51 protein-coding genes and 1 pseudogene (1 of these 52 only partly in view) are annotated in these 56640 nt (G+C 69.6%); 19 read left to right on the plus strand and 33 right to left on the minus strand.

All coding sequences use genetic code 11. The features are described 5' to 3' along the window. A partial coding sequence (locus ACZK5N_RS13240) for an ISL3 family transposase (RefSeq protein ID WP_463625116.1) occupies positions 1-1121 on the plus strand: 1121 nt, incomplete at its 5' end. Between the two features lie 48 nt (positions 1122-1169). On the opposite strand, the gene ACZK5N_RS13245 is transcribed toward ACZK5N_RS13240, so the two are convergent. From ACZK5N_RS13245 to purU, 12 genes and pseudogenes are all read right to left on the minus strand, one after another. Next, positions 1170-2336, minus strand: a complete 1167-nt coding sequence (locus ACZK5N_RS13245) for a sensor histidine kinase (RefSeq protein WP_459019145.1) — start codon at positions 2334-2336, stop codon at positions 1170-1172. Continuing rightward, positions 2333-2767 (minus strand): DUF2871 domain-containing protein, encoded by a 435-nt coding sequence (locus tag ACZK5N_RS13250; protein WP_459019144.1) that lies wholly within the window; start codon positions 2765-2767, stop codon positions 2333-2335. The genes ACZK5N_RS13245 and ACZK5N_RS13250 overlap by 4 nt, the downstream gene beginning before the upstream one ends. A gap of 68 nt (positions 2768-2835) precedes the next feature. Beyond that, entirely contained in the window at positions 2836-3447 is a 612-nt protein-coding gene (locus ACZK5N_RS13255) for a hypothetical protein (protein WP_459019143.1), read from the minus strand. Beyond that, entirely contained in the window at positions 3444-4514 is a 1071-nt protein-coding gene (locus tag ACZK5N_RS13260) for an adenosine deaminase (protein WP_459019142.1), read from the minus strand. The genes ACZK5N_RS13255 and ACZK5N_RS13260 overlap by 4 nt, the downstream gene beginning before the upstream one ends. Before the next feature lie 97 nt (positions 4515-4611). Beyond that, positions 4612-5019: a cytidine deaminase gene (locus tag ACZK5N_RS13265; protein ID WP_459019141.1), complete on the minus strand. Its 408-nt coding sequence runs from the start codon at positions 5017-5019 to the stop codon at positions 4612-4614. Continuing rightward, a complete protein-coding gene (locus ACZK5N_RS13270; protein WP_459019140.1) occupies positions 5019-6311 on the minus strand; it encodes an ABC transporter permease in 1293 nt (430 codons plus the stop codon). The genes ACZK5N_RS13265 and ACZK5N_RS13270 overlap by 1 nt, the downstream gene beginning before the upstream one ends. After that, positions 6308-7495 carry an ABC transporter permease gene (locus ACZK5N_RS13275; protein ID WP_459019139.1) on the minus strand — a complete coding sequence of 396 codons (1188 nt, stop codon included), beginning with the start codon at positions 7493-7495 and terminating at the stop codon, positions 6308-6310. The genes ACZK5N_RS13270 and ACZK5N_RS13275 overlap by 4 nt, the downstream gene beginning before the upstream one ends. Next, a complete protein-coding gene (locus tag ACZK5N_RS13280) occupies positions 7492-9045 on the minus strand; it encodes an ABC transporter ATP-binding protein (RefSeq protein WP_459019138.1) in 1554 nt (517 codons plus the stop codon). The genes ACZK5N_RS13275 and ACZK5N_RS13280 overlap by 4 nt, the downstream gene beginning before the upstream one ends. Positions 9046-9174: 129 nt before the next feature. Next, positions 9175-10320, minus strand: coding sequence for a BMP family lipoprotein (locus ACZK5N_RS13285; protein WP_459019137.1), 1146 nt, complete (start codon positions 10318-10320; stop codon positions 9175-9177). Positions 10321-10433: 113 nt separating this feature from the next. Beyond that, complete coding sequence (locus tag ACZK5N_RS13290) at positions 10434-11651, minus strand: phosphotransferase (protein WP_459019136.1); 1218 nt, start codon at positions 11649-11651, stop codon at positions 10434-10436. After that, positions 11594-12984, minus strand: a pseudogene (locus ACZK5N_RS13295) (CNNM domain-containing protein); the annotation flags it as partial. The gene ACZK5N_RS13290 and the pseudogene ACZK5N_RS13295, both read right to left, overlap by 58 nt. Beyond that, positions 12981-13829, minus strand: a complete 849-nt coding sequence (gene purU, locus ACZK5N_RS13300; RefSeq protein WP_459019135.1) for a formyltetrahydrofolate deformylase — start codon at positions 13827-13829, stop codon at positions 12981-12983. The pseudogene ACZK5N_RS13295 and the gene purU, both read right to left, overlap by 4 nt. A gap of 134 nt (positions 13830-13963) precedes the next feature. On the opposite strand from purU, the gene ACZK5N_RS13305 reads away from it, so the two are divergent. Next, positions 13964-14314, plus strand: coding sequence for a DUF485 domain-containing protein (locus tag ACZK5N_RS13305; protein WP_459019134.1), 351 nt, complete (start codon positions 13964-13966; stop codon positions 14312-14314). Next, positions 14311-15918 (plus strand): monocarboxylic acid transporter, encoded by a 1608-nt coding sequence (locus ACZK5N_RS13310; RefSeq protein ID WP_459019133.1) that lies wholly within the window; start codon positions 14311-14313, stop codon positions 15916-15918. The genes ACZK5N_RS13305 and ACZK5N_RS13310 overlap by 4 nt, the downstream gene beginning before the upstream one ends. Positions 15919-15987: 69 nt before the next feature. Here the strand turns inward: ACZK5N_RS13310 and ACZK5N_RS13315 are convergent, their stop codons facing one another. The 7 genes from ACZK5N_RS13315 to ACZK5N_RS13345 form a co-directional block, all read right to left on the minus strand. Then, positions 15988-16977 carry a malate dehydrogenase gene (locus tag ACZK5N_RS13315; RefSeq protein ID WP_459019132.1) on the minus strand — a complete coding sequence of 330 codons (990 nt, stop codon included), beginning with the start codon at positions 16975-16977 and terminating at the stop codon, positions 15988-15990. Positions 16978-17062: 85 nt separating this feature from the next. Continuing rightward, complete coding sequence (locus ACZK5N_RS13320) at positions 17063-17704, minus strand: vitamin K epoxide reductase family protein (RefSeq protein ID WP_459019131.1); 642 nt, start codon at positions 17702-17704, stop codon at positions 17063-17065. Between the two features lie 26 nt (positions 17705-17730). Further along, on the minus strand, positions 17731-18021 hold the full coding sequence (locus ACZK5N_RS13325; protein ID WP_459019130.1) for a DUF3017 domain-containing protein: 291 nt from the start codon (positions 18019-18021) through the stop codon (positions 17731-17733). After that, on the minus strand, positions 18011-18865 hold the full coding sequence (locus ACZK5N_RS13330) for a bifunctional methylenetetrahydrofolate dehydrogenase/methenyltetrahydrofolate cyclohydrolase (RefSeq protein ID WP_459019129.1): 855 nt from the start codon (positions 18863-18865) through the stop codon (positions 18011-18013). The genes ACZK5N_RS13325 and ACZK5N_RS13330 overlap by 11 nt, the downstream gene beginning before the upstream one ends. Positions 18866-18881: 16 nt before the next feature. Next, entirely contained in the window at positions 18882-20459 is a 1578-nt protein-coding gene (purH, locus tag ACZK5N_RS13335) for a bifunctional phosphoribosylaminoimidazolecarboxamide formyltransferase/IMP cyclohydrolase (RefSeq protein WP_459019128.1), read from the minus strand. Further along, positions 20438-21013 carry a phosphoribosylglycinamide formyltransferase gene (gene purN, locus ACZK5N_RS13340; RefSeq protein ID WP_459019127.1) on the minus strand — a complete coding sequence of 192 codons (576 nt, stop codon included), beginning with the start codon at positions 21011-21013 and terminating at the stop codon, positions 20438-20440. The genes purH and purN overlap by 22 nt, the downstream gene beginning before the upstream one ends. A gap of 4 nt (positions 21014-21017) precedes the next feature. Next, positions 21018-22244, minus strand: coding sequence for a cell division protein PerM (locus tag ACZK5N_RS13345; RefSeq protein WP_459019126.1), 1227 nt, complete (start codon positions 22242-22244; stop codon positions 21018-21020). A gap of 95 nt (positions 22245-22339) precedes the next feature. Here ACZK5N_RS13345 and ACZK5N_RS13350 point away from each other — a divergent pair, with 95 nt between their 5' ends. Beyond that, complete coding sequence (locus ACZK5N_RS13350; protein ID WP_459019125.1) at positions 22340-23911, plus strand: hypothetical protein; 1572 nt, start codon at positions 22340-22342, stop codon at positions 23909-23911. Between the two features lie 16 nt (positions 23912-23927). On the opposite strand, the gene sucD is transcribed toward ACZK5N_RS13350, so the two are convergent. Both sucD and sucC read right to left on the minus strand, forming a co-directional pair. Next, positions 23928-24824, minus strand: coding sequence for a succinate--CoA ligase subunit alpha (sucD, locus tag ACZK5N_RS13355; RefSeq protein WP_459019124.1), 897 nt, complete (start codon positions 24822-24824; stop codon positions 23928-23930). Between the two features lie 7 nt (positions 24825-24831). After that, positions 24832-26007 (minus strand): ADP-forming succinate--CoA ligase subunit beta, encoded by a 1176-nt coding sequence (gene sucC / locus ACZK5N_RS13360; RefSeq protein WP_459019123.1) that lies wholly within the window; start codon positions 26005-26007, stop codon positions 24832-24834. 167 nt (positions 26008-26174) lie between these two features. Between sucC and ACZK5N_RS13365 the strand changes: the two genes are divergently transcribed. Then, positions 26175-27194, plus strand: a complete 1020-nt coding sequence (locus ACZK5N_RS13365; RefSeq protein ID WP_459019122.1) for a M23 family metallopeptidase — start codon at positions 26175-26177, stop codon at positions 27192-27194. Between the two features lie 3 nt (positions 27195-27197). Here the strand turns inward: ACZK5N_RS13365 and pcrA are convergent, their stop codons facing one another. Further along, positions 27198-29618 (minus strand): DNA helicase PcrA, encoded by a 2421-nt coding sequence (pcrA, locus tag ACZK5N_RS13370; RefSeq protein WP_459019121.1) that lies wholly within the window; start codon positions 29616-29618, stop codon positions 27198-27200. A gap of 59 nt (positions 29619-29677) precedes the next feature. On the opposite strand from pcrA, the gene ACZK5N_RS13375 reads away from it, so the two are divergent. After that, on the plus strand, positions 29678-30910 hold the full coding sequence (locus ACZK5N_RS13375) for a phospholipase D-like domain-containing protein (protein WP_459019120.1): 1233 nt from the start codon (positions 29678-29680) through the stop codon (positions 30908-30910). Here ACZK5N_RS13375 and ACZK5N_RS13380 read toward each other — a convergent pair whose 3' ends face one another. Further along, positions 30911-31252: a hypothetical protein gene (locus tag ACZK5N_RS13380; protein WP_459019119.1), complete on the minus strand. Its 342-nt coding sequence runs from the start codon at positions 31250-31252 to the stop codon at positions 30911-30913. Between the two features lie 107 nt (positions 31253-31359). On the opposite strand from ACZK5N_RS13380, the gene ACZK5N_RS13385 reads away from it, so the two are divergent. Next, positions 31360-31623: a GlsB/YeaQ/YmgE family stress response membrane protein gene (locus tag ACZK5N_RS13385; protein WP_459019118.1), complete on the plus strand. Its 264-nt coding sequence runs from the start codon at positions 31360-31362 to the stop codon at positions 31621-31623. 74 nt (positions 31624-31697) lie between these two features. On the opposite strand, the gene ACZK5N_RS13390 is transcribed toward ACZK5N_RS13385, so the two are convergent. Both ACZK5N_RS13390 and ACZK5N_RS13395 read right to left on the minus strand, forming a co-directional pair. After that, positions 31698-32354: a response regulator gene (locus ACZK5N_RS13390; RefSeq protein WP_459019117.1), complete on the minus strand. Its 657-nt coding sequence runs from the start codon at positions 32352-32354 to the stop codon at positions 31698-31700. Further along, entirely contained in the window at positions 32351-33607 is a 1257-nt protein-coding gene (locus ACZK5N_RS13395; protein ID WP_459019116.1) for an ATP-binding protein, read from the minus strand. The genes ACZK5N_RS13390 and ACZK5N_RS13395 overlap by 4 nt, the downstream gene beginning before the upstream one ends. Positions 33608-33743: 136 nt before the next feature. On the opposite strand from ACZK5N_RS13395, the gene ACZK5N_RS13400 reads away from it, so the two are divergent. Genes ACZK5N_RS13400 through ACZK5N_RS13410 form a run of 3 tightly spaced genes read left to right on the plus strand, consistent with a single transcriptional unit; the run spans position 33744 to position 35325 of the window. Continuing rightward, positions 33744-34862: a PspC domain-containing protein gene (locus ACZK5N_RS13400; protein ID WP_459019115.1), complete on the plus strand. Its 1119-nt coding sequence runs from the start codon at positions 33744-33746 to the stop codon at positions 34860-34862. After that, positions 34859-35056 (plus strand): hypothetical protein, encoded by a 198-nt coding sequence (locus ACZK5N_RS13405; RefSeq protein WP_459019114.1) that lies wholly within the window; start codon positions 34859-34861, stop codon positions 35054-35056. The genes ACZK5N_RS13400 and ACZK5N_RS13405 overlap by 4 nt, the downstream gene beginning before the upstream one ends. Further along, positions 35053-35325, plus strand: a complete 273-nt coding sequence (locus tag ACZK5N_RS13410) for a PspC domain-containing protein (RefSeq protein WP_459019113.1) — start codon at positions 35053-35055, stop codon at positions 35323-35325. The genes ACZK5N_RS13405 and ACZK5N_RS13410 overlap by 4 nt, the downstream gene beginning before the upstream one ends. A gap of 10 nt (positions 35326-35335) precedes the next feature. On the opposite strand, the gene guaA is transcribed toward ACZK5N_RS13410, so the two are convergent. Next, entirely contained in the window at positions 35336-36889 is a 1554-nt protein-coding gene (gene guaA / locus ACZK5N_RS13415) for a glutamine-hydrolyzing GMP synthase (protein ID WP_459019112.1), read from the minus strand. An 83-nt stretch (positions 36890-36972) separates the two neighbouring features. On the opposite strand from guaA, the gene cysK reads away from it, so the two are divergent. The 9 genes from cysK to ACZK5N_RS13460 all read left to right on the plus strand — a co-directional run bounded on the left by cysK (position 36973) and on the right by ACZK5N_RS13460 (position 49580). Further along, entirely contained in the window at positions 36973-37902 is a 930-nt protein-coding gene (gene cysK, locus ACZK5N_RS13420; RefSeq protein ID WP_459019111.1) for a cysteine synthase A, read from the plus strand. Positions 37903-37973: 71 nt separating this feature from the next. Beyond that, positions 37974-38807 carry an NAD-dependent epimerase/dehydratase family protein gene (locus tag ACZK5N_RS13425; protein WP_459019110.1) on the plus strand — a complete coding sequence of 278 codons (834 nt, stop codon included), beginning with the start codon at positions 37974-37976 and terminating at the stop codon, positions 38805-38807. Between the two features lie 142 nt (positions 38808-38949). Continuing rightward, positions 38950-39954 carry a LacI family DNA-binding transcriptional regulator gene (locus ACZK5N_RS13430; protein ID WP_459019109.1) on the plus strand — a complete coding sequence of 335 codons (1005 nt, stop codon included), beginning with the start codon at positions 38950-38952 and terminating at the stop codon, positions 39952-39954. Between the two features lie 17 nt (positions 39955-39971). Further along, the gene (locus ACZK5N_RS13435; protein WP_459019108.1) at positions 39972-41249 is read left to right on the plus strand and encodes a sugar ABC transporter substrate-binding protein; all 1278 of its coding nucleotides are present in this window, start codon (positions 39972-39974) and stop codon (positions 41247-41249) included. Positions 41250-41251: 2 nt separating this feature from the next. Further along, positions 41252-42175, plus strand: coding sequence for a carbohydrate ABC transporter permease (locus tag ACZK5N_RS13440; RefSeq protein WP_459019107.1), 924 nt, complete (start codon positions 41252-41254; stop codon positions 42173-42175). Beyond that, entirely contained in the window at positions 42175-42996 is an 822-nt protein-coding gene (locus ACZK5N_RS13445; RefSeq protein ID WP_459019106.1) for a carbohydrate ABC transporter permease, read from the plus strand. Before ACZK5N_RS13440 ends, ACZK5N_RS13445 begins: the two co-directional genes overlap by 1 nt. Positions 42997-43027: 31 nt before the next feature. Then, positions 43028-44545 (plus strand): glucoamylase family protein, encoded by a 1518-nt coding sequence (locus ACZK5N_RS13450; protein ID WP_459019105.1) that lies wholly within the window; start codon positions 43028-43030, stop codon positions 44543-44545. Positions 44546-44547: 2 nt separating this feature from the next. After that, complete coding sequence (locus tag ACZK5N_RS13455) at positions 44548-46464, plus strand: glycoside hydrolase family 3 protein (protein WP_459019104.1); 1917 nt, start codon at positions 44548-44550, stop codon at positions 46462-46464. A gap of 5 nt (positions 46465-46469) precedes the next feature. After that, positions 46470-49580, plus strand: coding sequence for a GH36-type glycosyl hydrolase domain-containing protein (locus ACZK5N_RS13460; protein WP_463625122.1), 3111 nt, complete (start codon positions 46470-46472; stop codon positions 49578-49580). A gap of 32 nt (positions 49581-49612) precedes the next feature. Here the strand turns inward: ACZK5N_RS13460 and ACZK5N_RS13465 are convergent, their stop codons facing one another. From ACZK5N_RS13465 to ACZK5N_RS13495, 7 genes are all read right to left on the minus strand, one after another. Further along, positions 49613-49906 carry a chorismate mutase gene (locus ACZK5N_RS13465; RefSeq protein ID WP_459019102.1) on the minus strand — a complete coding sequence of 98 codons (294 nt, stop codon included), beginning with the start codon at positions 49904-49906 and terminating at the stop codon, positions 49613-49615. Positions 49907-49921: 15 nt separating this feature from the next. Beyond that, a complete protein-coding gene (locus tag ACZK5N_RS13470; RefSeq protein WP_459019101.1) occupies positions 49922-51022 on the minus strand; it encodes a GuaB3 family IMP dehydrogenase-related protein in 1101 nt (366 codons plus the stop codon). A gap of 22 nt (positions 51023-51044) precedes the next feature. Continuing rightward, complete coding sequence (gene guaB / locus ACZK5N_RS13475; RefSeq protein WP_463625131.1) at positions 51045-52550, minus strand: IMP dehydrogenase; 1506 nt, start codon at positions 52548-52550, stop codon at positions 51045-51047. Between the two features lie 136 nt (positions 52551-52686). Beyond that, complete coding sequence (gene groL, locus ACZK5N_RS13480) at positions 52687-54270, minus strand: chaperonin GroEL (RefSeq protein WP_459019100.1); 1584 nt, start codon at positions 54268-54270, stop codon at positions 52687-52689. 145 nt (positions 54271-54415) lie between these two features. Continuing rightward, positions 54416-54712 carry a co-chaperone GroES gene (gene groES / locus ACZK5N_RS13485; RefSeq protein ID WP_459019099.1) on the minus strand — a complete coding sequence of 99 codons (297 nt, stop codon included), beginning with the start codon at positions 54710-54712 and terminating at the stop codon, positions 54416-54418. A gap of 182 nt (positions 54713-54894) precedes the next feature. Continuing rightward, entirely contained in the window at positions 54895-56013 is a 1119-nt protein-coding gene (locus ACZK5N_RS13490) for a THUMP-like domain-containing protein (RefSeq protein WP_463625123.1), read from the minus strand. Beyond that, positions 56010-56640: the 3' portion of an endonuclease/exonuclease/phosphatase family protein gene (locus ACZK5N_RS13495; RefSeq protein ID WP_463625125.1), read on the minus strand. The gene runs 347 nt beyond the window's last position; only the last 631 of its 978 coding nucleotides appear in the window; its start codon lies off the right edge, out of view — the gene reads right to left on this strand; it ends in the stop codon at positions 56010-56012. The genes ACZK5N_RS13490 and ACZK5N_RS13495 overlap by 4 nt, the downstream gene beginning before the upstream one ends.

The following is a 56640-nucleotide window of genomic DNA, read 5'->3' on the forward strand; positions in this document are numbered from 1 at the left end:
CGTTGGCGCACGAGCCGTTCGGCTGGCGGCCGACCACGTTGCTGGTCACGATCCGTCGCTACCGCTGCACCGGCTGCGGGCATGTGTGGCGGCAAGACACCAGCCTCGCCGCGGAGCCGCGGGCGAAGCTGTCACGCCGCGGGCTGCGGTGGGCGTTGGAGGGTCTGGTCGTGCAGCACCTCACCGTCGCCCGGGTCGCCGAAGGGCTGGGGGTGTCGTGGAACACCGCCAACACGGCGGTCCTGGCCGAAGGCAAGCGGGTCCTGATCGACGACCCGACCAGGTTCGACGGGGTGACGGCCATCGGCGTGGACGAGCACGTGTGGCGCCACACCCGCCGCGGTGACAAGTACGTCACCGTCATCATCGACCTGACCGGCATCCGCACCCGGACAGGGCCTGCCAGGCTGCTCGACATGGTCGAAGGGCGCTCCAAGCAGGCGTTCAAGCAGTGGCTGTCCGAACGCGACCAGGCATGGCGCGACAGAGTTGAGGTCGTCGCGATGGACGGGTTCACCGGGTTCAAGACCGCCACCGCCGAAGAGCTGCCCGACGCGACCGCCGTCATGGATCCCTTCCACGTGGTCCGCCTCGCCGGCGACGCCCTCGACCGATGCCGCCGACGCGTCCAACAAGCCATCCACGGACACCGAGGCCGCACCAGCGACCCGCTCTACTCGGCGCGCCGCACCCTCCACACCGGCACCGACCTCCTCACCGACCGACAGAAGGACCGGCTCACCGCCCTGTTCGCCGGCGATGACCATGTCGAGGTCGAAGCCACCTGGGGCATCTACCAACGCATGATCGCCGCCTACCGCGAACCCGATCGGACCAGAGGCCGGGCCCTGATGACCAGCCTGATCGCCTCGGTCAGCCAGGGCGTCCCCGCCGCGTTGAGCGAGGTGATCACACTCGGCCGAACGCTGAAGAAGCGAGCCGACGACGTGCTGGCCTATTTCGACCGGCCCGGCACCTCGAACGGTCCCACCGAGGCCCTCAACGGCCGCCTGGAACATCTCCGCGGATCAGCACTCGGCTTCCGGAACCTCACCAACTACATCGCCAGATCACTGCTCGAGACCGGCGGATTCAGACCCCGACTACACCCTGGATTGTGATGAGCCCGGAACGCACCACGGGGTGGTCGTCGACGATCAGGATCCGGATCACAGCGGAAGCCTCAGGGACACGGCGGTACCCCCACCGGGCTCGCTCTCGACGTCGACGCCGCCGCCGAGCCGCGTGAAGCGCTCCCGGAGGGCACGCAGGCCGTAACCGCCGTCCGGTCCCGCGACGACCGGGAGCGCGGGATCGAAACCCACACCGTCATCGACGATGTCCAGGTGCACCTCGTCACCGGCCCGGGCCAGTTCCACGCCGATCCGTCCGGCGCGGGAGTGCGTCCGCACGTTCGCCAACGCCCCCTGGGCCCCGCGCAGGAGCGCCACCTCGACGGGAGTGGCGAGGCGCGGAAGATCCGGATCGACGGTGACCGCCCAGTCCGCACCCAGCGCCTCGGCCACCTCGGCCGTCAGCCGGTTGAGCGGGGCGGCCAGCCCTCCGGCCCCGGGCTCGTCCGGGGCCAGCGCCAACACGACGCGACGGGACTCGGCGAGATTGTCGGCGGCCGTGCTCTCGATCTGCTCGAGGAGCCGCGCCGCCGACGCCGGGTGGGCCTCCCGTTGGGCGGCGCGTGCCAGCAGGATGATGGAGGAGAAGCCCTGCGCCAGGGTGTCGTGGATGTCGTGGGCGAGGCGCTGCCGCTCCGCGAGCACGCCGGCTTCTCGCTGCACGCGGGCGGTCTCGTCCTCCGCACGCAGGACCTCGGCCAGCAGCCGCCGATGCTCCGAGGCCTCGTGCTCGAAGAGGAGCGTGCCACGCGCCAGCCCGAGCGCCACCAGCGCTCCCACCATCGGGCCGCGGACGGCGCCCACGGTCTGGGCGCCGCCCATGCTGAGCACGGTGATGATCACCGCGAGCGTCACGGCCGTGAGGAGCAGCGCCGCGAGGATGGGCAGGACGGCACCGGCGAGCATCCAGAGTGGGAAGACCACCCAGAGGAAGTCCGGCGACAGCCACATCAGCCACACCGTGCCGAGGAAGAGAAGACCCACCCAGACCGCGCGGCCGGTTGGCCCGAGACTCGGATGAAGGGCGAGCCCGACGACGAAGACCACCAGCACCGCCGCGTCGACGACCAGGAGCGGCCATGAGGCTCCGTCAGCCAGCGCGAGGACGGTGGCCACGGCGAGGAGTCCGGCGAAGAGCACGGCCTGGCCCAGCCGGAGCCACCAGGAGGCCGACCACGTCGGCGGGTGTTCGCTCGTCGTCACGCCCCCACGGTAGCGGGGACGGGTGCGGCGACGAGGGCTCGGCGCAGGATGACGAACAGGTAGACGAAGGTGCCCGTGATGACCATGTGGCCGAGGCCGCCGATGCCGGCCCACATCGGCGAGGTGGCGATCGGGATCTCCAGCACCTGCAGGGTCCCCTTGACGACCATGGCCCCGAAGGTGAGCCCCAGTCCGACGTTCCAGAGGAGCGTCGCCAGCATCGTGGGCTTCTCCGGGAGAGAGAACGCCCTGGCCAGCGCGAGGATGACGAGCAGCATGAGCGTGCCCAACGCGAGAGCGTGCGTGTGGGCGGTGGACAGCTGGGTGTCTCCGGTGAAGTCCGTGAACCTGGTCATCTCGCGCCAGTAGAGGCCGGAGCCCATTCCGAGGGCCGTCCAGGCGGCGGCCGAGGTGAAGAGTCGATTCAGCATGGTTCGATCCTGCCTGGAGGGTGCGGTGGTCGTCGCGCGCGGGGCATCCACCGTCCGATGGATCCGGGTCAGGGCCGGGTCATCGTGACGGTCCGGTACCTCTGCGTGAATCCCGCCGCGACGGCGGCGGCGAGCGCCTCCACGTCGGTGGAGTCGATGTCCAGCGCCCAACCACGGGTCAGCGGCACCGCGCCGGGCCTCCCGGCAGGGTCCGCGTCGGCGGTGAGGACGACGGTCGTGTGGCGCACCCGCAGGTCCATCTCCGCGAAGGCGGCGACGGGGCCGTCCGCGACACAGCGGACGCGGGCAGGCGCGCCCGACCAGCCCTCCACGGCCGCCAGGGCCTCATCGAGTGGCATACCCGGGTCACCGATCGCGAGCGTCACCGCGTCGGTGAGCCACCACCCGCCCAGACGGGCACGCCTGGCGGCGGGGCGCATTCGCTGGAGTGCGCGCTCCACATCGTCGGGACGCGACACCGGCAGCACCGTGCGCTCGGGCACGGTGCGGATCGACTCTGCTTCCGCCCGCGAAACCCACACCGCGGGACGGTCCTCCGGCAGGAGCACCAGCCACTGGTCGTTGGCGGCAAGAAGGTGCCCCACGACGTCGCCCACCGCCCCCTCGCTCACGCGGCGCAGGCTCACCCGGGCCGCGCCTGCCGGCACCTCGACGATCACCGGGCAGCGGCGTAGGCCGGGGCGATGACCTCGGTCACGATCCGCTCCCGCTCATCGTGCGGAAGGAACGCGGCGCGCATGGCGTTGACGGTGACGCGTTCGACGTCGTGCAAGGTCCAGCCGAAGGTGTCGCTGAGCAACGCGAACTCCCGCGACATCGTGGTGGCGCTCATGAGCCGGTTGTCGCAGTTGACGGTGAGATTGAAGTCGAGGCGGTGCAGGAGGTCGACGGGGTGCTGGGCGAGCGTCGTCGCGATGCCGGTCTGCAGGTTCGACGACGGCGACACCTCCAGGGCGATCCGGGCGTCGCGCACATAGGCTGCGAGCCGGCCGAGGCGGGCGCCGTCGTCGGTCACCTCGATGTCCTCCACGATGCGCACGCCGTGCCCCAGCCGCGCCGCGCCACAGACCTGGACGGCCTCCCAGATGGACGGGAGCCCGTACGCCTCACCGGCGTGGATGGTGAAGAACATGTTGTGCTGCTTGAGGTGACGGAACGCCTCTGCGAACCTCGACGGTGGGAAGCCGTCCTCGGCGCCGGCGATGTCGAAGCCGCAGACCGAGTCGTCGCGGTAGGCCAGCGCCACGTCCGCGACGTCGGTGGAGGGTTCGGTGTGTCGCATGGACGTGAGCATCTGACGCGCCACGATGGGCCGACCGGCGCCCGAGGCCACCGCCATCCCTGAGGCAAGCCCATCCCTGACCGCCTCGACGACGTCCTCCAGGGACAGCCCCTGCTGCTGGTGCTGCCGCGGTGCGTAGCGCGCCTCGGCGTAGACCACTCCGTCCGCAGCCTGGTCGACGACGAATTCGTGCGCCACCCTGGACAGCTGCTCGGGTGTCTGCATCGCGGCCACGGTGTGCTCGAAGGTCTCGAGGTAGCGCACCAGTGACCCGGAATCAGCGGCGTCGAAGAACCACTGACGCAGCGTGTCGGGCTCCGCAGCGGGAAGCTCGTGTCCATTGGCCGCGCAGTGCTCGATCACGGTCTCGGGACGGAGCCCACCGTCGAGGTGATCGTGGAGCGCCACCTTGGGCAGCGGGCGCAGTTGGTCGATGGCGAGCATGGCGCACACGCTACCCGGTCCCACAGACCCCTTGTCATGCGCTCACGTAGGGCGACGGCGACAAGCCAGGGAGGCGACGGCGACGCGGAGCGTCGAGTCAGGATGGCGGCGACGCGACGGCGTCGAGATCCTCCGGGCCGAAGGCCTGGGGCAGCATGTCGGCCAGTGTGAGGACGCCAGCGGGCGTCTCCATCACCAGGCCGCGACCGCCGTGCTCGTACAACAACTGCCTGCAGCGGCCGCACGGTGTGATCACGTCCCCGACGCCGTTGACGCAGGTGAACGCCAGCAGGCGACCTCCCCCGCCGGCAACCAGGTCCGAGATCAGGCCGCATTCCGCGCAGAGCGTCACGCCGTAGGCCGCGTTCTCGACGTTGCAGCCGCTGACCACGCGACCGTCGTCCACCAGAGCGGCCGCGCCGACGCGATAGCGCGAGTACGGCGCGTACGCCCTGCCCGCGACGTCGATGGCCACGGCGCGCAGCGCCTCCCAGTCCACCGGCATCAGTGGGTCTTCACGAAGTGCGCACCGTCTGCCGCCGGGGCCCGGACGCGACCCACCAGCCCCGCCACCGCGATGATGGTGGCCAGGTACGGCAGCATTTCGATGAAGTCGCTCGGGATGGGCAGCTGCATCAGCTTCGTCGTCTGCGCGAGCGCTCTGGCGAAGCCGAAGAACAGCGCCATCAAGGCGGCGAGCACGGGATTCCATCGCCCCATGATGACCGCGGCCAGCGCGATGAAGCCGTTGCCCGCGGTGGGGTTGTTGTCCTGGAAGGCGCCCACGGACCCGATCGTGAAGTAGGCGCCGCCGAGACCCGCGAACAGGCCGCCGAGCAGCACCGCGGAGGTCTTGGTCCACAAGACATTGATGCCGACGGTGTCCGCCGCGTGCGGATGCTCGCCCACGGAGCGCACACGAAGCCCCCAGATGGTGCGGAACAGCAGGAACCACACCACGGGCACGGCCAGCAGACCGAGGTAGGTCAAGGGCTTCTGGGTGAACAGGATGGGGCCGAGGAACGGGATGGATTCGAGGCCTGGGATGCGCAGCATCTGCATGGGCTGCACTGTGCTGAAGGCGGCCATGTCCTTGACGACGAGCTGCTGGTAGATGAATCCGGTAAGGCCGGCGGCCAGCAGGTTGATCACCACGCCGATGATGACGTGGTCCACGAGATATCGGAGGGTGAAGAGCGCCAACACGCCGGCCATCAGCGTGCCGGCGAGTGCCGCGGCGAAGAGCGCCGCCACGAACGACTGCGTGATCGAGAACGTCAGCGAGGCCGAGAACGCGGCCGTGAGGAACATTCCCTCGATCGCGATGTTGACGACGCCCGCGCGCTCGGCGAGCACCCCGCTCAGCACACCGAAGAGCAGCGGCGTTGCGTACTCCAGCGTCAGGTTCAGCTGGCTGGTGAGCGTGAACGGCAGGGTCGAGCTGGCCGCGGCCCACACGATGAACCCCACCAGGACACCCGCACCGGCCAGCGCTCCGGCCACCGTGCGGATCCTGTGGCTGAGCCGCCCGGAGATGAAGCCGATGCCTGCGCCGAGCACGAGCAGAGCGCACAACAGGACCGTCGCGGTGCCCGGCAACTCGAGGGTTGGCAGCTTGACGTCTGCGAAGGCGTCCGAGAGGGCGATCCGGCCGGACTTGTCCACCGTGAGCGCCATCCACAGCAGGAGGACGCCGACGACCGTGATGAGCACGCCGGTGGAGATCCGCTGGGCGCGCTTCTCAGGGGACTCGACGATGACCCTCTCCACCGTCGTGGGAATGATGTCGACGCTCACGGGTGAGCCACCTTTACGGTCGGGACGGATTCGTGCTTGACCTTGCGCTCCCTGAGGAACGGCAGGAGCCACACGACGAACGCGGGGGCGGCCACGAACAGGACGATCAACGCCTGGATGAGGTCGGTGAGCCTGTCGGGGGTGTCCGCCATCGTCACCATGGTGCGCCGCGACGCCTTCAGGGCGCCGAACAGCAGGCCGGCGAGCACCACGCCGAGTGGGCGGGACCGGCCGAGCAGCGCGACGGTGATGGCGTCGAACCCGAGGGTGCCGATGATGGTGCCCGTCATCTGGGGCGGGAAGCCGGTGAGGAGCTCAGGCGCCGTGACCACCAGAACGCCCGCGAGGCCCGCGAGCCCGCCGGCCAGGCCCATGGTCAGGACGGTCACGGTGGAGACGCTGGCGCCGGCGGTGGCCGCGGCATGGGGATTGAGCCCGACCGCCTTGAGGTGGATGCCGAACTTCGTCCGCTCCAGCAGCCACCAGACCGCAATGGCGGCGATCAGTGCCAGGAGGAAGCCCACGTGGAGGCGGGTGCCGTCGATCCGGGGCATGGTGGCCGTCCATGCGAGTACCGGGGAGATGGGATCCGCCCGCCCGGGCGCCTGGAAGGCCTTCTGCAGCATGAAGAACGCCAGCAGGTTCACCGCGACGTAGTTCATCATGATGGTCACGATCACCTCGTGGGCGCCGGTGCGCGCCTTCAGAAGGCCGACGATCCCTCCCCACACCGCGCCCGCCAACAGGCCGACGACGATGACGAAGGGAAGGTGGATCGCCAGGGGTAGACCCTTGACCGTGAATCCGACGAAGGCTCCGGTGAGGGCCGCGACCATGGCCTGCCCCTGGGCCCCGATGTTGAACAGGCCGGCGCGGAACGCGACGGCGACGCCGAGGCCTGCGCAGATCAGGGGGGCGGCTTCGGCCGTGGTGTTGGTGATGGCCACCCAGGAGCCCATGGAACCGATCCACATGGCGTGCAGCGTGGAGGCCACCTTGTCCCAGCTGGCCGACAGCGCGTCTCCCGGCGAGGCGAAGAAGTAAGCCCATGTCGCGGCGATCTCGACGTCCGTGAACACCATCACGACGGAGCTGACCAGGAAGGCCAGGACCAGCGAGGCCAGGGTGATCATCAGCGTCGACACCCACTCGGGACGCCTCCTGGCGGGCTGGACTTCGGTCATGCTCGGGCTCCCTCGATGGTGGCGACGGCTTCGTCGTGCGGGATGCCGGCCATCATGAGTCCCAGCACGTCACGGGGGGTGTCCGGCGTGACGACGCCGACGATCCGGCCGCGGTACATCACGGCGATCCGGTCCGCCAGGGATTCGACCTCGTCCAACTCTGTGGAGACGATCAGCACCGCTGTCCCCCGATCCCGCTCCTCGACGATCCGGCTGTGCAGGAACTCGATGGCACCGACGTCGACGCCGCGCGTGGGCTGGCTGGCGATCAGCAGCGTCAGGGGCCGCGACAGTTCGCGCGCCAGGACCACCTTCTGCTGGTTTCCGCCGGAGAGGGACCTGACCTCCTGCTCGTGGCCGCCGCCTCCCCGGATGTCGAACTCCTTGATCCGGGCGTGCGCGTTCGCCGTGATCTTCTTGAGGTCCAGTGCGCCGAATTTCGAGTGGGCGTCGAGGTTGTTGAGGACCAGGTTCTGCGCGATGGAGAACTCGCCGACGAACCCGTGACGGTGCCGGTCCTCCGGCACATAGCCGAGGCCCGCCTTGATGGTGTCCGCGGGTTTGCTGTGCGTGATGTCCACGCCGTCGAGCGTGACGCGCCCGGAGAGCGGCCTCATCGTGCCCAGGAGGGTCTCCACGAGCTCGGTCTGCCCGTTGCCCTGGACCCCGGCGATGCACACGATCTCCCCGCCCCGCACCGTGAGGGACAGGCCGTCGACGGCGACCGCCCCCGACGGGCTGGCCACGGTCAGGTCCTCGATGATCAGGCGCTCGGCCCCGGGCTCCGCCGCCTTCTTGTGCACGGTGAGATCGACGGCCCGGCCCACCATCATCGAGGCCAACTCGGCCTCGGAAGTGCCGGGCTCTGCCCGACCCACCACCCTGCCGCGGCGGATCACCGTGATGTCGTCTGCCACCTCGAGGACTTCGCGCAGCTTGTGGGTGATGAAGATGATGGCGCGGCCCTCGTCGCGCAAGGTGCGCATGACGGCCATCAGCTCGGTGATCTCCTGGGGGGTGAGGACAGCGGTGGGCTCGTCGAAGATGAGATAGGCGGCGTCGTTGGCGAGCGCCTTGAGGATCTCAACCCGCTGTTGGATGCCGACGGGGAGGTCCTCCACGAGCGCGTCGGGGTCGACGTCGAGGTTGTAGCGGGTGCTGAGCTCGCGGACGAGGTCGCGAGCCGCCGCGATGTCCAACAGGCCGGCCCGGCCCGGCTCGTGCCCGAGCACCATGTTCTCAGCGACGCTGAACACGGGGATGAGCATGAAGTGCTGGTGGACCATGCCGATGCCCGCGGCCATGGCCTGCTTGGGATTGGTCAGTCTGAGCTGGGTGTCGCCGAGCCGGATCTCACCCTCGTCGGGTTGGAGCAGCCCGAACAGGATGTTCATCAGCGTGGACTTGCCTGCGCCGTTCTCGCCCAGCAGGCAGTGGATCCGTCCCGGTACCGCATCGATGCTGATGGCGTCGTTGGCGGTGAGTGAGCCGAACCGCTTGGTGATCCCGTGCAGGGACAGCACCGGGGCCTGCTGCGTGGTAGTCGTCACTGACTGCTCCTCCTTCGCCTCCATCGGCGTGACAGAAAGCGTAGCGGGTGGGGTGTGGACACCTGCGAAACCGACGGGAGGGGCGCCGAAGCGCCCCTCCCGCAGTACCGCTCGGCTAGCCGCCCAGAATCACTTGGGCTGGCTCGGCGAGGTGATGGTGATCGCGCCGCTGATGATGTCGGCCTTGATGGCCTCGAGCTCCGCCTTCAACTCGTCCGAGATCTTGGACTCGAAGTCGTGGAACGGGGCCAGCGAGACGCCGTCGTTCTCGAGGGTGCCCACGTAGGGATCCGAGGAGAAGGTGCCCTCCATGGATGCCTTGATGGCCTCGAAAACCGCCACGTCCATGCCCTTCTCGACGGAGGTCATGATCTGCGGGCCGAACTCGGCGGCGGACTCGTAGCCGTCGGTGTCCACCCAGATGGCGTTGACCTTGCCAGCGGACTCCTTGGCGGCCTGCAGCGCGCCGAGGCCGGCCGGGCCGGCGACGGGCAGGATGATGTCGGCGCCCTGTGCGATCAGGGTGCTGGCGGTGTTCTTGCCGCCCGGGATGTCACCGAACGGGTTGTTGCCGCCGACGAACTGGCCGTCCTGCTTGGCCTCGTCCCAGCCGATCAGCGTGACGTCTCCGCCCTTCTGCTCGTTGTAGTAGGAGATCCCCTGCGCGAAGCCGTCCATGAAGATGCTCACGGTGGGGTACTTGGCGCCACCGAAGGTGCCGACGGTGCCGGTCTCGGTCATGCCGGCTGCGAGGTAGCCGGCCATGAAGGCGGGCTGGGCGGTGTTGAAGATGAGGCCCTTGGCGTTGTCCACGCCCTCGAAGGACGAGTTGTCCACGATGGCGAAGTCCACATCGGGATTCTGCTTGGCCGCGGCCTCGGTGGCGTTGGCGAGCGCGAAGCCCACGGTGACGATGACGTTGCAGTTGGCGTCGATCATCGACTGCACGTTGCCGGCGTACTCGGCCTCGGCGTTCGACTCGATCTGCTTGGTCTGGATGCCGAGCTCATCCTTGGCGCGCATCATGCCGTTGTACGCGGTCTCGTTGAAGGACTTGTCATCGAAACCACCCGCGTCGGAGACCATGCACGCGGTGAAATCGGCGTTCTCGGCCGGGGCCGAGGAGGCCGCGGACTCCGAAGCGCTGGCCGATGCCGAAGCGGTGTCGGTGGCCTCAGCGGTCTGGGTGGTGGCGCTCGGCGGCTGGGCGCAGCCGGCCAGAGCGAGAGCCGACGCCGCGGACAGCGCCACGAGGCTCAACAGGGGCTTCTTCACGAAGGATCCTCCTTGACGGATGATGGGTAGGCAGAAATCGACCCTACAGCCCGCGTATGGGCTGCCACGAACCAATAACTTGATCGTTATAAAGACGCAACAATGGGGAAGGGTCAGTCCGGTGCGACCTGACGCACCAGCGCCCCTGCGGAGCGCACCATGGCCACCGTCTGCTGCCGCCAGTCCACCTCCTGGCTCCGGTACGGCCCTGTGGCCAGGGAGATGACCACCGCCGCCGCGCGGAGCCTCAACTCGACGGGGTCCACCCGTCGATCGAAGACCGGCACCCACCGCGCCAGCAGGTCGCGCACCTTGGCCTCCTGCGGCGCCGTCATGCGCTGGATGGTGGACAGGTGGCCGATGAGGCACGCCAGGTCGTCTGCGCGGCGGCCGGGCCCGATGGTGTCGACGTCGAGGATGCCCACGACGCGGCCGTCGGCCACCCGCAACTGACCCTCATGGAAGTCGCCGTGCGTGGGCTCGTCGCCGAGCGGGAACGCTGCGAGTCCACTCGCGATCCGAGACGTCAGCCCGCTGAGTTCCTCCTCGAGCTCTGGCAGGGTGGCCGTCACCATGGCGGAGTAGTGCGCCACGGCCTCCGCCCAGGGGGGACGGCGCTCCAGCGTGGCCACGGAGGCGGGCATGGCATCCAGGAGCGCGACGAGTTCCTCCGGCGTGCATGGATCGCCGGGCTCGAACAGGGCCCGCGCGAGGGCGGTGCCCGGGAGTTCACGGAGGACGAGGAGGTGGTCCGCGGTGGCCAGCGCCACCTCCGGCGCGGGTACGCCGGCGCGGCGCAGCATCACGTGCTTGGCGTGGATGTCGGCGAAGACCCGCTCCCGCAGCACCTTGACGTAGAACACCTCCCGGGGATCGGAGACCACCACCTTGACCACAGCGCGACGGCGGGGCCGGTAGCCCACCATGGTGAGGGTGAGCTGATCGGGGCGCACAGGCCCAGCGAGCACGCCGCCGTCGTTGAGGGTCTCGGCCATGCTGTCGGGGAAGGCTGCGCGCGGAAGTCCCAGGAGGTCGGGGTCCTGCGGATACACCCACACCGCGACGCGGCGGTGTCCGTCGTCGAAGATCTCGGCCCGGGCGTCTGAGGGCAGGAGGTCTCCGGTGCGGGCGCTGACCCCGAGGAGTTCGGTCCGGTCCCCGTGGGGCCACCGGACGGTGGCCAGGTACGTGGCCGTCGTGGAGTGCTCGGGGGCCGCGTCGACGTGCTCGAGGGTCCAGGTGAGCAGTTCGCCGCCCTGATGCTCGACGGCGGCGCGGAGAAGGGGTTCGACGCGGGGGCCGGTGAGGAGCCGCAGCCCGTCGTCAGGCATCGGTCCCCTGGTCCGGGAGCGGATCGCGCCTGAGGGCGAACCAGGCGGCCCGGCGGCCGTCCATCTGGGTGGCTTCGAGGACGAAACTGCCCGGAGGCCCGTCGTGGCCGTGATCCGGAGGCAGGACGAACGAGGCGGTGTCTCCCAGCTTGGGCAGCTCCCCGAGGGTCGCCATGAAGAAGCCCGCCACGGTGTCGTAGGGGCCCTCGGGGATCACGAACCCCGTGAGCTCCGCGAACTCCTCGATGGTGGTGAGACCGTCCATCTCGTCGATCTGGCGCAGGGAGGGGTCGGCGGGGACGTCGTATTCGTCCGTGATGTCCCCGATCAGCTCCTCCATGAGGTCCTCGAGCGTCACGATGCCGGCGGTGCCGCCGTACTCGTCGCGCACGATGGCCAGGTGCGACCTGGCGCTGCGCATGGCGGTGAGCGCGCGGAGGATCTTGACGGTGTCCGGGAGGAACAGAACCTCGCGGGCGATGGTGGCGACGTCGCTGTCGCGGGCGGTGTCCTCGATGTCCATGAGGTCACGCACGTGGATGAACCCGACGATGCGGTCCGGTGAGCCGTCCGTGACGGGGTAGCGGGAGTGGGGGGCCCCGCGGACCTCCCGGTAGGCCAGCGCGATGGGCATGTCTCCCGGAAGGAAGTCCACCTCGGTACGGGGCACCATCACCTCCCGCAACGAGCGCTCGCCCGCGTCGAAGACCTCGTCCACGATGCGGCGCTCCTCCTTGCCGAGCGTGGCCGAGCTCACCACCATGGCGCGGATCTCCTCGTCGGTGACAGCATCGCGCGACAGCTTGGGGTCGCCACCCAGTATGCGCACGAGGGCGTTGGTGGAGAGGCCGAGGAACCAGATGATGGGGCGGGTCAGCGTGGCGATCCCGGACACCAAGGGCGCCAGGGCGAGGGCGAACGTCTCGGCGCGCTGCATCGCGAGCCGTTTGGCGGTCAACTCGCCCACCACGATGGAGAAGTAGGAGATCACCACTGTCACCAGGACCAGCGACAGGGTGCCGGCCACCGACCCGGCCACACCCCACCGGACGAAGGTCACGGCGAGGGCGTCTGCGATGGTCGCGCCACCGAACGCGGCCGACAGGAAGCCCGACAGTGTGACACCGATCTGGACCGCCGAGAGGAACCGGTTGGGGTTGCCCGTCAGCCGCTCGATGGCGCGGCCGCGCTTTCCCTTGCCGGCCAACTGCCTGACCTGGCTCTCGCGCAGGGTGATCAGGGCCATCTCGGCCGCCGCGAACGTGCCCCCGATGATGATGAAGAGGGCGATCAGGGATATGTCGGTCAGCACGCGGCTGGGCTCCTCGGTCAGCGGAAGATGACGGTGCGGTCACCGTCGGCCAGGACGCGGTGCTCGGCGACGAGCCGCACCGCCTCGGCCAGGGTCTGCGACTCCTGGGCCTGGCCCTTGCGCACCAGCTTGGCCACATCCATGGTGTGGTCCACGCGCACCACGTTCTGCTCGATGATGGGTCCCTCGTCGAGGTCTCCGGTGACGAAGTGGGCGGTGGCACCGATCAGCTTCACCCCGCGGGTGTGCGCCTGCCGGTACGGGTTGGCGCCCTTGAAGCCCGGCAGGAACGAGTGGTGGATGTTGACCGCCCGGCCCGCAAGGAATGTGCACAGCTCCGGGCTCAGGATCTGCATGTAGCGCGCCAGGACGACCAGCTCGACGCCTTCCTCCTCGACGAGGCGGCGCACCTCCTGCTCGAACTGCGGTTTCGTCTCCGCGGTGACGGCCCTGTGCGTGAACGGGACGCCGAAGAACTCGGCCATGGGCGCCAGGACGTCGTGGTTGGCCATGATCCCCACCACCTCGATGGGGAGGTCCCCCGCGCGCCACCGGAACAACAGGTCGTTGACCACGTGCCCCGCCTTGGACGCCAGGATCAGGGTTCGCACGGGCCTGGCGGCGTCGTCGACGCGGAACCGCGCGCCCAGATCCGCGGCCGCGGACGAGACGGCGGCGGTGAGCGCCTCCGGGTCCGCGCCGTGCACCTCGATCCGGGTGAAGAAGTGGCCCGTGTCCGGTGAGGAGAACTGCTGCAGCTCCGTGATGTTGCCGTGAGCCGCGACGATGCCGCCCGTGATCGCGTGCACGATGCCGGGCCGGTCTGGGCAGTCGAGCGTGACGACGAGCTGGTGCATGGGCGCCATGCTAGCGGGTCACCATCGGGCTGTGATTTTGGGCGATGACGCACCTGAACCGTTGACTCGTTACTCTGCGATCGCGCAACGACGCGTGGCTCAACCTGATGCAACGACGCACAGACCAGAGGAGACGCCCATCCATGCATGACAGCACACCCGACGTCCCAGCCGGTGAGATCCCGGCCGAGGACTTCCACCGAGTCCAGCGCTCGCCGGAGTTCGCCCACCTGAAGCGGACATTCCGGTCCTTCGCCTTCCCGATGACCGCAGTGTTCCTGGTGTGGTACTTCGCCTATGTCCTCGGCTCCATCTTCGCCAAGGACCTGATGATGACCAGCGTGGCCGGCAACCTCACCGTCGGCATCCTGTTCGGCCTCGGCCAGTTCGTCAGCACCTTCCTGATCACCTGGCTCTACATTCGGCACTCGGTCAAGAACGTGGACCCCCTGGCCAAGGCACTTCGTGAAGATCTGGAGGCGAGCGCGCGATGACACTCCTGGAGACCCAACAACTCGGCAATCCGATCATCAACATCGCCATCTTCGCCGCGTTCGTCGTGTTCACCATGGCGGTGGTGATCCGGGTGACCCGCGGCGGAAAGAAGAAGGCGGGCGACTTCTACACCGGAGGCGCCCAGTTCGACGGCCGGCAGAACGGCTTCGCCATCGCCGGTGACTACCTGTCCGCCGCCTCGTTCCTCGGCATCGTCGGTGCGGTGGCCCTCTACGGCTACGACGGCCTGCTCTACTCCGTCGGCTTCCTGGTTGCGTGGCTGGTGGCCCTCCTTCTGGTGGCCGAGCCGCTGCGCAACACAGGCAAGTACACGATGGCCGACGTGCTGAGCTTCCGCATGCGGCAGAAGCCGGTGCGCCTGGCCGCTGCCACCTCGACCCTGGCCGTGTCGTTCTTCTACCTGCTCGCGCAGATGGCCGGCGCCGGCGCGCTGGTGTCGCTGCTGCTGGGCATCGCCTCGCCCCTCGGCCAGAACATCGTCATCGCCATCGTCGGCCTCCTCATGGTCGGCTACGTGCTGATCGGCGGCATGAAGGGCACCACCTGGGTGCAGATGATCAAGGCGGTGCTGCTCATCCTGGGCGCCGGGGCCATGACCATCTGGGTCCTGGCGTTCGCCGGATTCAACCTGTCGACCCTGCTGGGCGAGGCGATCGCGACGTCCGCGGCTGACGGGTCCACCGTCGATCTGCTCGCGCCCATGCAGCGCTACAAGGATCCCCTGGCACTCATCTCGATGGGCCTGGCCCTCGTGCTGGGCGCCTCGGGCCTCCCACACGTCCTGATGCGCTTCTACACCGTCCCCACTGCAAGCGAGGCCCGCCGCTCGGTGACCTGGGCCATCGGCCTCATCGGCGCCTTCTACCTGTTCACCATGGTGCTGGGCTACGGGGCCGCGTGGCTCGTCGGGCCGAAGGCCATCTCGGAGATGCCCGGGGGGGCGAACGCGGCCGCCCCGGCGCTCGCGTACGAGCTCGGCGGAACCGTGCTGATGGCCGTCATCGCGGGGGTGGCCTTCGCGACCATCCTCGCCGTCGTGGCGGGGCTCACCATCACCGCGTCCGCGTCCTTCGCCCACGACATCTACAACTCGGTGCTCAAGGACGGCAAGGCCGACCCCGCCAAGGAGGTGCGGGTTGCCCGCATCACATCGGTGACCATCGGACTGGTGGCCATCGTGGGCGGCATCGTGGCCAACGGCCAGAACGTGGCGTTCCTGGTGGCGCTGGCGTTCGCGGTGGCAGCCTCGGCCAACCTTCCCTCGATCCTGTTCTCCCTCTACTGGAGGAGGTTCTCCACCGCCGGCGCGGTCTGGTCGATCTTCGGTGGGCTGATCACGGCAGTGACGCTGATCGTGTTCTCGCCCGCGGTGTCCGGCCTGCCCACGTCGATGTTCCCGAACGCCGACTTCGCCTGGTTCCCGATCGACAGCCCGGCCATCGTGTCGGTTCCGATGGGCTTCTTCCTCGGCTGGCTGGGCTCGGTCGTCAAGCCCGACGGACCGGAGGTGGCGGACCGGGCCGCGGAGATGGAGGTCCGCTCCATGACCGGCGCCGGCGCCGAGGGCGCGATCGACCACTGATCCCCCTCCGCACGCGCCAGAGGCCCGCCCCGACGATGGGGCGGGCCTCTGCGGCTGTCCGGGCTGAACTCAGATGAGGCCGAGTTCGGTGACCGCGTTGCGCTCGTCGACCAACTCGGCGACCGAGGCGTCGATCCTGCCGCGCGAGAAGTCGTTCAGCTCGAGGCCCTGGACGATCTCGTACTTGCCGTCCTTGACCGTGCACGGGAACGACGAGATGAGGCCCTCGGGGACACCGTAGGACCCATCGGAGGGGACGGCCATGGACACCCAGTCACCCTCCGGGGTGCCCAGCACCCAGTCGCGCATGTGCTCGACGGTGGCGTTGGCTGCCGAGGCGGCCGACGACAGGCCGCGGGCCTCGATGATCGCCGCTCCGCGCTTCGCGACAGTGGGGATGAAGGTGTTCTCCAGCCACTCCTGGTCCCCCACCAGCTCAGCAGCGTTCTGGCCGCCGACCTTGGCGTTGAACAGGTCCGGGTACTGCGTAGCGGAGTGGTTGCCCCAGATGGTCATGTGCGTGATCTCATCGACTGGACGGCCAACCTTGGCCGACAGCTGCGACAGGGCCCGGTTGTGGTCCAGCCGGGTCAGCGCGTTGAAGCGCTCGGCGGGGATGTCCGGGGCGTTGCGCTGCGCGATGAGCGCGTTGGTGTTGGCCGGGTTGCCGGTGACGAGGACCTTGACGTCGTCCGCCGCGGCGGAATTGAGCGCCTTCCCCTGGGCCGTGAAGATGGCACCGTTGGCCGACAGCAGGTCACCGCGCTCCATCCCCGCCTTGCGGGGCATGGCGCCCACGAGCATCGCCAGGTTCACGCCCTCGAAGACCTTGTTGGGATCGTCGCCGATCTCGATGTTGACCAGGTTGCCGAACGCGCAGTCCTGGAGCTCCATGACCACACCCTCAAGGGCCTTGAGCGCAGGGGTGATCTCGAGCAGGCGCAACTCGATGGGGGTGTCGCCAAGCAGCGACCCGCTGGCGATGCGGAACAACAGGCTGTAACAGATCTGGCCTGCGGCGCCGGTGACGGCGATCTTGACGGGAGCAGCAGTGCTCACTTCGTTTCCTCTCGTGACGTGCAATATCCACTGACGGCATTGACTCTACCGGTGCAGCGACCCGCCTCGCCGGGGGGGCCGGGACTCAGATGATGCGGAACACCCAGTGCGCGATCTCGATGAACACGACGGCTGCGAGCCACACCATGAGGGTGATCGCCAGCCAGCCGCCCTTCGCGAAAGCCAACGCCTTCGCCTGCGCCGAAGGTGGGAGGAGCAGGTTGCCCTCCAGGATGTTCCAGTGCGTCATGGAGGTGAAGACGAAGGTGGTGGACAAGGTGACGAGGATGCACCAGGGGCACAGCGCGCCGATGACGAAGGTGGACTGGAACAGCAGCCAGTAGGCGAAGATGACGCCCAGGAAATAGACCACGTTGGCGGTGAACATGAACCAGCGCGGGAACCGGGTGCCCGCCAGGGACGCGACCGCGATGGTCATCACGACCGGCTCGGCGATGAGACCGAGGAACGCGTTGGGGAACCCGAACACATTGGCCTGCGGGGTGGAGCCCACCGCCACGCAGTCGAAGATGGCGTTGATGGAACAGCTGAGCACCACCTCCGGATTCTTCGCGATGAGGATGGCGTCGTAGGACAGCACGAACGAGGCGATCAGGCTGAGCGTGGCGAAGACCAGCATCTCCAGGAAGAGGATGGTGCGCGAGCGTGGACTGGGACCCTCGAAGGAGTCTGGCATGGCGTCCTCGAGGGTGGCGGTCTCCTGCATGGGCACCATCGTAACCGGGCCGCTCATTACGACGGTGGCACGACGAACGCCACCACGATGATCCCGATGCCGATGGCGGCCATGACTGTCACGTCGATCCATCGCCGACGCACGGCGAGAAGCCCGGCCGTCCCGCGCGGCAGCGCCAGGCGCAGCAGGGCGCCGAGCAGGAGCGCGCCGCCGATCATCAGAGCCCCCCTGCGCCAGTGCCCGAAGGCCGCGTAGGCCACGCCGGCGCTCACTGCGGACAGCACCACCAGCAACGGCCACGGATTGCTCGGGTAGGAGTCCGCGGGCTTGTCCGGCCTATCCGGCATACAGCGCTTCCGCCCGGTCCACCACGTTGCTGAGCAGCATCGCCCGCGTCATGGGGCCGACCCCGCCAGGATTGGGCGTCACCCACGACGCCTTCTCCCAGACATCGGGCGCGAGGTCCCCCACGGTGCGACCGTCGACCCGGCTGACGCCCACATCCACGAGGACCGCGCCCTCGCGGATCATGTCGGCGGTGATCATGCCCGGCACGCCGGCGGCGGCCACCACCACGTCCGCCGCCCGGGTGTGGGAGGCGAGGTCCCTGGTGCCGGTGTGGCACAGGGTCACCGTCGAGTTCTCGCTACGTCTGGTGAGGATGAGGCCCAGCGGCCGGCCCACGGTGATGCCGCGACCCACGACACACACCTCCGCGCCGCGGAGCTCCACGCCGTGCCTGCGCAGGAGTTCGACGATGCCCCGGGGGGTGCACGGCAGGGTGGCCGGCTCGTTGAGCACCAGGCGGCCGAGGTTGATGGGATGCAGACCGTCGGCGTCCTTGTCCGGGTCGATGAGGGTGAGCGCCCAGTTCTCGTCCAGATGCTTCGGGATGGGCAGCTGCACGATGTACCCCGTCACCGCCTCGTCGGCGTTGAGCGAGCTGATGGCCTCCTCCAGCTGCGCGGCCGTGGCGTCGGCCGGGAGTTGCACCCGGATGGAGGCGATGCCCACCTCCTCGCAGTCGCGGTGCTTCATCTTCACGTAGCTCTGGCTGGCCGGATCCTCGCCCACCAGCACCGTGGCCAGCCCGGGCACCACGCCGCGGCCCCGCAGCACGGCGACGCGCTGCGCCAGCTCGGCCTTGATGGCGGCGGCCGTGGCCTTACCGTCGAGTCTCTGAGCGGTCACTGGGGCCTCCTGGTGGTCAGTGGAAGAAGTGGCGGGTGCCGGTGAAGTACATCGTCACCCCGGCCGCGGCGACGGCGTCGATGACCTCCTGGTCCCGCACGGAGCCGCCGGGCTGGACGATGGCCTTCACTCCCGCGTCCAGCAACACCTGCACCCCGTCGGCGAAGGGGAAGAAGGCGTCGGAGGCCGCCACCGACCCCGCGGCCCGCTCACCGGCCCGGCTGACGGCCAGGTGACAGGAGTCCACCCGGTTGACCTGGCCCATGCCGACGCCGACGGAGGCACCTCCGGCGGCCAGCAGGATGGCGTTGGACTTGGCGGAGCGCACGGCCCGCCACGCGAACTCGAGCTCGGCCAGGGTCGCCTCGTCCGCAGGTTTCCCCGCGGCGAGCGTCCAGGCCGAGGGCGCGTCGCCCGGCGCGTCGATGGCGTCGGCCTGCTGCAGCAGCAGGCCCCCGTCGATCTCGCGCAGCCCCATGCCGGAGTTGTCGGCGTCCTGCGCCAGCAGGATGCGCAGGTTCTTCTTCGCGGCGAGCACGTCGACGGCGCCCTCCTCGTAGCCGGGCGCGACGATGACCTCGGTGAACACCTCGGCGACCTGCCTGGCCATCTGCACGCTCACCGGCCGGTTAGCGGCGATGACGCCGCCGAACGCGGACACCGGGTCGCACTCGTGGGCCAGGCGGTGAGCCTCCGCCACGTCCGTACCCACCGCGATGCCGCAGGGGTTGGCGTGCTTGATGATGGCGACGGCGGGGTCTGCGAAGTCGTAGGCCGCGCGGCGCGCGGCGTCGGCGTCGACGTAATTGTTGTAGCTCATCTCCTTGCCGTGCAGCTGCGTGGCGTCCGCGAGCCCGTCGGTGCCGTCCCCGTTGCGGTAGACCGCCGCCTTCTGGTGGGAGTTCTCGCCGTAACGCAGGTCCGCGACCTTGTGCCACGTGGCGCCCACCCAGGACGGGAAGCCCGAGCCGCCGGAGGTGTCGGTCAGCACGTTGCCCATCCAGGAAGCCACGGCCACGTCGTAGGTGGCGGTGTGCACGAACGCGGCCGCCGCCAGCTGCTTGCGCTGCTGGAGGGTGAACCCGCCCGCTGCCAGGGCGGCGCGCAGCATCGGGTACTGCTCGGCGGAGGTGATCACCGCGACGCTCTGGTGGTTCTTGGCCGCGGCCCGCACCATGGTGGGGCCGCCGATGTCGATCTGCTCGACGCACTCGTCCTCGGAGGCGCCGGACGCGACCGTCGCGGCGAAGGGGTACAGGTTGGTGATCACGAGGTCGAAGGGCGCCACGCCCAGCTCGTCGAGCTGGCTGCGGTGAGTCTCCAGGCGTCGATCGGCGAGAATGCCGGCGTGCACGTGGGGATGCAGCGTCTTGACGCGGCCGTCGAGGCACTCCGGGAATCCGGTGACCTGTTCCACGGGCGTCACCGCGACCCCCGCGTCCGCCAGTGTGCGGGCGGTGGAGCCTGTGGACACGATCTCCAGGCCCGCGGTCTGAAGCTGACGACCCAGGTCCACCAACCCGGTCTTGTCGTACACGGAGACCAACGCTCGGCGCAGCGGGATCTGATCGGTCACTGGTTCTCCTTCGTCCATGCGGCCACAGCCTCCACCAGGAGGCGCCGCTCGACCACCTTGATGCGTTCGTGAAGCGAGTCCACATCGTCCCCGGGCAGCACGTCGACCGCGCGCTGCAGCAGGATCCTACCGGTGTCCACCCCGGCGTCGACGAGGATGACAGTGGCCCCGGAGACCTTGACACCGGCCCGCAGCGCGTCGCGCGGCCCGTGGATGCCGGGGAAGCTGGGCAGGAGGGCCGGGTGGGTGTTGATGGTGCGGCCGCCGAAGCGTGACAGGAACGCCGGGCCGAGCAGCTTCATGAATCCGGCGGAGGCCACCAGATCCGGGTCGAAGGAGCCGACGAGCTCAGCCAGTTCCGCGTCCCACGCACCCCTGTCCGCGCCCCGGGCGAGAGGATGGGCGAGCGCGGGAATGCCGCGCTGACGGGCCCGCTCCAGGCCGTAGGCGTCGGGCTGGTCCGAGATCACCGCGACCACCTCCGCATCCACCGCGCCGGCGTCGACGGCGTCCAGAAGCGCCTGGCACAGCGTGCCGGAGCCGGAGAGCAGGACGACGACGTGGGTGGTCACGCGCTCATCCTAGGGGGCGTCGGATCAGCCCGACGATCAACCCCGTCGTCATGCCCGAGAGCCCAAGGATGGTGGGCGCGAAGATCGCCAGCTCCCCCACGCGCGCCCCGACCTCGACCAGTCTCTCCGCCCCCAGGCCCCCCGAGCCGAGGGCAGCCGCGACGGTCACCGCCGCGCCCGCCGTCACGCCGGAGAGGCCGCCCACCAGCGCCGTCTGATCGAAACGCGCGCGAGGCCTCGCCCAGGCCACCGCCAGCGCGGCCACGGCCCCCGCGAGCACGCCCACCAGGAGCCACCAGAACGCGACGGGTGAGCCCTCCGAGCCGACCGGCACCAGCCCGAAGGCGGGGATGGCCGGCAGGAGCCCGACGTCGGTGGTGGAGAGACTGATGAGGGATCCGTCGCCGACGGTCACGCCCGCACCCAGCATCCACGAGGCCGCCATCGCCACGAGGTTGGGCAGGTAGAGGAGGTGCAGGGCCGTAAGCAGCACGATCCCGACCGGCCCGGCGTCGAGGCCCTCGGCGATCGCGGTGATGGTGTCGCGGCCGCGGACCAGTGCCACGACCAGGACCACGGACGCGCCGACGAGCACCGTCAGCACCGCGCCGCCCAGCGCTTTCGGGACGGCCCGCAGCCACTCCGGCCAGTCCACCGAAGGGTCGTGGCCCACGCCGCGCGACGCTCCCCAGAGCCCGGACACCGTGCCCACCACCAGGCCCCCGACGACGGCGCGCAATGAGCCGGCGCCGACCGACGCGGCGAGGATGATGACCGCCGAGGCGTACACACCGGCGAAGGTGCCCCCCACGCGGAGGACGATCGCCTCGGTATCGGCCCAGATCCGGCCGGTGTCATCGGGCAGCGCCTGGGCCTGAGCCGCCTGCCTGGCGGCCAGCGAGGCGACGGGGAGGGCCAGGAAGACCAGCGCGGCGGTGAGGCCGAGGGGGGCCAGGGAGACGGTCATCCCCCCGATCTCGGTCGGCGCCCCGTGCGCCAACACGAGCACCTTGGTCGAGATATCGAGCGCTCCGGCGATCTGCGCGTCGGGGGAGGTGAGCCACCCCAGCACCGCGAGCGCGCTCAGCACCAGCCACCCGGCGAGGAGCACCGCAACGGGCCCGAGGACCGCGGGCACGTACCACGGCCAGGGCCACTGCCTGGGTGACGACGGCTGTGTGGCGTCGACGTCGATCGCGACCGTGCGGTGGGTCGGCGTCCGTTTCGCCATGCGCGTGTCCCCCTCTACTTCGTCGCCCGCCTTTGCCCGCGGCGGTAGTGTGGCCCCACGAAACCCGCAGTGGAACACCGATGGGAGGTGACCCGATGTCAGAAGACGAGCAGCGCCGGCCCCGGAGGGCCCTACCCTCCGACGAGGACACCTCCCCCCCGCCGGACATGGACGATACCTCAGGCGACGACATCTTCCGGCCGCGACGCGGCTCCGGAGAGGATCGCGCCGCGGCACTCGGAGAGACCCCCATCCCCGCCCCGGTCTTCCCGCGCTCGGCCGGCGAGTTCGCCGAGAGCCCCGGGCCCGCCCCGCGTCGCTCCGCCTTGTCCTCGCAGACCCCGGTCGAGGCTGAGGGGCCCGCGGTGGCCACCACACCGGTCCCGCTCCCCACAGGGCTCACGACATGGCTGCTGGGCGGCCTCGTCGGGGCCCTAGTGGTGGGTCTCATGGCCTTCTTCATCACCCGCGGCGCGCAGCCCACGGACCCCGCCAGCGCCTCGCCCTCCCCCAGCGCCAGCGCGTCGGCGAGCCCGAGCCCGACGGTCGCGGCGGGGGTCGAGGAACTCCTCACCGGGGAGGACCTCACCGGCGTCGCCCCCGCGGCCTCGTGGGCCATCACGCACACGAGCACCGAAGCCGCGGAACACGAGGGCCGCGTGGCGTGCCTCAGCACGGAGGCCGAGGAACAGAACCCCACTTCCTCCCTTCAACGCACGCTCGCCACCTCCGACGCGGACCAACTGGCCGCGTTGCACCGCATCGAGACCTATGCCTCGCCGGCCGCGGCGCAGCAGGTGTTCACCAACCGGACCGGAGCCCTCGCCGGCTGCAGCGAGATCCCCGCGCGCATCGCCCGGGCCAGCACCGTCGAGGGGATGGGCGACGAGGCGTTCCAGATCACCATCGCCTTCGAGAACGAGCAGGCCCAGTTCCACACGGTGCTGCTGACCCGGGTGGGTGCTACGGTCCAGATCCTGGACCTGGCCCGCAGCACCGCCGTTGAGGCCAATCTGCTGGCCGAGGCGCTGATCCGCCCCCAGGCCACCCTGTGCGAGCTCGAGGGCGCCACCTGCGCCGCCGCACCCACCACCACGCCTGCCGTGGTCCCGCCCGTGGAGCCGCTCGGATGGCTCATCCCGGCGGACCTGCCGCGCATCCGCGCCGGCGCTGGGCGCTGGACCGCGTCCACGCCTTCGGATCTGACCAGTGCGGGGATGGGGTGCGAGAACATGACCCTGGCCACCGAGCCCGGCCCCACCGAACGTCGTCAGGCTACCTACCTACTGACCCAGGACGATCAGGCGCCCGGCACGTTCGGCCTCGATGAGCTGCGCTTCACCTTCGCCGACGCCGCCGCCGCCTCCGCCTTCGCGGCCAAGCTCGGCACCGCGATCGCCTCCTGCAAGGACCGCGTCAACACCGCCACAGTGAGCGAACTCCCCGGCGTGACCGGGACCGGTGAGGCGGGCCTGGCGGTGTCGTCGCGGATCTTCGCGCTCACCCAGGCGACTGCGGACCGGCCGGTGCCGTATCAGCTCATCGTCAGCGTCGCAGGACCCACAGTTGCGTACAGCATCGCGACCATCACGGACACCTACCGGTTCACCGATTCCCAGCTGGCGGAGTTGGCGCTGCGGATCCCGGTGCGCGCCAGCCAGGGCTGACGGCGGGGCGGACGCGTCAGACCAGGCTGTGCCGCAGTCGGGCGATGGCGTCGCGCGCCAGCGCTGCGGTGAGTGAGGGCGTCTCCCCCACCAGCACTCCAGCGGCCTCCATGGCCTCCTTCTTGGCGGCGGCCGTGCCGGACGAGCCGGTGATGATGGCGCCCGCGTGACCCATGGTCCTGCCGGGGGGCGCCGTGAATCCGGCCACGTACCCCACCACCGGCTTGGTGATGTGGTCAGCGATGTAGGCGGCCGCGCGCTCCTCGGCGTCCCCGCCGATCTCGCCGATCATGACGATGAGGTCCGTCTCCGGATCCTCCTCGAAGGCCTGCAGCACGTCGATGTGCCGCGTGCCGACCACGGGGTCCCCGCCGATGCCGACGGCGGTGGAGAACCCGTGGTCACGCAGTTCGTACATCATCTGATAGGTCAGCGTGCCGGACTTCGACACCAGCCCGATCCGCCCCGGACCGGAGATGTGGGCGGGGATGATGCCCACATTGGACCGTCCGGGCGAGATCAGCCCGGGACAGTTGGGGCCGATGATCCGGGTGCCGGACTCCCTGGCCGCCGCCTGGAACTCGATGGCATCGTGAACGGGGATGCCCTCGGTGATCACGACACAGAGGCCGATCTCGGACTCGACGGCCTCCAGGACGGCCGCCTTGGCGTACTGCGGGGGCACAAACACCACGGACACGTCCGCGTGCGTGGCGGCGACAGCCTCCACCATGGACCCGAACACCGGTACCGGATCCTCCTCGAAGAGGACGGCCTCGCCGGCCTTGCCCGGAGTCACGCCACCGACGATGCGGGTGCCGGACATGATCATGCGCTGCGTGTGCTTGCGCCCCTCCTTGCCGGTCATGCCCTGCACCAGGACGCGCGACGAGTGGTTGATGAAGATCGACATCAGGCCCTCAGTTCCCTTCGGCGGCGAAGCGGGCGGCGGCCCGCGCGGCCTCGTCCATGGTGTTCTTGACGGTGATCAACGGATGATTCGCCTCGGCGAGGATGGCCTTGCCCACGTCCACCGAGTTTCCGTCGAGGCGGACCACGATGGGCAGGCGGGCTTCGTCGCCCAGCATGTCCAGGGCGTGCACGATGCCGTTGGCCACGTCGCTGCACGCCGTGATGCCACCGAAGATGTTGACGAAGACGCTCTTGACCTGCGGGTCGCTCATGATGATGCGCAGGCCGTTGGCCATGACGGTGGCCGATGCACCGCCTCCGATGTCGAGGAAGTTCGCGGGGCGCGGGGCGCCTGGCAGTTCCTCGCCGGCCGCGGCGACGACGTCGAGGCTGCTCATCACGAGGCCGGCACCGTTGCCGATGACGCCGACGCTGCCGTCGAGCTTGACGTAGTTGAGGTCCAACAGGCGCGCCTGCCGCTCGAGATCCACGTCCCCTGTGCTCTCCTCGTACTGCGCGCGCTCCGGATGCCGGAAGTCCGCATTGCTGTCCAGGGTGACCTTGGCGTCCAGCGCGATGATGCGCCCGTCGCCGGTCCTGACGAGTGGATTGATCTCCACGAGGGTGGCGTCGGCTTCCTTGAACACACGCCACAGCAGCATCAGGACTTCCGAGACTGGGGCGTGGTCCTCAGGAAGGAAGCCCGCCTCCGAGACGATCCGCTGAGCCACCGCCGACGAGATCCCCTGGACGGGGTCCAGTTCCATCTTCACCAAGGCCTCGGGACGCTCCACCGCCAGCGTCTCGATGTCCATGCCGCCCTCGATGCTGCACATCGCGAGGAACCCGCCGGAGGCTCGGTCCAGCAGGATGGAGAAGTAGAACTCCTCGGCGATGTCCGCGCCGGGGCTGAGCATCACGGTGTCCACGGTGTGTCCCTTGATGTCCAGACCGAGGATTTCGCCGGCCGTCCTGGCTACGGCGTCCGCGCCGCGGGCCAGTTTCACCCCGCCGGCCTTGCCGCGGCCTCCTGTCCGCACCTGCGCCTTGACCACCACGAGGTCCGATCCCAGCTCGGCGTAGGCGGCCACGGCCTCCTCGGGGGTGGTGGCGGTGCGCCCCGGCAGGACGGGCACGCCGTAGCGTTCGAACAGGTCGCGCGCTTGATACTCGAGGAGATCCACGGTGGTCCTTCGGTTGGGTCGTTCAAACGCCGCCAGACTATCTGGCGGATGAGAGGAGGGGAAGTGCCCGGCGGACCACTCCGACCCCGATTTTGAGAGATTCCTGAGAACTGTTAAGGTTTCGACTCGGAAGCCTTCAGGGGAGCAATTCAGGCACGAGGAGCCAGGTGAACGACGACACCACAGCGGCACACGCCCGCCGCGCGGCAGAACTCATCGACGACGTCGTCGAGATCGATGCCCACCCCGCCCGTCGCTCCACCTCCCCCCGCAGCTTCGCCTTCAGCCGGCGCATCGTCGCGCTGGGCGTCGCCGCAACCCTGTCCGTGGGCGCGCTGTTCGCCTTCGCCTTCACCTCGCGCGGCGGGGACGTCGACGCCGCCGGCGAGTCCATGGATGCTGCAGTACCGGCCGCGGCCGCCTCGGCAGCCGCGATGGGGTTCGCCGACCGCTCGCAGGAGGTCAGCCGCTCAGCCGTCCGCTCCAACCTCAGCGAAGCCGTCGCCGACGAGAACGCCAAGGCGCGCGCAGCTCAGCTCGGCGCCTCTGTCGAGTCCGCCACCCAGGCCGAGTGGATGACCAACTCGACAGAGCGCCAGCGCCTCATGGATGAGGACATGCAGCTGGTCGCCGCCCAGAGCGCCAAGCTCAAGAAGGAAGCCGAAGAGGCCGCCCGCCGCCTGGAGGAGGCCAAGAAGGCCGCCGCAGCCGCAGCGGCTGCTGGAGCCGCCAAGGCAAAGCTCACGTCGGAGGACGTGACGAACCTGACCAGCAAGGGCGGCTCGATGCCCGTCAAGTCCAACTACCGCGTCGGGGCCGGCTTCGGCGCCACCGGAAGCTGGTCGCGCTACCACACCGGCCAGGACTTCCCGGCCCCCGTCGGTACCCCCATCTACGCCGTCGCCTCCGGTGTCGTGCTCAGCCCCACCGCCGGCGGCTGGGCGGGCATCAACGTCGTCATCCAGCACAGCAACGGTGGCTCCACCCTGTACGCCCACATGAGCCGGAAGGCTGTGAGAGCTGGCCAGACCGTGCGTCCCGGCCAGCTCATCGGCTACGTAGGCACCACGGGCCGCTCGTTCGGCGCGCACCTGCACCTCGAGTACTACAAGCCGGGCGTGACCCCCGGAGACGTGTACTCGGCCTCCAACCCGATGAGCTTCCTGCGCTCCCTCGGCGTCGGCTGAGGCCTACAGCTTCTCCATCGGGGCGTGCTTGAGGCTGAGCCTCTTCGTCCCGGCGGAACCGAAGTCCACGTCCACCTTGGTGGCCTCCCCTGCGCCGTGCACGGCGATCACGGTGCCCAGGCCGAAGCTGGCGTGCAGCACCCGGTCGTCGGCGGCCACGCTCATGACGGTCCGCACTGCCCCACTGCCCGAGCCGAAGCTCTGCATCGACGCCGTCGTCTGACGGTTGCGCGTGGCGGCCGAGCTCGCCCACGTCGTGGTCGCGGCGGCGGTCCGACGCCAGTCGAGCACGTGAGCGGGGACCTCGTCGAAGAACCGCGACGGCGGGTTGTACTGCGGAGAGCCGAAGATGACGCGCACCTGCGAGCGGCTCAGATAGAGCCTCTTCCTCGCCCGGGTGATGCCCACGTAGGCCAGGCGCCGCTCCTCCTCCAACTCGGACGGGTCGGTCAACGCCCTCATGTGGGGGAACATGCCCTCCTCCATGCCCGTGAGGAACACCGTGTCGAACTCCAGGCCCTTGGCGGTGTGCAGCGTCATCAGCGTGACCACACCCTTGCCGTCCTCGTGGTCCGGCACCTGGTCCGAGTCCGCCACCAGCGCGATGCGCTCCAGGAAGGCGGGCAGCGAGTCGTCCGGCTCCGGCATGCCTGCCACGAGACCGGACTCGACGGCGTCGTCGTCCAGGTCGATGGTGTTGGCCGCCGCGACGAATTCGGCCGCCACGGACACCAGCTCGATGAGGTTCTCGATGCGCGTGGTGTCCTGCGGGTCCGTGGACGCCTCCAGTTCGGGCAGGTAACCGGACTCCTTGAGGATCGACGTGAGCACCTCGTCGGCCGGTCTGCCCTGGGCCACCATGGCCCTATGCAGGTTCATGAGGTCCACGAAACTCTGGATCTGCTTCACTGAGCGCGAGGCGAGGCCCGGCGCCTCGGCCGCCCGCTGCAGGGCGTCGAAGAAGCCGATCCGCTCCCCCGTCGCCAGCGTCCCGACGGCGGCCACCGCACGGTCACCGATGCCGCGCCTGGGCACGTTGAGGATCCGCCGCACGGACACGTCGTCGGCCGGGTTCACCAGTGCCCTCAGGTAGGAGATGGCGTCGCGGATCTCGCGACGCTCGTAGAAGCGCACGCCCCCCACCACCTTGTACGGCATGCCGACGCGGATGAACACCTCCTCGAACGCGCGGGACTGCGCGTTGGTGCGGTAGAAGATCGCCGTGTCGCCGTACTGGGAGAGACCCGCGTCGCTCAGCCTGTCGATCTCGTCCGCGACGAACTGCGCCTCGTCGGTCTCGCTGTCGGCCACCCAGCCCACCACCAGTTCACCTTCACCCAGGGTGGACCAGAGCTGCTTCTCCCGGCGGCCCTCGTTGCGGGAGATCACGGCATTGGCGGCCGTCAGGACGTTCTGCGTGGAACGGTAGTTCTGGTCCAGCACCACGGTGCGGGCGCCCGGGAAGTCGTGCTCGAAGTCCAGGATGTTGCGGATGGTGGCGCCACGGAACGCGTAGATGGACTGATCCGAGTCCCCCACCACCATCAACTCTGCGGGCTCCACCAGGGGCGAGCCGGCCAGGACCCCCCCGACGTCGCCGGCGCACAGCTCCCGCACCAGCGCGTACTGCGCATGGTTGGTGTCCTGGTACTCGTCGACCAGGACGTGCCGGAACCTGCGGCGGTACTTCTCGCGCACGTCCGGGAACGCCTGGAACAGGTGCACGGCCGTCATGATCAGGTCGTCAAAGTCCAGGGCATTGGCGGCCACGAGGCGCGACTGGTAATCGGCGTAGGCGGCCGCATACACCTTCTGCGGCGGGGAGACCGCCTCCCGCGCCGCGCGCTCGAAATCGATGAGTTCGTTCTTGAAGGTGCTCACGGCGTTCATCACCGCACGCACGGGGTAGCGCTTGGGGTCGATCTCCTGGTCCCGGCATACCAGCGACATCAGCCGCTTGGAGTCCGTGTCGTCGTAGATCGAGAAGCTCTTGGTGATCCCGAAGCGGTCGATCTCCTGGCGCAGGATCCGGACGCAGGCCGAGTGGAAGGTGGAGACCCACATCAGTTTTGCCCGGTTGCCCACCAGATCCACCACACGTTCGCGCATCTCTGCCGCCGCCTTGTTGGTGAAGGTGATCGCCAGGATGGCGCCGGGATGGACGTCTCGCTGAGACACCAGATGGGCGATGCGCCGCGTCAACACCCTGGTCTTGCCCGACCCTGCGCCGGCCACCACGAGGACAGGTGAGCCCGCGTGCAGCACCGCCTCCCGCTGAGGCGGGTTGAGCCCCTCCAGCAGGTGTTCCTCGGTCACCGTCCGGGCCGACGCGCGACGCTCGGGACGCGCCTCGTCGGAGCGCGCGCGCGGCGATTCGTCCGGCTGGAACGCGGCGAACAGGTCGGGAAACAGTGAGTCACTCATGTCGGGGGCCAAGACTACCGTCCGCACTGCGGCCACCCCACGCCGATATGCTGACGCGCATGCGTGACTCTTTCGCACGGGGCCGGGCCATCCTCGGCCGCCTCACCACGGCCGTGCTGCTGCTCCAGATCCTCTCCATGGTGGCCCTGACCCTCGTGGAATCACTGCGGAAGAAGAAGCGCAGGCTGCGTAAGTTCCCCATCACGAAGCCCGAGCCCATCCACGTCGACGGCGACGAGATCACGGTCTACACCTACGGCGAACACGTCTACGACGCGATGATCGAGGCCATCGACGTGGCCGAGGATCACATCTACTTCGAGACGTTCATCTGGAAGGGCGATGCCGAGGGCGTGCGCTTCCGCGATGCGCTCGCGCGGGCGGCCCGTCGTGGTGTGCGAGTGCACGCGGTCTGGGACGAGTTCGCGAACCTCGTCGTGCCGCGCAGCTTCTACCGGGCGATCCCGGACACTGTCAACACGATGCCGCATCCGGCGTTCCCCCAGCCGTGGTCGCCGCGGAGCTGGGGCCGCGACCACCGCAAGCTGCTCACCGTCGACGGCAGGGTCGGCTTCATCGGGGGCTACAACATCGGCTCCCTGTACGCGACGGGTTGGCGCGACACCCACGCGCGGGTCGTCGGCGAGGGGGTGGCCGAGTTGGAGAACGCGTTCATCGACTTCTGGAACATGCACCCCAGCAAGGTGCGCGACCGGATCGAGGACAACCCCCAGCGGGAGTGGGAGCCAACCTTCCGCGTGCACCGCAACACCCCACGCATCCAGGTCTACCCGATCCGCAACATGTATCTCGAGGCGATCGACCGTGCGAGCCATCACATCTGGCTGACCCACGCCTACCTCATCCCCGACGACGACCTGGTGGGCGCGCTGCGCGACGCGGTGCGGCGCGGGGTGGACGTGCGCATCATCGTGCCGGCACGCTCCAACCACGTGGTGGCGGACTGGTTGTCCCGAGGCTTCTACACAGAACTGTTGCACTCGGGGATCCGCCTGTTCCTGTACCAGGGCGCCATGGTGCACTCCAAGACCGCCACCATCGACGGCCAGTGGTCGACGATCGGCACCGCGAACCTCGACCGGCTCAGCCTGTTGGGCAACTACGAGGTCAACGTGGAGATCACCGACGAGGCGGTGGCCGCCTACATGGAGGAGGTGTTCCTCACCGACGAGTCCAACTGCATCGAGGTGAGCGAACAGCGCTGGAGCGAGCGGTCCCTCGTCGCGAAGGCCACGGAACTGTTCCTCAGCCCGTGGCGTCCGCTGTTCTGATCAGACGAATACCGCGACGGCCGCGTTGACGAACGTGAGCCCGAAGATGCCCCAGAACTGGGCGTCGGACAGGGCCCGCTTCCGGCGGTTCACGAACACGAGCGCCGCGATGACCACGACGACGGCCAGCTTGATGCCCACCTTCACCTGGTTGACGTCAGCGTCACCCATCTCCGCTATCCCGACGAGCAGCAGCCCGGTGACCAGTTGGGTGAGCACGCCGTGCACCATGGCCGCGTTCACCGAGCGGCCGGGGCCCTTGATCTGCACGAATGCACCGCCGAACAATGCGGCGAATCCGACGAAGTGTAGGAGGAGCAGCAGATCTCGAAGAATGTCCATGTGGTGAGGCTAGCGCCACTCCCAGGGTCAGCCGAAAATGGCGCACTGCGCGCACGACACGGCGTGCCGGGTTGTCCATAGCCCCCTACATAGGGCATGCTGGACATATGGGAACAATCATCGCATACATCGTCATCGGTCTTATCGGCGGGGCCATCGCTAAGGCGATCCTGCCTGGACGCCAGGGCGGAGGGTGGGTCGTCACCATCCTGCTCGGCATCGCCGGCGCCCTCCTGGGCGGTTTCCTCGGAGGCCTGATCTTCAACGTCTCGTACTCGGAGATCTTCTCCGTGTCGGGCCTGATCTTCTCCGTCCTGGGCGCGCTCCTCATTCTCGTCATCTACGGTTTCGTCACCAAGAACAAGGTCTGAGCCTCGTAGCACGAAACGCACTGTCCGAAAGGGCGGTACCGGAGTTCCGGTACCGCCCTTTCGTTTTCCCACTCTCAGATCAGATGACGATCGGTGGCCCATTTAGTCAATTGATGCCGATTGGACAATTGCAGTTTGCGCAACACGGACGACACGTGCGTCTCAACCGTCTTGATCGAGATGAACAGCTCCCGGGCCACCTCCTTGTAGGAGTAGCCACGGGCGATCAGCTTCATCACCTCGCGTTCCCTGAGGCTCAGCCTGTCGAGCTCCTCGTCGATGCTGGACACATCGACCGCTCCTGAAAAGGCATCCAGCACGAATCCGGCGAGCCGCGGCGAGAACACGGCATCCCCGGCCGCGACCCGCGCCATCCCCTCGAGGAGTTCGTCCGAGGAGATGGACTTGGTCACATAGCCCCTGGCCCCGGCCCGGATCACGCCTATGACGTCCTGCGCGGCGTCCGAGACCGACAGCGCCAGGAACTTGACCTGAGGCTTCAGCGGAAGCACCTGCCTGATCACCTCGGCGCCGCCGCCACCGGGAAGGTGCACGTCGAGGAGCACCACATCCGGCTCCGTCCCCACGATGGCCGCGACAGCCGTGCCCACGTCCTCACCCTCACCCACCACCTCGCAGTGCTGGCCGATCTCGTGGCGCACCCCTGCGCGGAACATGGCGTGGTCGTCGACGATCACCACCCGCAGGAGACCTGCGCGGTCCTGGCTCATACCCCGATCTCCATCTTCACCTCTGTGCCCTGCCCCGGCCCGGAACGGACGGTGGCGCTACCCCCGTAGCGCTCCATGCGGGCCCGGATCGATTCTCGCACGCCCCTCCGGTCCTCAGGAACCGCACCGACGTCGAATCCCATGCCGCGGTCACGGACGAACACCTCGACGCCTCCCGCGTCCACCTCGGCGTAGACGTCCACCCGCGGCGCGCCGGAATGCTTGGCGGCATTGGTCACCGCCTCCCCGACTGCGAGGATCAGCGCCTCCACGCGGTCGTCGACCTCGGCGTCGCCCACACACACGAGTTCCACGTCGACGGCGAAGTCCGCCTCCACCTCGGCCACCAGGTCCCGCAGGGCCGACCGCAGCGACGAGGCCCTCGTCGACTCCCCGTACAGCCACGTGCGCAGCTCCCGCTCCTGCCGCCGGGCCAGACCAGCCACAGTGGCGGCGTCGTCGGCCTGCCGCTGGATGAGGGCCAACGTCTGGAGGACCGAATCGTGCAGGTGGGCCGCCATGTCCGCGCGCGCCTCCGCGCGCAGACGCTCCGCGTCCGCCTGGCGGAGGCGGTTGCGCTGCTGATACAGCCACGGCGCCGCCACCACGAGCAGCCCAGCCAGCAGCACGCCGGAGGCGCCCAGAACGCCGGGGAGCTGGGACAGCCCGACCTGTGTGGCGAGGATCCAACTCGTGCCGGCCCCCACCAGCGCCAGGCCGCCCACGAGCCTGACCACGCTCATGGCCCCACCTCCGCGCGTGACGCGGGTCCAGAGGCCCATTCGCCCGCCCCGCTCCCGCGGCGCCACCCTCTCATCCACCTGTAGCCAGATCACGATGACCCCGACGCCACCGACCACCATGGGCCAGAACAGCCCCGTGGGGATGACTCCCCCGGAGACGAAGAGCCACAGCAGCCCCACCACGAGCATTCCGCCGGCGATGAGGACGCCCGAGTCCGCGGCCGCGAGGTCCTCGGCCCGCTGTGGGCGCATGCCGCTGCGGCTGGCTGCGGCCAGCCCCGTCGGCTCCGCGTCGGCCGCGCCCCGGGGCATCAGCACCCACAGTGCCCCGTAGGCGAGCACCCCGGCGCCGGAGAACAACGCCATCACGAGGAAGCCCAGCCGCACATGCGACACCTTGACGCCCAGGTGGGCCGCCAGGCCGGTGGCCACGCCGGCGATGACCTTGCCCTCGGCCTGCCGCCGCAGCGGCGCGCGCGCGGGCGCGATCGGGACCGGCAGCTCTGTCATGTCCCCCAGCCTGACACGCGGGCGCGGACCAGGCCAGCGCCAGGGATGCTTTCCAGGGTTGCCGCAGCCACAACTCAGGTGTCCCTCAGGGGGTCACCCGATATCCGACGGGCCGCGGTCACGGGAGACTGGGGGCATGTCCACGGAACTTGATCTCGGCTGGCTCGATCCGAGCCTCGGCGCGCTGCAGCGCCAGGAGGCCGGCGGCGGGTCCGGCCTCTGCCGCGCGGTCGCGGCCAGGATGGGCGTCGACGTGGTGCTGGTCAGGGTGGCCATCGCGCTGCTCGCGCTGAGCGGCGGCCTCGGTGTGGCGCTGTACGCGTGGGGCACTGTCCTCTCACGCGGATCCTCCGGAGTCCGGCCCATCGACTCCATGCTTCCCGCGTTCGGCCGATGGAGCCCGATGGCCCAGAAGGCCGTCGTGATCCTCACCTCGCTGGCCGCGGTCAGCCTGATCAGCCAGGTGACGCCACTGCCCTGGGGTCCTGGCGTGGTCCTGATGGCCCTGTTCGTCCTGGCTCGGCGCGGCCGGCTCGGCGGCGGCTGGGCCCCGCCCACGCCGTCGGATCGACGCCAGGAGGGGACCGTCGCCGCATCCGACGAGGACCTCGTGGCCCACTGGCGTTCGACGATGCAGGCTGCGGCCGGCGCGGGCCGTGGACCCGAACTCCTTCCCGTCGTCGATCTCTATGCCCCCGCCCCCGTGGCGGCGCACGCCCCAGGGCCGCGCGCCAGGCCCGCGTGGCTTGCCGGCGCCGGGATCCTCACGGTGCTGATCGCCACCGGTGCCCTCGTGGCAGTCCTCCTCGGTAGCCCCCGTCTGGCGCTGGGCCTCGCCCTCGCGGCGGCCGGCGCACTGGTGGTCGTGCACGCCGTGGCCACCCGGCGGCGGAGGGTGCCGCGCCCGCTACTGGCGGTGCTCGTGGTCGCGATGGTGGCCGCCGGTTGGCTCGCACCGCGTGCGGCCGCCCCCACCGCCGTCCCCCCCGTCGACTCGGCAGTGATGGTCATCGAAGCCATCGGCGAGGAGCGAGTGGTGGACCTGCGCGACAGCGACCTGTCCGGTGTGGAGCACATCAGGATCGAGGTGGCGGCCTCTGACCTGACGGTGCTCCTGCCAGGGAGCCCGCTGTCGGTGACCTCCGGGGAGTTACTCAGTGACGTCAACGTCTACGGCACCGGCGCGGAACCCCTGGAGCTCACGGTCACCATTGACGCCCTGCTCTCCCGCGTCACACTGGAGGAGACACGATGAACCGTCCACCGCTCGATCTGGCCGCCCTGGCCGTCGGCCTCGCCGCCGTCGGCTTCGGGGTCGTGCTGATCGTCTCGCCGAGCCTCTCGGCGCCCTTTGTCCAACCGATCCTCGCCGTCATCCTCGTGGCCGCAGGCGCGATCGGTCTCCTCTCCTCCCGCGGCCGCACGAATTCCCGAAAGGAACTTCCATGAAGCTCACCCGTCCCAGTACCGGCGCCATGATCGGCGGCGTCTGCGCCGGCATCGCGCGCTACCTCAACCTTGACGTGACCATCGTCCGGATCGCCTTCGTCCTCATCGCCGTCTTCGGCGGCAGCGGCATCCTGGCCTACCTCGTCCTGTGGGCCGTCATGCCGCGCGACGAGGGTGGCTCGCTGGCCGAAGAGGGCTTCGACAAGGCGCGCGCCTGGGTGGACAGCCGCAAGGCCAACGACCCTCAGCAGCCGCCGTACGACATCTGAGCCGCGTGGCTCACTCCCACTCGATGGTGCCCGGCGGCTTGCTCGTGATGTCCACCACCACGCGGTTGATGTGCGCGCACTCGTTGGTGATCCGGGAGGAGATCTTCTCCAGCACCTCATAGGGGAGCCGTGCCCAGTCCGCCGTCATGGCGTCGTCTGAGACCACGGGGCGCAGGACGATGGGATGGCCGTACGTGCGGCCGTCCCCCTGCACACCCACGGACCGGACGTCCGCCAGAAGGACCACCGGGAACTGCCAGATCGCCCGCTCGAGCTTCGCCACCGCCAGCTCGTGGCGGGCGATCGCGTCTGCCTGGCGGAGGATGGTGAGCCGCTCCTCCGTCACCTCGCCGATGATGCGGATGGCCAGGCCGGGACCCGGGAACGGGTGCCGCCACACCATCTCATCCGGAAGGCCGAGCTGCGCACCCACGGCGCGCACCTCGTCCTTGAACATCTGGCGCAGCGGCTCGATCAGGGTGAACTGCAGGTCGTCGGGCAGACCCCCGACATTGTGGTGGCTCTTGATGTTGGCGGTGCCCTCGCCGCCACCGGACTCCACCACGTCCGGGTACAGGGTGCCCTGGACGAGGAAGTCGATCCCCCGCTCACCGGCCAGTTCCCGTGCCGTCGCCTCGAAGGTGCGGATGAACTCGCGACCGATGATCTTGCGCTTCTCCTCCGGATCCGTCACGCCGGCGAGCGCGCCGAGGAACCGCTCCCGCTCGTCGGCCACCACGAGGTCCACACCCGTGGCCGCGACGAAGTCCTCCTTGACCTGCGTGGCCTCCCCCTCACGCAGCAGCCCGTGATCGACGAAGACGCACGTGAGCTGTGAGCCGATGGCCTGTTGGACCAACGCCGCCGCGACAGCCGAGTCCACGCCCCCGGACAGGGCGCACAGGACGTGCCGGTCCCCCACCGTGGCGCGGACGGCGTCGATGGCCTCGGTCACCATGTTCTCGGCGGTCCAGTCCGGGGTGAGGCCGGCGATGTTGAACAGGAAGTGCTCCAGCACCTGCTGGCCCCACTGCGAATGCATGACCTCGGGGTGCCACTGCACGCCGGCCAGCTTGCGGGTGAGATCCTCGAACGCCGCGACCGGCGCGCCCGCGGTGCGGGCGAGGACCCGGAAGCCCTTGGGCGCGCGGCTGACCGAGTCCCCGTGACTCATCCACACGTTGAGCGTGTTCGGCAGGCTTCCGAGGAGGCAGCCGCCGTCGTGGATCGACAGCGACGTGCGGCCGTACTCGCGCTGCCCCGTCTTGGCGACGGTGCCGCCGAGCGCCTGCGCCATCACCTGGAACCCGTAACAGATTCCCAGCACCGGGATGCCGGCCTCGAGGAGCCGGGCGTCGAGCTGCGGCGCGCCCTCCTCGTAGACCGACGACGGGCCGCCGGACAGGATGATCGCGGCGGGGCGCCGGGCCAGGATGGCGTCGGCGTCGAGCGCGGAGCTGACGATCTCGGAGTAGACGGAGGCTTCGCGGACGCGGCGCGCAATGAGCTGCGCGTACTGGGCACCGAAGTCGACGACGAGAACCTTCTCGTGCTGGGCAGTCATGCGCCCGAGTCTATTGCCTCGTCGCCGCCGATCAGTTTCGCCGTCCCGGGAATAACCCGGACCGGGGACAGGTTGGCGACGACATGAACATTTACCCTGACGTGACGGCCCTCATCGGGCGCACGCCCCTCGTGAAGCTCAACCGCATCGCCGGCGACAACGCGACCGTCCTGGCCAAGCTGGAGTTCTACAACCCGGCCAACTCGGTCAAGGACCGCATCGGCGTCTCCATCATCGACGCGGCCGAGGCCTCCGGCCAGCTGCAGCCCGGCGGCACCATCGTCGAGGGCACCTCGGGCAACACCGGCATCGCGCTGGCGATGGTGGGCGCGGCCCGCGGCTACAAGGTGGTGTTGACCATGCCGGAGACGATGTCCCTCGAACGCCGCGCGCTGCTCAGGGCCTACGGCGCCGAGCTGGTGCTGACCCCCGGCCCGCAGGGCATGCGCGGCGCCGTCGAGAAGGCTGAGGAGATCGCGGCGGAGCGTGGCGGGGTGCTCGCGCGTCAGTTCGCGAACCCCGCCAACGTCGAGATCCACCGCACCACCACCGCCGAGGAGATCTGGAACGACACCGACGGCACCGTCGACATCGTGGTGGCGGGCGTCGGCACCGGAGGCACCATCACCGGCGTCGGCCAGGTGCTCAAGGAGCGCAAGCCCGAGGTGAAGATCGTGGCCGTGGAGCCGCAGGAGTCACCCATCCTGTCGGGTGGCCAGCCCGGCCCGCACAAGATCCAGGGCATCGGCGCCAACTTCGTGCCCGAGATCCTGGACCGCTCCGTCATCGACGAGGTGCTCCCCCGCAACATCGACCAGGCCGTCGAGTTCGCGCGCCGCGCCGCCCAGGAGGAGGGCCTCCTCGTGGGCCTGTCGTCCGGCGCCGCGCTGTCCGCGGCCATCGAGGTCGCGGCGAGGCCGGAGAGCGCCGGCAAGACGATCGTGGTGATCATCCCGTCGTTCGGCGAGCGCTACCTGTCCACCGTCCTGTTCGAGGGCCTGCTGGAGAAGTGACCTGACGATGCCGCAGGGGGCACCCTCCACGGGGCGCCCCCTGCGGCATCGGCCGTCCTAGACTGATGGTCATGCGTATCGTCATCACCGGGGCCTCGGGCAAAGCCGGCCAGGCCACCCTCCGCCACTTCGTCGCCACCAACCACGAGATCGTCGGCACCGACGTCGCCGCCCGGCCCGAGTGGTACACCGGGAAGTTCTACCGCGCGGACCTCACGCAGTTCGGCGAGGCCATGGACGTGCTCGCGGGGGCGGACGCCGTGATCCACCTCGCCAACATCCCGGCAGACTGGATCCACACCGATTCGCACACTCTCAACGCCAACACGCTGATGAACAACAACGTGTTCATCGCCGCGTGGAAGCTCGGACTCAAGCGCGTCGTCTACGCCTCCAGCGAGACCACGCTGGGGCTCCCGTTCGACGAGGTCAACTACGTGCCCGTCGACGAGGACCACTACCCGCTGCCCAACTCCACCTATTCGCTGTCGAAGGTGATGACGGAGACCATGGCCGAGCAGGTGTCGCGGTGGGCCGGCATCCCGTTCATCGGCCTGCGGTTGTCCAACATCTTCACCGTCGAGGACTACCGGCAGCAGCCGGCCTTCGCCAAGGACCCCGAGGCCCGGCGATGGAACCTGTTCGGCTACATCGATGCGCGCGACGTGGCGCAGTCCTGCGAGGACGCCCTGCATGCCAGCCTGTCGGGCGCACACGCGTTCGTCATCGCGGCGGACGACACCATCCTGGACGTTCCCACGCGTGAGGCGCTGGAGCAGATCCATCCGGGGATGGAGGTCCCGGAGTCGGTCTCCGAGTACGGCACGCTGCTGAGCAACCGCGCCGCCAAGGACCAGATGGGGTTCACCCCGCGGCACTCCTGGCGCGACGAGGTGCGGGGCTGAGCATCAGGCCCGGGTGACGACGCCCGCGGCCCCTCTCGGTACCGTCCCCTTTCACAACAGTTTGGTAAAGCGCTTGCGCATGACCCTGACCGAGGCGTAACGTCGTTTGTGCAAGCGCTTGCGCATACGACGAGGAGGACGGGTGCCAACGATCTATGAGGTCGCCAAGGAGGCGGGCGTCTCCATCTCGACGGTGTCGCGCGCCCTCCGCGACGACCCCCGCATCTCGGAACTCACCCGGGTGCGCGTCCGGGAGGCGGCGGAGTCGTTGGACTACCTTCCGAGCGCCGCGGCGCAGAGCCTCGCGGGCACGTCGGTGCGCTCACTGGGCATGGTCCTCCCCCACGTCAAAGGCACCTACTATGCCGAGCTGGCCGTAGGCTTCGAGCGGCGCGCCAGCGAGTTGGATTGCTCCGCGGTCCTGCTCCTCGTCGGCCCGGATGCGAACCAGCGCCCGGCCGTGCGCCGGCTCGCGGCGCAGGTGGACGGCCTGGCGTTCATGGCCCGCAGCGCCGCCACCGACGACCTCGTCGCCGAGGTCGCGAAGCGGAAGCCGACGGTCACCGTCGCACGCACCCAGCTCCTGGGCCTGCCGGCCATCTACGCCGAGTCCGAGGGCTCGGCGGCCGCGCTCACCCGCCACCTCGTCGAGCTCGGACGCACGCGCTTCGCGTTCATCGGGCCCATCGATCACGGCTCCGACATCGCTGCCCGCTACCGCGGCTTCGCCCGGGCCCTCACCGAAGCGGGTCTCCCCGTGCCCCCGGCCATCGAGACCGAGCTCGACGAGGAGTCGGGCCACCGGCTCGCCCAGGAGCTCAGCGCATCAGGCATGCCGTACGACGCACTCGTCTGCGGCAACGACGAGATCGCCGTCGCCCTGGTGTACGAACTGCAGGAGCGCGGCATCGACGTGCCCGGATCGGTCTCCGTGATCGGCTGGGACGACATCCGCGTCTCCCGCTACCTGCGCCCCGGGCTGACCACCGTCCGCCAGCCCGTCGCCGAACTCGGCGCCACCGCCGCCGAGCACCTCACGAAGTTGCTGTCGGGAACACCGGTGCCGGACCTCACCGCCCTTCCCACGTCCCTGGTGCACCGCACGTCGTGTGGCTGCTCCAAGCGCAATCCCCTGCCCATCCACTAGAGGAAACGAGAACGACCATGAAGATCAGAAGCAGTGTCGCACTGACACTCACCGCGCTGCTGGCCGTGGCCGGCCTGAGCGCCTGTGGACGCGACGCCGACACCGGCACCCCCGTCGACAGCGAGGAAGCCCCCGAGGTTTCGGAAGGAGCCGCGACGGGCAGCCTCGACGTCTGGGCCATGGGCGCGGAGGGCGAGAAGCTCCCACAGCTGGTGGAGATGTTCAAGCAGGAGAACCCCGACGTCGACATCCGGGTCACGCCGGTGCCCTGGGACTCCGCCCACGACAAGTTCACCGCCTCCATCGCCGCCGGCACCGCGCCCGACGTGGCGCAGGTCGGCACCACCTGGATGGGCGAGTTCGTCGGCCTCGACGCGCTCGACCCCACGCCTGACCTCATCGACGCCAGCAAGTTCTTCGAGGGCGCGCAGGAGACCACCGTCGTCGACGACGTCTCCTACGCCGTCCCGTGGTACGTCGAGACCCGCCTCGTCTACTACCGCACCGACCTCGCCGAGGCCGCCGGCATCACCGAGCCCCCCACCGACTGGGAGGGCCTGAAGGACATGGCGAAGAAGATGCAGGACGCGGGCGCCACCTGGGGCATCGCGCTGCAGCCCGGCGGCACCGGCTCCTGGCAGACCGTACTGCCCCTGATCTGGTCCAACGGCGGCCAGATCACCAACGAGGACGGCACCGAGTTCACCTTCGACACCGAGGAGAACGCCGAGGCGCTGGCGTACTACCAGTCCTTCTTCACCGACGGCATCGCCAACGATGCCCCCACCGAGGGCACCACCGAGTCCGACTTCGTCTCCGGCGCCGTCCCGATGTTCATTTCCGGGCCCTGGATGATGGCGGCCGTGGAGGACGTCGGCGGCGAGGGCTTCGCCGACAAGTACGACGTCATGACGATGCCCGAGGCCGAGATGAGCGCCTCGTTCATCGGCGGCTCCAACCTCGCCGTGTTCAAGAACACGGACAACCGCGACGCGGCGTGGAAGTTCGTCGACTTCCTGACCCAGGAGCAGACGCAGGTGGAGTGGTTCAAGCTCAGCACCGACCTCCCGTCGGTGCAGTCCGCATGGGACTCCGACGAACTGTCCGCGGACGAGCAGCTCGCCAAGTTCGGCACGCAGCTCGAGACCGCCTACGCCCCGCCGTCGATCCAGACGTGGGAGCAGATCGCGGACTCGTTCGACGCGCAGGTGGAGCAGGTGACCAAGACCGGTACCGATCCAGCCGAAGCCCTGGCCGCGGTGCAGCAGGAGGCCACCTCCATCGGTATGGGCTGACCATGTCCACCGTGGCCGCCAGCCCGGACCTGAAGCCTCGCAAGCGCTCCCGACGGAGCGCGAGCGAGGCCCGGGCCGGCATGATCCTCGCCCTGCCGTTCGTCCTCCTGTTCTCGGTGTTCACGGCGTGGCCGGTGCTGCAGTCGATGTTCATGAGCTTCACCGACACCCGGATCAACGACATCAGGACGCCGTTCGCGGTGAACTTCGTCGGCTTCGAGAACTACGCCCGCGCGCTGGGCGACGCCGTCTACCAGAAGGCGGTCCTGAACACGGCGGTCTTCGTCATCGTCGGCGTCCCGCTCACCATCGGCGTCGCCCTGGCGCTCGCGGTGGCCCTGGACAAGGGCATCACGAAGTTCCGCGGTCTCTTCCGGGTCGGCTTCTACACGCCCGTGATCACGAGCATCGTCGCCGTCGCCGTCGTGTGGCGGTTCCTGCTCCAGCCCGACAGCGGGCTGGTCAACACGGTGCTCGGGTGGGTGGGGATCGACGGCCCCAACTGGCTGGGCGACACCCGCACCTCGCTGCTGTCGCTCATCATCATGGCCACCTGGCGCAACTTCGGCACGGCCATGATCATCTTCCTCGCCGGTCTGCAGGCCGTGCCGTGGAGCCTGCACGAGGCCGCCGCCATCGACGGCGCCAACTCCTGGCAGCGGTTCTGGTTCATCACGCTGCCGATCCTCCGCCCGACCCTGCTGTTCGTCATGGTCACCACCACGATCGGCTACCTGCAGTTCTTCGAGGAGCCGTTCGTGATGACCGACGGAGGCCCGCTCAACAGCACGATCTCCGCGTCGATGTACACCTACATGCAGTTCGGGTTCGGCAACTACGGCGTCGCCGGCGCGATGGCGTACCTGACGTTCGTCGTGATCGTCATCGTCACACTCATCCAATTCCGAGTGACAAGGGAGAAGTGATGACCAGATCACGCTCGATGTGGGTGCTCTACATCATCCTGGGCATCCTGCTCGTCATCGTCATCATGCCGTTCATCTGGATGATCCTCGGCAGCCTGAAGACGCAGGGCGAACTGCTGCGCGTGCCCCCGAACTTCCTGCCGGACGCCCCGACGCTCAACAACTTCGAGCGTCTGTTCGACCGGTTGTCGTTCGGCCGCTACTTCTTCAACTCCACGGTGGTCGCCGTCGTGGTCACCGGATCCAACATCATCTTCTGCTCGATGCTCGGCTACGCGCTCGCGCACCTGAACTTCCCGGGCAAACGGATCATCTTCGCCGCCGTGCTCGGGACGCTGATGATCCCCGGCCTCGTCACCTTCATCCCGCAGTTCGTGCTCGTGGTGAACATGGGCCTGGGCAACACCATCCCCGCGCTGTTCCTGCCGTTCCTGGTCGGCCCGTTCGGGGTGTTCCTGATGCGGCAGTTCTTCCTGGGCATGCCCAAGGACATTCTCGAGGCCGGGCGCCTCGACGGCGCCAGCGAGCTCGGGATCTTCTTCCGCCTGTTCCTGCCCCTCGCCGGGCCTGCCCTGGCGACGCTCGGGATCCTCACGTTCCTCGCCTCGTGGAACAACTTCCTCTGGCCGCTCGTGGTCGCCTCGACAGAAGAGACCTACACGCTGCCCGTCGCCCTCGCGCTGGTCTCCACCGGCCAGAACCAGACCGACTACGGGCTTCTACTTGCCGGCGCAAGCGTCGTCGTCCTGCCCATCCTGCTGGTCTTCCTGTTCTTCCAGCGATTCATCATCGAGGGCATCGCCACCACCGGAATCAAGTGACCCACCACACTCCGACAGGAGCAATACTGAAATGACCAACCTGAAACGACGAACTCTGCTCGGCACCGCCGCCGGCGCCGGCGCCCTCGCGGCGGTCGGATCCCAGGCCTTCGCCAATCCCGGCCTCGGCCGCCCCGTCGACCATGACGGGACCCTGCTCACCTGGGCGCGCGACACCTGGCACTCGCTCGTCGCCATGACCGACCCCGACACGGGCCTCGTGGCCGACAACATCGACGGCGACCTCGCCAATCGCAGCGGCTACACGTCGCCGACCAACATCGGCGGCCTGCTGTGGAGCACGATCGTCGCTCGCGACCTGCGCATCATCAATCCCGGCGAGGCCCGCACCATCATCAGCCGCACCCTGCGCACCCTGCAGCGCATGGAGCGCCACGACGCCAGCGGCATGTACTTCAACTGGTACGACGAGGCCAACGGCGATGTGCTGCGCGTCTGGCCGGAGGACGGCAACCGCGTGGTGCCGTTCGTGTCGAGCGTGGACATGGGCTGGCTGGGGGCCGCGCTCTACGTCGTCGCCCAGGCCGACCCGTCCAACCGGAAGGTCGCGCTCGAGCTGTTCAACGCCATGCGTTGGGACATCTTCTACGACAAGGACTTCCGGGCCCCGGCCGGCGCCAACTACGGCGGCTTCTGGATCGAGAACCCCGAGCGGCCCGGCACCGCCCTGCTGCCCCCGACGATCGGCGAGGGCCCGGACCTCTGGTACCACGTCCAGCACCACTACGACACCGCGGTGTCCGAGGCGCGGATGGTCAACTACCTGGGCATCTTCCGCGGCCAGATCCCGCCGGTGGCGTACTTCGGCACGTTCCGGACGTTCCCCCCGGACTGGGACTGGCCGGAGATGCCGCCCGTCGGGGAGTGGCGCGAGTACCTGGGGTTCCCCGTCTACGAGGGCGCCTACACCTATCGCGGCTTCCGGGTGGTGCCCGGCTGGGGGGGCTCGATGTTCGAGGAGCTCATGCCGGACATCTTCGTCCCCGAGGCGGAGTGGGGCCCCAGGAGTTGGGGCCGCAACCACCCGCTGCACGTCCGTGCGCAGCGTGAACACGGCCTCGACGACGCCCAGTACGGCTACTGGGGCTTCTCGCCATCGTCGAACCCGGCCGGCGGCTACCGCGAGTACGGCGTCGACGCGCTCGGCATGAACCCCGAGGGCTATTTCTCGGACCAGGAGCGCACCGACTACCGCTGGGACAACCCGCCGACCACCTACGGCGACGGGGTCGTCACCCCGCACGCCGCGTTCCTCGGCATGATGTACGAGCGCGACGAGGCGGCCCAGAACCTGCGCAACCTGCAGGCCGACTTCGATGCCTACGGCCCGGGCGGTTTCTACGACGCCGTCGCGGTCCGCAGCGGCCAGGTGGCGAGGCGCCACCTGTCGCTGGACCAGTCGATGATCATGGGCGCGCTCGGCAACGTGCTGCTCGACGGCGGGTTGCGTCGCTGGTTCGCCACCGCCGAGGTGGAGCAACAGCTGCGCCCGCTACTGGCCCTCGAGGAGTTCAACGCAGGCGAATGACGATGACGCGAGCCGAGTTCCTCACCTCCGACGGCGTCACGTTCCGTGACCTCAACCACAACGGCCGCCTCGACCCCTTCGAGGACCCGCGGCTGAGCGTCACCGAAAGGGTCGACGACCTGCTCCCCCGGCTGTCGCCGGAGGAACTGGCCGGGCTCATGTTCCACACGGTGATCGAGGCCGGGACCGACGGGCAGCTGCTCGAAGGCCCCGGCCGGATCTCCAAGTCCGGGAGCCGGGACGTCGTGGTCGGGAAGCGGATGAACCACCTCAACGTGCACGCCCTCGCGAGCGCACGGAACGCGGCGGCCTGGGCCAACCGGCTGCAGGAGCTGGCGCGCGAGACGCCGCACTCCATCCCTGTCACCATCTCCACCGACCCCCGGCACGGTGCCGCCGAGAACGCGGGCACGAGCTGGGCCTCGACCTTCTTCTCCCAGTGGCCCGACCCCATGGGGCTCGCCGCACTGGGCGACGTCGGCCTGGTCCTCACGTTCGCCGACATCGTGCGCCGCGAGTACGTCGCCGTCGGCATCCGCGCCGCGCTGCACCCTACGGCCGATCTCGCCACCGAGCCCCGCTGGGCGCGCCAGCGGGAAACCTTCGGGCATGACCACGCGCTCGTCGCGCGCCTCACCGAGGCCGCCGTCGCCGGGCTGCAGGGCGACGAGCTCGGGCCCGGGTCGGTGAGCGCCACCACCAAGCATTTCCCCGGCGCCGGGCCGCAGGCCGACGGCGAGGACGCCCACTTCCCCTACGGCCGCGACCAGGTGTACCCCGGCGGGCGGTTCGACGATCACCTGCGGCCCTTCAGGGCCGCCATCGCGGCGCGGACCGCGGCGATCATGCCGTACTACGGGCGCCCCGTGGGACTCGACCTCGGGACGGGGCCGATCGCCGAGGTGGGCTTCGGCTACAACAAGCAGATCCTCACCGGCCTGCTGCGCGAGCGCCTCGGCTATCAGGGCGTGATCCTGAGCGACTGGGAGCTCGTCAACGACAACCTCGTCGGCGACCAGGTGCTGCCCGCACGCGCCTGGGGCGTGGAGCACCTGAACCCCGAGCAGCGCATGGTCAAGCTCCTCGACGCGGGCATCGACCAGTTCGGCGGCGAGGAGTGCGTCGACCTGCTGGTCGCGCTCGTCGAGGAGGGACGCGTCTCGCGTTCCCGGCTGGAGGAGTCAGCCCGGCGGCTGCTCCGCGTGAAGTTCCAGCTGGGACTGTTCGACGACCCGTACGTCGACGAGGACGCGGCCGACCGGCTGGTCGGCACGCCGGAGGCGATGGAGCTCGGGTTCCGCACGCAGGCGCGGTCGGTCGTCGTGCTGACCGCACGGTCCGTGAGGAGCGAAGAGGCCCCCTCTCGAAGGACCGATTCCAGCTCCCTGAGGAACGACGAAGCAGCGTCAAGGCCCACCCTCCCCCTGCGCCCCGGCACCCGCGTCTGGCTGGAGGGCATCAATCCCGAGGCGATCAGCGGAGGCCTGATCGTCGTCGACCGCCCGGAGGACGCCGACGTGGCGCTCGTCCGCCTCGACGCCCCGTTCGAGCCGCGCGACGACCTCTTCCTCGAGGCCTCGTTCCACCAGGGCAGCCTCGACTTCCCGCCCGGGCTGAAGCACCGCCTCGCCCGCCTGCCCTGCCCCCTCATCATCGACGTCAAGGCCGACCGCCCCGCGGTGCTCGCTCCGCTGCTGGACGTGGCCTCGGCGCTGACCGTCACGTTCGGCGTGAGCGACGCCGCATGGGTGCACGCCGTCACCGGTCAGGTGCCTCCGGAGGGCCGGCTCCCGATCGGGTTCCCACGCTCCATGGACGCGGTGCGCGCCTCCATGCCGGATGTCGCGGGCGACCCCGACCCGCTCTTCCCGGCCGGCCACCGCGCCGCCGTGCCCGCCGACCCCGATTCCCCGAGGTGATCCCCGTGCCCGACCTGACCATACGACCGCAGTTCACCGAGGCCGGCGCGCTGGCCCGGCTCGATGCCGGCGAGCTCAGCCTGATCCAGTACCCCGCCTCGGAGCTCGAACCGGGGCCGCACCAGGTGTGGCTGCGCTGGCGTGACGGCGGGGGCCACGAGGCGCTGGGGCTCACGGGGCCGGCAGGCGGCGCCGACGTCGCGCGCACCGACGCCGGCGTGGTGCTGCGGGGACGGCGCCGCGACATTGAGTGGGAGCTGTGGTGGGACCAGCCGTCCGGCGGTGGGCGCTTCGGCTGGGGGCTGCGCGTCGTCAACCTCGGGGAGGCGCCCGTCGAGCTCGACGCGGTCTGGACGGTCGACGTCGCCCTCACGCCCTGGGAAGCGCTGCGCCGCAACGAGTTCTACGTCTCGCAGTACCTGGACCTCGCGCCCATCGCTGACGGCGATCGTCGCCTCATCGCGGTACGGCAGAACATGCCCGGCGACGCGCATCCGTGGCTGGCGCTCGGGGCGACCCGTCCGTTGGTCGGCTGGTGCACCGATGCCCTGCAACTCCGGCCCGCGATCCCCGGGTCGGGGCTCGACCTCGCCGCGGACCTCCCCTCCGAGCGGTTGCAGCACGAGCACACGCTGGCCGCCCTGCAGACCGAGATGTGGCGGCTCGGGCCCGGCGAGGCGGGCGTCGTCGGTTTCCGCGGCGTGGTGCTGGCGGACCATCCGGATGCCTCGTCGGACGCCGACGCGGTGCGGGTGCGGCCGCTGCTGGGCGAGGGTTGGACGGACCACGCCCCGGAGGCCAGTGACGGGAAGGTGGCCGTGGCTACCGTGTTCAGCCCGGCCAGGATCGTCGACGGCGAGGAGCTCGGCGAGGTCGAGCTGCTGCGCCTGGCCGGCGAGGCGGGCAACGTGGAGCGCGGGGACGGTGGCGTCGTGTGGTCGTACAGCTCGGCCGACGGCGCCCACGTCGTGGCCCGCGCCAAGGAGATCGCGGTGCTCCGCCCCCACGGGCACATCATCCGCGCCGCGGCCGGACCGATGCCGCAGGACCTGAACGCCGCGGTGACCGTGTGGATGAACGGCTCGTTCGCCTCGCAGCTCACCGTCGGAAACGCCTCGGGCGCGCCCCTGCTGTCGATCCGGCGCAGCTACCTGGGCCTGCTCCAGTCCGACGGCGTGCGGCTGTTCGTCCGGGACGACGAGGGGTGGCGGCTGCTCGGGCTGCCGAGCGCGTGGGCCGTCGACGCGGCGTCGGCCAGGTGGTGGTACCGGATCGAGGGGCGCACCATCCGTGTCGTGACGGAGCTCACCCTGGAGGCGCTGACGGTGAGGGTCGACGTCGACGGCGACCCGCTCGACCTGCTGATCTCCGCCAGCGGCGACGCGGAGCTGGGCGGGGAGTCGGCGTCGCTGTTCGCCGACGGCGCCGCGCGCCCCGGTGACTGGCCGGCCGTCGAACATGCCGGGACCACCGGCTTCGAGCTGACGGTCCCGCTCGGCCGCGAGCCCGGGAGCGGCGGGCACGAACCACCGGAGCCGCCGCGGATCGTGGGCGTGAACCTCGCCGCCCGGCGCCTCGACGCCTTCCTGCCGTGGCTGATGCACAACGCTTTCGTCCACTACCAGGCCCCCCGCGGGCTGGAGCAGTTCACCGGTGGCGCCTGGGGCACGCGCGACGTCTGCCAGGGCCCCGTCGGGCTGCTTGTCGCGGCCGACCGCTTCGACGTCGTGCGGGAGGTGCTGCTGACCGTGTTCGCCGGGCAGCAGGACGACGGCGACTGGCCCCAGTGGTTCTTCTACCTCGACGCCGACCGAGCCCCCGGCCATCGGGAGAGCCACGGCGACGTCGTCTACTGGCCACTGCTGGCGCTCGGCGACTACCTCGAGCAGACCGGCGATCTCGGGATCCTCGACGAGGCGGTCGGCTGGGTCGGACCTGACGCGTTGCGGCCGCCGAGTCAGGTGCGCGAGCACGTGAGGCGCGCCGTCGAACACATTCTGGCAGAGCGCAGCGCCGACCCGCGGCTGCCCGCGTACGGCCACGGTGACTGGAACGACTCCCTCCAGCCCGCGAACCCCGGGCTGGCGAGGCAGATGGTCTCCACCTGGACGGCGGAGCTCGAGGTCAAGGCACTCACGAAGCTCGCCAATGGAATCGAGGGCGACGACCGCGAACTCGTCGCCCGCCTGCGCGCGGTGGCCGCCGCCACCGAGCGGGCCATCCGGGAGACGCTCCTGATCGACGGCGAACTCTGCGGGTACGCGGTGGTCACCGAGGAGGGCGTCGAGCCGCTCGTGCACCCACGCGATACGCGCACCGGGCTGCACCACGGGTCCCTGCAGATGATCCACGCGATCGGCGACGAGCTGCTCACCCCCGACGAGGTGCGCGAGCACCTGCGGATCATCGACGAGCACCTGGACGGGCCGACGGGGATCTACCTGTTCGACCGGCCGGTGGACTACCACGGCGGGGAGACGCGCACGTTCCTGCGCGCCGAGGCGGCGTCGTTCTGGGGGCGCGAGATCGGGCTCATGTACATGCACGCCCACATCCGCTGGGTGGAGGCGCTGCTGCGGCTCGGCCTCGCCGACCGGGCGTGGTCGGCGCTCGATCTGATCATCCCCGACGGGCTGAGCGCGGCGGTGCCGGGAGCGCGGCCGCGGCAGTCCAACACGTACTACTCCTCCGTCGACGCGGTGTTCCGGGACCGGTCCGACGCCGAGGCCAACGCGGCCGCCCTGTCCGACCCGTCCTTCGGTTTCGAGGGCGGCTGGCGCGTCTACTCATCCGGGCCGGGGCTCGTCCTCCGGCTGGTCACCGAGGGGTTCCTCGGGTTGCGGATGGGGCGCGACGGCGTGGAGATCGACCCGGTGCTGCCCGTGGGGCGCTACGAGGCGAGGGTGCCGTTCGGCGGGCACCGCCTCTGGGTGGAGTATGACGTCACGGGCGCAGGGCACGGCGTCGGCGAGGTGCTCGTTGACGGCGCACCGGTCGAGACGGAGCCGGTGCCGCGCAGGTACCGGAAGGGCGGCGTGCGGATCCCGGCGGCCGTATGGCGCGACCTGGTCGATGGCGGTGACGAGGTCGTCCTGCGTGTCGGGGTGGGATCCTGATGGGAGCACCGACGACGATCACCCGCGCAGTGTCAGTGCTCCCCCCGGGCGATGTTCTCGTGGTGCCGCACCACTTCGGCGACGATGAACGTGAGGAACTTCTCCGCCAGTTCGGGGTCCAGATCCGCGTCCACGGCCAGCGCCCTCAGCCGCGTGATCTGCCTGGCCTCGCGCTCCGGATCCGCAGCCGGTAATCCGGCGCGCGCCTTCAGCTCACCGACGCGCTGGGTCACCTTGAACCGTTCGGCGAGCAGGTGGATCAGCGCCGAGTCCATGTTGTCGATGCTGCCGCGCAGGCGCTTCAGCTCTGTCAGTGCGTCGTCCATCGGCGCTCCTCGGGCTCAGTGGAGGATCAGATCGATCCGCTGGAAGGACTTGATGTCGGTGTAGCCGGTGAGCGCCATCGCCTTGCGTAGGCCGCCGGCCAGGTTCATCGTGCCGTCCGGCACCCTCGACGGGCCCAGGACGACCTCCTCCAGCGTGCCGACCTGCTCGAAGAACGAGCGCTCGCCGCGCGGGAGCCGCGCGTGCCACGCCTCGCTCCCCCAGTGCCAGCCACGACCGGGGGCCTCGGTGGCGCGAGCGAGCGGGGACCCCACCATGACGGCGTCCGCCCCGCAGGCGATGGCCTTGGCGATGTCGCCGGAACGGCCGACGGCCCCGTCGGCGACGAGGTGGACGTAGCGGCCGCCCGACTCCTCCAGGTAGTCCCTGCGGGCCTCGGCCACGTCCGCGACCGCGGACGCCATCGGCACCTCGATGCCCAGCACCGAGGCCGTCGTGTGCGTGGCACCACCACCGAAGCCCACCAGCACGCCGGCCGCCCCCGAACGCATGAGATGCAGCGCCGCCCGGTAGGTGGCCACCCCGCCGACCAGCACCGGCACGTCGAAGCGGTAGATGAAGTCCTTGAGGTTGAGGGTGTCGCTGCCACCCACGTGCTCCGCCGACACGGTGGTGCCGCGAACCACGAAGAAGTCCATGCCCGCCTTCTCCAGCACCGGTGCGAACTCCAACGTCCGCGCGGGAGAGAGCGAACCAGCCACCGGCACGCCGGCCGCGCGGATCTCAGCCAGGCGGTCCCGGATCAGTTCGGCCTTCACCGGCTCGGCGTAGATCTCCTGGAGTCGCTTGGTGGCCACCACATGGTCCGACTGCTGCGTGATCAGCTCGTACTGGGGCTGGGGATCGTCGTAGCGGGTCCAGAGGCCCTCCAGGTTCAGCACGCCCAGCCCTCCCAGCTCACCCATCCGGATGGCTGAGGTGGGCGACATCACCGAGTCCATGGGGGCCGCCACGATGGGCACGTCGAAGGAGACCGCGTCGATCTTCCACGTCAGGTCCACCTCGTCCTCGCCGCGCGTGCGGCGGGTGGGTGCGATCGCCACATCGTCGAACGAGTAGGCATGGCTTGCGCGCTTGCTGCGCCCGAGCTCGTACATGGATCGGTTCTCCTCAGGTTCTTCAGCGCGACCAGTAGTTGGGGGCCTCGGCGGTGAGCTGGATGTCGTGCGGGTGCGATTCTCGCAGACCCGCCGAGGTGATGCGGACGAACCGTCCTCGCTCCTGCAGTTCGGCGATGGTCCCCGCGCCCGAGTAGAACATCGACTGCCGCAGCCCGCCCACCAGCTGGTAGGCGACGGCGGCCAACGGGCCCCGGTAGGCCACCTGGCCCTCGATGCCCTCCGGGATCAGCTTGTCGTCCGAGGCGACGTCGCCCTGGAAGTAGCGGTCCTTAGAGTACGACGCCTTGCGCCCACGGGCGGCCATGGCACCGAGGGACCCCATGCCGCGGTAGCTCTTGAACTGCTTGCCGTTGATGAACACCAGCTCCCCGGGGCTCTCCTCGCAGCCGGCGAGCAGGGAGCCGAGCATCACCGTCGAGGCCCCGGCGACGAGGGCCTTGGCGATGTCGCCGGAGTACTGGAGCCCGCCGTCGCCGATCACGGGAACGCCGGCCGGACGGCACGCGCGCGCCGCGTCGTAGATGGCGGTGACCTGGGGCACGCCGACCCCCGCCACGATCCGGGTGGTGCAGATGGAGCCAGGGCCCACGCCCACCTTCACGCCGTCCGCGCCCGCCTCGACGAGCGCCTTCGCCCCCGCGTAGGTGGCCACGTTGCCGCCGATGACGTCCACGTCCGCCGCGGCCGGCTCGGCCTTGAGCCGCTTGATCATGTCCACGACTCCCTTGGAGTGGCCGTGGGCGGTGTCGACGATGATGGCGTCCACGCCCTGGTCGACGAGCGCCATGGCGCGGTCCCACGAGTCCCCGAAGAAACCGACGGCGGCGCCGACCCGGAGCCTGCCCTGCGAATCCTTGGCCGCCCGGGGATACTGGTCTGCCTTGACGAAGTCCTTCAGCGTGATGAGGCCCTGCAGCCTGCCCTGCGCGTCGACGATGGGCAGCTTCTCCACCTTGTGCTTCGCGAGGAGCCCGAGCGCCTCCTCGCCTGACACGCCGACCCGGGCGGTGACCAGCGGCATCCGCGTCATCACCTCGCCCGCCGTGCGGCCCGGGTTGTCCTCGAAGCGCATGTCCCGGTTGGTGATGATGCCCACCAGCGTGCCGTCGGCCTCGACGACCGGGGTCCCCGAGATGCGGTAGGTGGCGCACACCTCGTCCACCTCGGCCAGGGTGGCCTGCGGGCTGACGGTGATCGGGTTGCTCACCATGCCCGCCTCGGAGCGCTTCACCTGGTCCACCATCTGCACCTGATCCGCGATGGACAGGTTCCGGTGCAGGATGCCGATGCCGCCCTCGCGCGCCATGGCGATGGCCATGCGCGACTCCGTGACGGTGTCCATGGCGGCCGACGCCAGGGGAACGTTGAGCCGGATCCGCCGGGTGAGCTGGGTCCCGGTGCTGACCTGCGAGGGGATGATGTCGGACTGGTTGGGCTGGAGCAGCACGTCATCGAACGTGAGGCCCAGGGCCGCGAACGGATTGGGCACGCCTGCGCCGGTCAGTTCCTCGAACACGCGTTGACACCCTTCATTCTGCCGCCAGGTCGCGCCCAGTCTACGCCGCCCGCAAAGGAGGAGGACACGCGTCGGCCCCGCCCGGACGAACCGGACGGGGCCAACGCGTGATGCGGGGAGCGGCTCAGCTCTCGTCGTCGCGCTTGTCCACCACGAGCGTCTCCGTGGTGAGCAGGAGCGAAGCGATCGAGGCGGCGTTGGCGAGCGCGGATCGCGTCACCTTCACCGGATCGATGACACCGTGCTCGACGAGGTTCTGGTACACGCCGGTCCTGGCGTTGTAGCCGTGGTTGAGCTCCATCTCGGCAACCTTCGACGTGATGACGTAGCCCGCTTCGCCGCCGTTCTCGGCGATCCAGCGCAGCGGCTCGGCCAGCGACTTCGCCACGACGTCGACGCCCGCCTTCTCGTCGCCCGTGAGACCCAGGTGGTCCTTCAGGACGGCTCCGGCGTGGATGAGGGCCGAGCCGCCACCGGCGACGATGCCCTCCTCGATGGCCGCACGGGTGGCCGACACCGCATCCTCGATGCGGTGCTTCTTCTCCTTGAGCTCCACCTCGGTGGCGGCACCCACCTTGATCACGCACACGCCGCCGGCCAGCTTCGCGACCCGCTCCTGGAGCTTCTCGCGATCCCAGTCCGAATCCGTGCGGGCCATCTCGGCCTGCAGCTGCGCCACGCGGCCGCTGACCTCGGCGTGCTCGCCGGCGCCGTCGACGATGGTGGTGTTGTCCTTGGTGACGACGATGCGACGGGCGCGGCCCAGCACCTCGAGGCCGACCTGGTCCAGCTTGAGACCCACCTCGGGGGCGACGACCTGGCCGCCGGTGAGGATGGCGATGTCCTCGAGCATGGCCTTGCGACGGTCACCGAACGCCGGCGCCTTGACGGCGACGGAGGTGAAGGTGCCGCGGATCTTGTTGACCACGAGCGTCGACAGCGCCTCGCCGTCGACGTCCTCGGCCACGATGAACAGCGTTCCCTTGGCCGCGATGATCTTCTCCAGCAGCGGGAGGAGATCGTTCATCGACGAGACCTTGCCGCTGTGGATGAGGATGTAGGGGTCATCCAGGATGGCCTCCATACGGTCCGCATCGGTCACGAAGTACGGCGACAGGTAGCCCTTGTCGAACTGCATGCCTTCGGTGAACTCGAGCTCGGTGCCCATGGTGTTGGACTCGTCGACGGTGATGACGCCGTCCTTGCCCACCTTGTCGAAGGCCTCGGCGATCAGGTCGCCGATCTGCTCGTCACGCGAGGAGATGGTGGCCACCGACGCCATGTCGGCGGTGGTGTCCACGGGGCGGGCGTTCTCACGCAGGCGCGCGACGACGGCCTCCACGGCCTTGTCGATGCCGCGCTTGAGGCCGACGGGGTTGACGCCCGCGGTCACGGCGCGGAGGCCGACGTGCACCATGGCCTGCGCCAGCACCGTGGCGGTGGTGGTGCCGTCACCGGCGACGTCGTTGGTCTTGGTGGCAACCTCCTTGGCGAGCTGCGCGCCCAGGTTCTCGTACGGATCGTCGAGCTCGACCTCCTTGGCGACGGTCACACCGTCGTTGGTGATGGTCGGGGCGCCCCACTTCTTGTCCAGGACGACGTAGCGACCCTTGGGGCCGAGGGTGACCTTGACGGTGTTGGCGAGGGTGTCCACACCGCGCTCGAGCGCGCGACGGGCCTCCTCATTGAAGGAGAGAATCTTTGGCATTGAAATCCTTGATTGAGTCGAGTCCGAAGGGGCTTCACCCCCGCCAGCGGTCAGCGGGGGCTTGCCCCCGTTCGCTACTTACCCCTGCCGAAGGTCAGCGGGGGCTTGCCCCCGCCAGGGGTCAACGGGGGCGCGCCCCCGTTCGTTACTTGCTGACGACGGCGAGGATGTCGCGGGCGTTCAGCAGGAGGTACTCCTGGCCGTCGTACTTGACCTCGGTGCCGCCGTACTTGGAGAAGATGACGACGTCGCCCTCGGCGACATCGAGGGGAACCCGGTTGCCGTTGTCGTCGATGCGGCCGGGGCCGGTGGCGATGACCTTGCCCTCCTGCGGCTTCTCCTTGGCAGTGTCGGGAATGACAAGGCCGGAAGCGGTGGTCTGGACGGCCTCAAGGGGCTGGACGAGGATGCGATCCTCGAGAGGCTTGATCGTGGTTGCCACGTCAAACACCTTTCTGTCATATCCGACCCGAAGGTCGGCGGATAGGTCATGTGAGGTGGCCGGGCGTCGTCGCGGGTGCCGTCCGACCATTAGCACCCGAGGTTGTCGAGTGCCAGCTCTTACGTTATCCCGGGTTTAGCACTCAATCAAGCCGAGTGCCAGATCAGTCCGGTGCGCGCGGCTCACGCCCGGCGGGCGACGATCGCCTTGGTGCCCCCGACCGTGCGGGCCAGGATGATCGTGGCCGCAGCACTCCCCTTCGGCTTCAGCTCCCGTCGCAGGGCCGCCGGGTCGACATCGATGGCCCGCTTCTTGATCTCGAGCGTCCCGATCCCCCGCTCCCTCACGTAGCCACGCAGCGCCCTGACCGAGTAGTCGAGGACGTCGAGCACCTCGAAGCGGGTGGCCCATGGGGTGAGGATGGGCTCGTCGGAGGACAGGTACGCCACGTGGGGATCGAGCAGCCAGGCCCCGGGAACCGCCTCCCCCACCAGACCCGCGCGGATGGCGGCGCCGTCGGGCTCGTAGACATAGGCGCCGAGGGGCGCGACGGCGGGCGCCTCGGCCTCGCCGGCGGTGAGTTCCAGCGCGTCGCCCTGCCCCAGCAGGACCGCGGAGCGCCCCTCGGCCATCCGGTTCCACAGTGACACCTCCACCACGTCCCCGCCGTCGCTCACCCAGGCAGCGCGCACACCCGTGGGGATCAACTCCTTCGGCAGTCCCGGTCCGAGCTTCACCGCCACGAATCGCTGAGAGGCCAGGTGCTCGAGCACCAGCGACCACGGAGGGGTGAAGTCCGCCACGTTCCAGGTGCGGCCCCGCGCCGTGCGGCGGGCCGGGTCGAGGAAGACCCCGGCCGACGGCGGGACCACCACATCCTCCGCGCGCGCGACGGCCGCGGGACCGGCGCCGACAAGTGCGAGGTTCCAGGAGGCCACATCCGCGGCGGCAGGGTCCGCGTCGACCGCGTGCACCCTCAGTCCCGACTCCGCCAACGCCATGGCGTCCGCGCCGACCCCGCAGCCGAGGTCCCACACGTCGGTGACGCCGGAGGCCACGAAACGCCCCGCGCGCCAGCGTCGGACCGCGTCCCGGGTCGCCTGCTCCAGGCCGTCGTGCGTGAACAGCATCTCGTCGGCCCGGTCGAACTTGGCCCGCGCCCGGCGCCGGAGCGCCGCCTGGGTGAGCGCCCACGCCGCGACCTCGGCGCCGAAGGACGCACGCAGCCGGCCCGCCGCGCCGAGCGACGACGGGTCGGGCTCCAGCATCGCGGCGGCCAGCGCCGCGTCGCGCTCACTCATGCCAGGGCATGGACGGAGACGAGGAGCCCGAGGTGGTCGGTGCCCTCGATCCTGACGACGTCGGGGGCGGGCCCGCCCACCACCTCGCTGACCACGGCGTGGTCGATCCGCGCGAACGTCGGGAGCCACGGGTGGGCCGGCCAGGTGGGCCGCCACGCGTCGAGGCCCGGGGACCCCTCCATCAGGTCGCGCAGGGGGCCCTTCGTCAGCACCCGCATGGTGTGGTGCCGGTCGATCGCGTTGAAGTCCCCCACCAGCACCAGTCGCTCGTCCGCGTGCTCGAGCGCCAGACCCGTCACCTTGGCCGCGGACCGCGCCCACTGCGGCGCGCCCGTCTGCGGTGGCGAGGTGTGCACCGCCCCGACGAGCCACCGCGCACCATCCGCCTCGAGGGACACCAGGATGTTGTCGAAGGCCGTGTCCAGCCGCGACACCTCCGTCAGCGGCAGCCGCGACAGCAGCATCGTTCCCCCGGCGTCGGCGCGTGCCGTCCCGATCCGATGCGGGAAACGGTCCAGGAGGCCTTGGCGGCGGAGATCATCCTCGAACTCCGGCGTGTACTCCTGGAAGACCAACACATCCACCGACTCGTCGAGCAGGAGCCGGATCTGGCGGGCATCCGCCCGC

It is taken from the genome of Tessaracoccus pujii (assembly GCF_055326215.1).

What these genes read in the sequence shown, in the direction of transcription:
- ACZK5N_RS13250 (WP_459019144.1), bottom strand. Translation starts at nt 2,767, where the DNA reads ATGCTGAATCGACTCTTCACCTCGGCCGCCGCCTGGACGGCCCTCGGA.
- ACZK5N_RS13260 (WP_459019142.1), bottom strand. Translation starts at nt 4,514, where the DNA reads ATGCTCGCCATCGACCAACTGCGCCCGCTGCCCAAGGTGGCGCTCCAC.
- ACZK5N_RS13265 (WP_459019141.1), bottom strand. Translation starts at nt 5,019, where the DNA reads ATGCCGGTGGACTGGGAGGCGCTGCGCGCCGTGGCCATCGACGTCGCG.
- ACZK5N_RS13275 (WP_459019139.1), bottom strand. Translation starts at nt 7,495, where the DNA reads ATGACCGAAGTCCAGCCCGCCAGGAGGCGTCCCGAGTGGGTGTCGACG.
- ACZK5N_RS13290 (WP_459019136.1), bottom strand. Translation starts at nt 11,651, where the DNA reads ATGCCTGACGACGGGCTGCGGCTCCTCACCGGCCCCCGCGTCGAACCC.
- purU (WP_459019135.1), bottom strand. Translation starts at nt 13,829, where the DNA reads ATGGCGCCCATGCACCAGCTCGTCGTCACGCTCGACTGCCCAGACCGG.
- ACZK5N_RS13305 (WP_459019134.1), top strand. Translation starts at nt 13,964, where the DNA reads ATGCATGACAGCACACCCGACGTCCCAGCCGGTGAGATCCCGGCCGAG.
- ACZK5N_RS13310 (WP_459019133.1), top strand. Translation starts at nt 14,311, where the DNA reads ATGACACTCCTGGAGACCCAACAACTCGGCAATCCGATCATCAACATC.
- ACZK5N_RS13320 (WP_459019131.1), bottom strand. Translation starts at nt 17,704, where the DNA reads ATGCAGGAGACCGCCACCCTCGAGGACGCCATGCCAGACTCCTTCGAG.
- ACZK5N_RS13325 (WP_459019130.1), bottom strand. Translation starts at nt 18,021, where the DNA reads ATGCCGGATAGGCCGGACAAGCCCGCGGACTCCTACCCGAGCAATCCG.
- purH (WP_459019128.1), bottom strand. Translation starts at nt 20,459, where the DNA reads ATGGACGAAGGAGAACCAGTGACCGATCAGATCCCGCTGCGCCGAGCG.
- ACZK5N_RS13345 (WP_459019126.1), bottom strand. Translation starts at nt 22,244, where the DNA reads ATGGCGAAACGGACGCCGACCCACCGCACGGTCGCGATCGACGTCGAC.
- ACZK5N_RS13350 (WP_459019125.1), top strand. Translation starts at nt 22,340, where the DNA reads ATGTCAGAAGACGAGCAGCGCCGGCCCCGGAGGGCCCTACCCTCCGAC.
- sucD (WP_459019124.1), bottom strand. Translation starts at nt 24,824, where the DNA reads ATGTCGATCTTCATCAACCACTCGTCGCGCGTCCTGGTGCAGGGCATG.
- pcrA (WP_459019121.1), bottom strand. Translation starts at nt 29,618, where the DNA reads ATGAGTGACTCACTGTTTCCCGACCTGTTCGCCGCGTTCCAGCCGGAC.
- ACZK5N_RS13375 (WP_459019120.1), top strand. Translation starts at nt 29,678, where the DNA reads ATGCGTGACTCTTTCGCACGGGGCCGGGCCATCCTCGGCCGCCTCACC.
- ACZK5N_RS13380 (WP_459019119.1), bottom strand. Translation starts at nt 31,252, where the DNA reads ATGGACATTCTTCGAGATCTGCTGCTCCTCCTACACTTCGTCGGATTC.
- ACZK5N_RS13385 (WP_459019118.1), top strand. Translation starts at nt 31,360, where the DNA reads ATGGGAACAATCATCGCATACATCGTCATCGGTCTTATCGGCGGGGCC.
- ACZK5N_RS13390 (WP_459019117.1), bottom strand. Translation starts at nt 32,354, where the DNA reads ATGAGCCAGGACCGCGCAGGTCTCCTGCGGGTGGTGATCGTCGACGAC.
- ACZK5N_RS13395 (WP_459019116.1), bottom strand. Translation starts at nt 33,607, where the DNA reads ATGACAGAGCTGCCGGTCCCGATCGCGCCCGCGCGCGCGCCGCTGCGG.
- ACZK5N_RS13400 (WP_459019115.1), top strand. Translation starts at nt 33,744, where the DNA reads ATGTCCACGGAACTTGATCTCGGCTGGCTCGATCCGAGCCTCGGCGCG.
- ACZK5N_RS13405 (WP_459019114.1), top strand. Translation starts at nt 34,859, where the DNA reads ATGAACCGTCCACCGCTCGATCTGGCCGCCCTGGCCGTCGGCCTCGCC.
- ACZK5N_RS13410 (WP_459019113.1), top strand. Translation starts at nt 35,053, where the DNA reads ATGAAGCTCACCCGTCCCAGTACCGGCGCCATGATCGGCGGCGTCTGC.
- guaA (WP_459019112.1), bottom strand. Translation starts at nt 36,889, where the DNA reads ATGACTGCCCAGCACGAGAAGGTTCTCGTCGTCGACTTCGGTGCCCAG.
- cysK (WP_459019111.1), top strand. Translation starts at nt 36,973, where the DNA reads ATGAACATTTACCCTGACGTGACGGCCCTCATCGGGCGCACGCCCCTC.
- ACZK5N_RS13425 (WP_459019110.1), top strand. Translation starts at nt 37,974, where the DNA reads ATGCGTATCGTCATCACCGGGGCCTCGGGCAAAGCCGGCCAGGCCACC.
- ACZK5N_RS13435 (WP_459019108.1), top strand. Translation starts at nt 39,972, where the DNA reads ATGAAGATCAGAAGCAGTGTCGCACTGACACTCACCGCGCTGCTGGCC.
- ACZK5N_RS13440 (WP_459019107.1), top strand. Translation starts at nt 41,252, where the DNA reads ATGTCCACCGTGGCCGCCAGCCCGGACCTGAAGCCTCGCAAGCGCTCC.
- ACZK5N_RS13445 (WP_459019106.1), top strand. Translation starts at nt 42,175, where the DNA reads ATGACCAGATCACGCTCGATGTGGGTGCTCTACATCATCCTGGGCATC.
- ACZK5N_RS13450 (WP_459019105.1), top strand. Translation starts at nt 43,028, where the DNA reads ATGACCAACCTGAAACGACGAACTCTGCTCGGCACCGCCGCCGGCGCC.
- ACZK5N_RS13455 (WP_459019104.1), top strand. Translation starts at nt 44,548, where the DNA reads ATGACGCGAGCCGAGTTCCTCACCTCCGACGGCGTCACGTTCCGTGAC.
- ACZK5N_RS13465 (WP_459019102.1), bottom strand. Translation starts at nt 49,906, where the DNA reads ATGGACGACGCACTGACAGAGCTGAAGCGCCTGCGCGGCAGCATCGAC.
- ACZK5N_RS13470 (WP_459019101.1), bottom strand. Translation starts at nt 51,022, where the DNA reads ATGTACGAGCTCGGGCGCAGCAAGCGCGCAAGCCATGCCTACTCGTTC.
- groL (WP_459019100.1), bottom strand. Translation starts at nt 54,270, where the DNA reads ATGCCAAAGATTCTCTCCTTCAATGAGGAGGCCCGTCGCGCGCTCGAG.
- ACZK5N_RS13490 (WP_463625123.1), bottom strand. Translation starts at nt 56,013, where the DNA reads ATGAGTGAGCGCGACGCGGCGCTGGCCGCCGCGATGCTGGAGCCCGAC.